The sequence below is a fragment of the Gemmatimonadota bacterium genome (assembly GCA_026706345.1).
Taxonomy (GTDB): domain Bacteria; phylum JAAXHH01; class JAAXHH01; order JAAXHH01; family JAAXHH01; genus JAAXHH01.
The window spans coordinates 13,971-61,798 of record JAPOYX010000018.1 but is presented as its reverse complement, the minus strand read 5'-3'; the positions used below and the strand labels follow the sequence as shown (position 1 = coordinate 61,798).

Below are 47,828 nucleotides of genomic sequence, written 5' to 3'. Positions count from 1 at the left end.
GGAGAGATCGATGTTCAGTTCCGGGGGTCTCCATCCGATAAACACCCGGCCGGCGGGGTGCTTGGGAGCGGAGTGGGATCCACTGTTTCCGATCCCGGATGGCTCAGCCGGATCCCGAAGGATGGGCAGCTCGACACCGCCCATGCGCTTCAAGATGCGCTGGAATTCCCGGGCCGCCCGCCGTTCCGCTTGTCCGGCCGATGGGGACAGCATGATCTGCGCCTTTGGCTGGCCATTTTCGAAAAGGGTAATCATGGGGAAATTCGTTCTGCCAATGGGATTGGTAAAAGGTGCGCCGATGGGTTAGGCCCGGACCGCGTTCGGGTCCGACCGCGCGGGTTGACCGATGCGCGCCGTGATGTATCTTCAGGACTATACGGTGATTCCCTCACCATGCAAACTACATCATGACGCCATCCGGATTCCAGACTTTCGGGACGCCTCATCTATTCGTAATGGGGCTTACCCTGGCTCTTCCCATCCTGCTCTCGGGTCTCGCGCGACGGGCGGGAGATGACTGGACGCCGGCGACGATCGGCTACCTGCTCGCGGCCATGCTGCTGGTCAACGAATTTTCGGCCTGGGGATACCGTCTCCTGCAATTCGGTCCGGACTACATCGTCCGCAACCACCTTCCGCTGCATATCTGCGGCGTCGCGAACCTTCTTACGGCCGCAACCCTGTTATTCCGGAACCGGTACGCCTACGAGATCGCCTACTTCTGGGGACTCGTCGGTTCCGCCAACGCCGTGATCACGCCAGGCGCCATAGACACCGGCTTCCCTTCGTGGCGTTTCTTCCAGTATTTCATCACCCACTCCGGTATCGTCGTGGGCGTCCTGTACGCCACCTGGGGCCTGGGCATGCGGCCCACGCTGGGCGGACTCTTCCGCGCTTTCATCGTCCTGAATTTGTTCGCCGTGGCCGTGGGGATCATCAACCTGCTCCTCGGGTCGAACTACATGTACCTGTCGAGGCCGCCCTGGGGTACGGTTTCGCCCTTCTTCTTTGCGCCGTGGCCCTGGTACATCCCCATCCTCGACGTGGTGGCGCTGGTGCTGTTCTTCGTGGTCTATCTGCCGGTGCCTCTGGCACGACGGCGTGAATCCCAGCGGGAGCGACAACCTGTTCAAATATAGTGCCGTCTAAACGATCCGAAACGTCTCGCCGCCCTCGGACGACCAGTCCACCAGGCGTTGGACCGATATCGTCCTCAGGCCGACCTGGGCGTTTCCGGTATAAAACACGTATCCCGTGTCGCCCCTTACGACCATGCGCGGCCAGCCGGTCCAGGTGTGGTCGAATCGCTCTGCTCCGATTCCAAGGGCCGGAAGGGCAGGATTTCGCGGATAGTACGTCCAGTTTTTAAGGTCCGATGAACGGGCAAGGCCCACCGAATCGCACCATTGCTCCCGCGCTGCTTTCGAGTCCGGCGGCGTCCACGCGTTGCAGCCTTCGTACCATAGATACCATGTATCGCCGATGCGGTTCAGTGACCGCGGCCGCACGTGCACGGCGTCCCAGTCGTCCGTCGTCTCCGGACCGAACACCGGGTTATCTTCGGCCTCGCGCCAGTCTACAAGATTATCGCTGTAAAGCAGGTAGCCCCGGTCGCCGCCCGGCCAGCCTCCCGACGGCCGCGGCGTGTAACCGGCGTAGCACATGATGTACCGGTAGTCCGGTTGATCCACGCGCTGCAGGTCGAACTCGTGGGCGGCGCCATTGAAATGCCGGTAGACGGGGTTTCCGGGATGAGGCTTGAAAGGCCCTTTCGGGTCGTCGGCCGACGCGATCATGAATCCGAGCCAGGCGGGGTACTGCTGTACGGCATACATGATGACGACCTGGCCTTCGGGTTTGATGACCGCGCCGTTCACGTAGATGTTGTCGCCCGGACCGTCCGCGTAGGAAAGAACCGGAACGGGGTGCACTTCCCATGACAGCAGATCATCGCTTTCCGCCACGGCGATCGTGCGCCGGGAGGACCCTTCCTGGGCGCCCTCCATGCCCGCCATGCAGTACATATAGAAACGGTTGTCGATTTCAACGATAGCGCCCGGGATGATCTGCTTCTCGTAGTGGCTGCCCGCCGGGCCCCGCGCGATGACCGGTTCCGTTCTCTGGTCCAGCCACGGCAACGTCGAGACCGTACAGGATTCGAATTCGCATCCCCCGGTTCCCTCCAGGGCCAGGGTGTTCTCCCACTTATCGTACATCCCGTCCCACTCGCCCGATGGGCCCCGGACCCATCCCGATTTTCCGTTCACGCGAAACCGGAAAAAGTTGCCTTTCTTCAGCACGCGGACGTTCCAGGGGGGCGGTCCCCCGCCCGGGTAGTACTTCAGAACCTCACGGTTTCCACCGGCCTCCCTGACCACGCGGAATCCTATCCCGTCGATATCCAGAAACATGCTCACGGGACCGTCATCCCCGGAAAATCGGATGTTCGCCCTCGGTTCGGATCCCCCACCTGCAATCCTGGCGGCGAGTTCATAGTTCCCCTTGATACACCTGGAAACCATCGACCTTATCCTACCGTGCTGGGAAGATGAAGAAGACAAAAGTCAGATCTGTAACGGAGAAATACCGATTTGTCCGGTAGAAGATACACCGTATATTCGGGATAATCCACAGCGAAAGCCGTATTTCGCCCGCCTCGTTTTCAACCGGTGTCCGGGGTTGCCTTCCGGTACGAAACAGCATGTCTACAGGACAAGGGCGGCATGCCTCCATCTGAGATCCGGCCGGGCACGGCCGTCATACTCAACGGCGCGCCAAGATCGGGCAAATCCAGCATCGCTTCCGCCATCCAGCAGATGTCACGGGAACCATGGATGAATCTCGGCGCCGATCGATTCATTGAAATCACGCCGGCGAAACTTCGTCCCGGGATCGGGCTCCGGCCCGCCGGTATCGCGGACCGGAAGGGGGGCGAAAGGCCCGATCTCGAACCGTTGATACCCGTAATGTACGATGCGCTCTATGATTCCATCGCGACCCACCTCCGCAAGGGCCTGAACGTGGTTGCCGACGTCGCGCATCACGACGATTACGCAACGCTGGGCGGCATCCTCTACGATTGCGCCAAACGCATGGAAGGAATGGACGCGTATTTCGCAGGCGTGCGCTGTCCCGTCGACGTCGTCTGGCGCCGCCGCAGGGAAACCTGGCTCAGAGAAGAAGGAATTCCGGACGACACGCCCGTACCTGAACTGGTGCGGATCTGGGACCGGGAGGTGCATCAACCCGGTATCTACGACCTTGAGGTCGATACATCTACCCTGAGCGCCGAAAGCTGTGCCGACGAGATCCTCAGACACATTGAAACCGGTCCTGAACCGGATGCGTTCAGACGGCTCGCCGCAATGTCCGGTTGAATAATGGCGAACCGTCGCGGGTTGTAGCGCATCGTGTTCATATTTCCATTTGCCGCGAACCCGGCACCGATATATTGTTGAATCCATCGACGATCTCGCTGATCATAAACAGGTACGAATGACCGGGGCATGACACCTGGAGGCTGAGTCCCCATGGCATGGCGCATAGCAGACCATTTAACGATCTATCGCGAAGAGGGCTGGTACGGCGCCCATCCAAACATTGTCCGGACGTCCGGCGGCGACCTGCTGACGCTGTTTCACCGGTCGCCCGCCACGGGGTTCAGCCACCACAGCCATCCTCTCTTCGACGTGCGGGCTTGCCGATCCGGCGATGACGGGCAGTCCTGGGGACCGACGGAACTGGTGACGGCCTACCCGTACGGCGGCGTGATCGACTTCGGAACCCATACGCTTTCCAGCGGCGAGCTCTTTCTGCACGCCAGCACGGTGGACCTGGAACTCGCCCAGGCGCCGGAGGTATCCAAGCATACCTGGGTCTCCCGTCCCGGCGTGGGCTTTCACGTGCGTTCAACGGATGATGGAACCACCTGGTCGCACCCCGAACGGTTTCCGCCGCTTCCAGACGCCGTGAACGGCCATCCCGCCTCGCACACCGGGGTCTGCCGGAGCGGGCTGCTCGAGATGCCGGACGGGCGCATGCTGCTACCCGGCAAGGCGACGGACCATCCGGAAGGCAGACCGCCCTTTTTCGGCATGATGCAATCGTCGACGGATGGCGGGCGTACCTGGACCTTTGCTGGCCGTATCGCCGAGGACGACGTCGCCCATTTCAGCGAACCGGCCATCTACCTGGCGCCATCCGGCAGAATCCTGGCGCTCTTCCGCTGTCATCCGAACCAACCGCCCGAACAGGACGTGCACCTCGTGGAAGTGCACTCGGACGACGGCGGCGAGACCTGGTCCCCCTGGCGGTCGACGACCATGCGGGGATGTCCCGGACACCTGCTGGGGCTGCGGGACGGCCGCATCCTGGCCACGGTGGGTACCCGTTGGGAGGGACAGAGGGGCTGCCTGGCGCGGGTCCTCGATCCCGAGGCCGGCGACCTGGATACCGCGCCGGATATCGTCGTGCGCGCCGATTCCCTGGAGCCGGACTGCGGGTATCCGTGGTCGGTCGAATTGATGGATGGTCGGGTACTGGTCGTGTACTATTATGTTTATGAAGACGGAACACGGGGGATAGAAGGATCCGTGCTCGAGGAATACTGAGGGTTTTCGACTAAAGACCATTGGGGAACTTCGATGTTTCAACTCGAATCACACCAGAAGGAATTCATGGATACCTTCGGGTATCTGCACTTTCCCGGGCTGCTGGACGACAGGGTCGGTGAGATAGAAGAGGCCTTCGACGGACTGCTGAAGAAAAACGGCGGCGACGACCACGAAGGCCGGGAGCGGCTGGCCGTCGTACCGTTCATCAACCACGACCCGTACCTCTGCACGCTGCTGGACGATCCCCGCATCCACGGTATCGCGGCAGGCCTGCTGGGCGAGCGGTACCAGTACTGGAACAGCGACGGGAACCTTTACGTGGGCGACACGAGATGGCACTCCGACACCCAGTGGCCCGAGCCAATCCGCTTCTACAAGATGGCCATCTACCTGGATCCCATGACGAAGGATTCCGGGGCGCTCCGGGTCATTCCGGGAAGCCACCGGTTCGGCGAAGGATACGCGGAAACGGTCCATAAGCACCTTTCTGGCAAGAAAGGCGTCTGGGGAGGACTCCACGGCAGCGAGGTACCGGCGGTCGCCGTCGAGACCCGGCCGGGAGACCTCGCCGTCTTCAACCATTCCACCAAGCACAGCGCGTGGGGCGGCGGCAAGAGAAGGCGCATGTTCACGATCGTGTTTACAGGACTTCACACCGACGGCCCTCCGCTCGAGGCCTTCAAGAAAATCATCCGTCAACACGGCTATACGACGCGGGAAGTTTTCGGCGGAGAGGACGGGCCCTTGCTTTCCACGGCCACGCCCGAACGGTTGCGGCACCTGCAGAACCTGATCACGCACATTCCGAAAGCCGCGTAGCGGCGCGGGATGCAGCGGAGAATACTTCCAATATGGCGCTAACTCAAGATCAGTTTCGGCACTTCGCGGACGAAGGCTATGTCATCGTCGAAGGCGCGCTTACCGGCGATGATCTGGATCCCGTCATCACCGGAATCGAAGCGTTTGTCGATAACCGGGCCCGCGGTCTTTACGAGGAAGGACGGATCACCGAACTGCACGAAGGAGAGCCCTTCGAGCGGCGGCTCGCCCTGATCACGCGGGAAAACACCGCGATCTACGACGAGATCGACATCATGCACATGCGGGCCGAAGCGTTGTTTCGCTTCCTGGGCAATCACCGGCTCCTGGACCTGGTGGAATCCCTCGTCGGACCCGAAATCACGTGCAGTCCCATCCAGCATCTGCGGGCCAAGCTGCCGGAGGACCTGGCCGGCCTGTCGGAACACGGCGGGAACGGTGATGGCGGCGAGGAAGCCCTGGCCGCGCGCATCAGGGAAAACGTGGCGCCCTGGCACCAGGACGCGCAGGTGCACCTCGAGGATGCCGACCCCGTGTTCATCCTCACCGTATGGCTGCCCCTGTGCGACACCGACGAAGAGAACGGGTGCCTGCAGATCATACCCCGGGTGCACCACCACCGGACCGTGTACTGGAGTGAAGGATTCGGCATCGAAGAAGGCCGGCTGCCCGAGGGCGAGGTCCTGTCGCTTCCGATGAAAAAAGGCGACGTCCTGCTCATGCACAAACTGATTCCACACCGGTCCATCCCCAACCGTTCCGGTACGATCCGGTGGAGCCTCGACCTGCGGTATCAACAGACCGGCCTGCCCACGGGCCGCTCGTTCTACCCCAACTTCATTGTCCGAAGCCGGCGCCATCCCGAATTCGTGCTATCGGATTACGCCACCTGGAATCGCGGCTGGGAGGAGGCGCTGAAGGTCACGGCGCAGCGTCCGCCCCGCAAGAACAAACCGACCGAGCCGACCCCGATCCGGATGTACGGATAGGGGCCGAGGGCGCGAATTCGGGTATTGATTTGAACCTACTATTCCGTCCACTTGCGAACGGCGAACAGTCCTGACTAAAAACACGTGCCCCGGAGATCAACACCCAGGAAGGTTATTATGGAAGGAATCTTACATAGTTGAGTTCTACTTCGTCGGTTCGGTTAATCCTTCGGCACGGTTTTACAGAACATAAACACGCTGTTGTAGAACCTTAAAACCCATGCCGTCACGAAGTCACTGTCAACCGCCTGAAGATACCAATACGCGAATACTCCATTACCAATGGCTTTGGTAGGTGGTTGACCATTCATAGACATGAAAGGTCTGAGAAACTCATCCTGTGTATCTTGATCGAATTCGGCCAAGTAATTATCGTCCCAAACCTCGACTTCATAACTATCAGGTAATCTTGTTCGGTGGGTGTTTGAGTAAAGCCCTTTTATGATTCTTTCAACTACTCGGTCAAGGCGTTCATGGTCAACCTCGTAACCACCGGCACTCCCAATGTAAATCCCAGCTTGTGTGAACACATCTAAGGGTACGATATTATCCACAATGGACTTGGTATACCCACGTGACTCCTCACGCTGTAATGCCCTATAAAACTTCTGTCGTACCTTGCGAGCCTCGGAGTGATTCTCGGTGCGCCTTTCCCGGATCAGTAAATCACGCAGATATTCATCGTCTTTTGATGCCCCATTATTGCATGTCTTACAACTATCCACCGTAATGAGATCATCCGGTAGATCTGCAAACAGGCATTTGGGTGGAATGTGATCTTTGGTTGATTTCTCCTGTGATCCACAGTACACACATATTCGCTTTCTTTTTGCCATGGTTTTATCTCCGGCGAATGATTCACTACCCCCTGTCCGAGAAATTTGATTGATTTAAGATACCATGTCGATTCTGTTTTCCATGTAAAGGTATATAGCAACAGGGTGAGGCTATGACACTGCTACGGATCGTTCGAAACGTACTGGTTTTTACATTGATGATTGGGCTACAAGCCACATATGGTCAGTCGAAGGAATTACCACAGGGGCATCTTAAAAAACCAAATCCCAATGAACTATATGTATCTTTCTATCAGGAGGACGACTGCTGGGGTTCGTATGAACAGATTGTAACCAACGAGCTTGCACAGTCGCGTATCAAACGTACCGAGTCTTGGAGTTACGATGAGTTGTTGTTAACTGTAAACATTTCGTGTTTGCCGCTAGGAAACAACCTGTCTGTAGTCAACTATATTCAGGTAGAGTTTGGCAGATACACGTTCCCGGTCGATTGGCAACCGGATGAGTATTCTTTTCTTAGGTTCACGTATGATTACAACTACGGAGGGATAGTTTCTACTTCTAAGGATAGCGAGTGAGCAATATCTGAGAAATGGTGTTCGGCAGTCCGTTGAAGCCGCCCTGACGGATTACCTTAAAGCCAACTTCGATCTGTAGCCGGAAGTGACTAAGGAGAAATCGAGTAATGACAACCAGTGTATCTAAGATCGTGTTTAGTGTCATTAACCTGAAAAGCGCAAGGGCCTACGATCTACTACAAGACATTGACTGCCTCATAAACGTACTAAAAAACACGGCTGAAATCCTAAACGATCCATTAGTTAATCGAGATGTGGTGTGGGAACATATTAAGGATAACGTCGAGCGAGTTAAACTGTATGGGAATCCAATATCAGATGTGATAGAAGAATGGGGGGCATCGCACGAATGGAACCAAGAAGTGATCTTAGCGGACGCGATAGAAGCGGGCTTAAAAGGTGAGACTGCCGAGCCATATGAAGAATTGCCGGAATTTGTGAAACGCAAAACTCGTGAGTTATACGAGATACGTAAAATCGCTGGTAGGCCCTTGATTGTGAGACTAATTACAGGCGGAGTTGTTATGCTCTTGATATTAGGCGGGGTCAGTCTCATCCGCCACTTGTGGTAAAACCACATGAAGTCCCTTCCAAGTTTCTGCAATTGGTCATCAACCGAGGCAGTTTTCTTAGATCCTGCTTACAAACCCCGTTATCTCCTACATCAAGACCCCGATCCGGATGTACGGATAGGGCCGAGGGCGCGACATGTCCTCTGCCAGACTTGCCTTATCAAGCCTTAATCGCGAATCGATATATCCGCCAGTACCCGATCATGTTGCTGACCAGGAACGTGGTCTCCATGAGCACCGCGACCGGGCTGCCGGCCAGGTAGTTGTGTACCATCCAGGTCACCGCACAGGCCATGTAGATCAGCCGTACCTTGCGGTCGGATTTCTGGAAATTTCCGTAGGTGGGCAGCAGGGAACCGAATAGCGCCAGGATGTCAAGAGGACGTTCGTAGGAAAAGAAGAAACCGGCCAGGATCAACGCCATGAACACGTACATCAGGCGCCGGTCGGTCGTAAAGGCCGCCGTGAAGACCCGGACGCCCATGACGACATACAGGGTGCCGGCGCTGTTTCTTCCGAGCACGAAAAAATGGAAGGCGTTCGTCAACGCCGAAGCACTCAACCAGAGCAACACGTTGCGGCGCTTCTTGCACTGGAAGGAGACGACGCCGCACGTGAAAGCGACGGCGGCCAGCGCCTGAGATACGAGGAAGGAATCCATGCGGTGATTCACCCGGCCGGTTCGTGTCCACGTGCAAAATAAAGACCGTCTGAGCCGGGTCAAGCCGAATCACCGTCCTTCACTTGACGCGGGGGCGGAAAGGGAATAAGGTACTTTACGACCCGTCCATCGTGAACAGCCCCCCATCGTGACCAACGGATGGTCCCTCCATGATCACCAATGCCCGCGTTGGTCCCTACATGCGCAAAATGGCCCGCGCCATTGCCATCGCCGTGATCTTCTCCGGGGCCGCGGCCGGAATCCTGCGCGTCCTGGGCGGTCCGGCCGTAGAAGAGCCTGCCGCGCGGTACGTCAATTCCGCGGGCGTGGAACTGCCGCCCGACGCGGCGCCGCCCTCGGAGCAGTACGTCCGCACATTTCAACTCGATAACACCTACATGGAGTGGTTCCGCACGATCTACAAGGGAACCTACGGGCACCGGATCATCGCGGAACCGCTGATCCGTTTCGACAAGGACTTCAACCTGATCCCGGCGGCGGCGAACCGCTGGGAACCCACGGCCGACGGGCTGGGATGGTATTTCTACCTGCGGGAAGACCTGGAGTTTTCCGACGGCAAGCCACTCACCGCCCACGACTACGTGTTTACCCTGCGGCGTGGGGCCGATCCGGAAAACGCCTACGACGTGGAGTGGTATTACCGTCCGATCAAGAACTGGGGCCGCGTCGTGGGCCGGGAGCTGCCCCTCGATTCGCTGGGCGTCCACGCGATCGACGACTACATCCTGCTCATCGAGACCGACGAACCCTGCGCCTACATGCCGGATCTGATGGTGGACAGCTGGGTCTCACCCCGCCAGGCGGTGGAGAAGTACGGCGACGCCTGGTCCACGAGCCCGGAAACCTCCATCGCCAGCGGCCCCTTCTATCTCGAGAAGTGGACCAAGGCAGACCGGGTCGTGCTCAAGGCCAATCCCCGGTACCACGGCGCCGCGCGGCCCTACCTGGAGACGCTGATCGCCAAGCTGCACAACGCATCGACGCCGCCGCCCCTGCTCGCCTCCTACGAGGCCGGCGAGGTGGATTTCGGTCTCATAACGAACCACGCCGAACTGGCCCGGATCAAGACCGATCCGCATTTGAGCCGGGAGTTGCATTCCTACACGGATTTTGCCACCTACTACCTCACGATGGACACCTACAACCCGCCCTTCGACAACCTGAAGGTCCGGCAGGCCTTCAGCCACGCGATCGACCGGGACGCCGTGTGCGAATCCGCGCTCCAGGGCTTCGCGATCCCCGCCTACTCCATGCTCCCGCCCGGCTTCCCGGCGGAAGCGACCGAAGCACTGAAACCCGTCCAGCGTTACGACCCCGCCCTGGGACGCAAGCTGCTCGCCGAGGCGGGATACCCTGACGGCAAGGGATTTCCACGGGTGGAGATGTGGGTCCGGCGCGACGTGCGTCCGGTGCATGAAGCCGGCGAGGCGATCCACGCCATGATCAAGCAGAACCTTGGGATCGACCTGGCGGTGCGCAACATGGAGGTCAAGATCTTCATGGACGCGATCAACAGCCACCAGCTTCCCCTGGGACTCGTCCGGTTCGGGGCCGACTTCATCGATCCTAGCAGCCTGATGAACCTCTGGCTTTCATCGGGCCGCCACGCCTGGAAACACGACCGTTTCGACCGGCTCGTGGTCGAGGCGGGCGGCGTCGTCGGCGACTACCGGAAGCGGATGGACGTCTACCGGCAGGCCGAACGCATCCTGGTAGAGGAAGTGGGTGGCCTCTTCGTGTGGTACCCGACGATGAATCAAATCTGGAAATCGAACATCAAGGGGGACGCCCTCGAACCGAACAAACGGGGTTTCCGATCCTGGCGGGGCGAGCAGATCGGGAACACGGCCTTCACGATTTATATCGCGGAGGAGGGGGATCGGGACGCCGATACTAAGGGATTCTGGGAGCGGGTATTGGGGGGAGGCGGGTAAGCAGCCGGTTTGGTGTAACCGGAACGAGGCCTTGACTGACTCCCTTCGCATAGGAAACTTCACACATAGCACCAGTTGCTCGATTCCCACCTGAAGCAGCTACCATCAAAAAACAGAATTACCCACGAACGAAAGTCAGGTACACGGTGTTGTAAGATTGGTACCGAATAAGCGCCGGCCAGCAAAGGACTGTACATGACGCACGAAGAGGGACGATGCATCGCGCTCGAAATACATAACGGCAACAGAGACGCGGTGTCGGACCTGGTGGAATCATACCAGGACAGGCTCTTCACCTACGCCTTCCATATGCTTGGCGGTTCGGACGACGCCCTCGACGTTACACAGGAAGTCTTTGTCAAGGCTTACGAAACGCTCACCGGAAAGTACGATACGGAGCGTTGCCGGACGCTCGAAATCCGTCCCTGGCTGTACCGCATCGTTCGGAATCTGGCGCTGAACAGGCTGAGGTCGCGCAAACGCAAAGACGACACGCTGGCCAGAATGAAAGACAACATGCAGACTCAGGCCTTCGACCCCTTAAACGAACGGTCAAGTGCGATACAGACGGCCCTCGAAAAACTGGGAAGGGAGAGTCGGGAACTGATTATCCTGCGATTCATCGAGCAATACACCTACGCGGAAATCGCGACGGTCACCGGCTCATCGGAATCTGCGCTGCGGGGCAAAGTGTACCGTGCGCTACGTAAACTTCGCAGACTCATGGAGGATGGTCCCAGTGGATATTAACGAAGCGAGACAGCACCTGGATCAAATCAGGACCGGCGAGGCGGACGATGAGGCGATCCGGTCCGTGGCGGAACACCTGGAAAGGTGTGCCGATTTCCGTGAAGAGGCTGCCTTTCTCAAAAACCTAGCCGTGGAATCACCCAAACTGAAACTGTCCGCCCCCGCGGGGATTGAGGAGGAAGTCATGATCAGGATTGCAGATAGATACGATGTGATTGACACGGATTTCGGACCTGCCCACGTGGGATTCACGCCCAAGGGCATATCGGCGGTGAAACTCGAAGTGGAGGAGGACGGCGCCTTCGAATCCTACTACAAAGACAGGCTGAGACGGACCACGGTCAGAGGTTCGCTGCCCGAAGCGTATGCCGAGGCGGTCAGACGGGCCATAAAAGGAGAAAAAACCACGCCTCCACCGGTTACCCTCGAAGGGTTGACCGAATTCGAAAAGACCGTGCTGGAGCATTTGGCCAGGATACCGGCGGGCGAGGTCCGTCCCTATGCCTGGCTCGCCCGGGAGGTGGGCAGGCCGAAGGCCATCCGGGCCGTCGGAACGGTCATGGCCCGCAATCCCGTACCCTTCCTGATGCCCTGCCACCGGCTCGTACCCTCGACCGGAGGCGTGGGAAACTATTATTACGGGCCGGAAATGAAATGGACGCTGCTGGAACGGGAAGGGATTCCGCGGGAGGATCTGGCGAACTGGAAGCAGCGCGGCGTGCGCTTCATCGGCAGCCGGACGACCGGGATCTACTGTTATCCGACCTGCCGCGACGCCCGGCGGGTCCAGCCGCGGCACCGCCTTGAATTCAGCAGTACCGAGGACGCGACGAACGGCGGGTGCCGGCCGTGCAAACACTGCAGGCCGCTGTCTGCGTAGATTCCACCCCGGAATCGACCCAAACAACCGAACTCTAACCCCGTATATACAACGTAGATACTAGCGATTGCGTGGAGGAATCCTGTCGCCGACAGGTCGGGGTACGGGCCTCCAGTAACCCGAGGGATCGCTGCCCCGGCAGATCACGGCCCGGTGGTACTCGGGATAGCGGCCTCGCACGTCAGGCGGCAGGTACCGTATGGTCAGGCCGCAACGCCGGCGATTGGATACGTTCGGCTCGGACCCGTGCAGCAACAAGTCGGTGTGCATGGAGATCTGGCCCGCCTTCATGACGAAGGGCACGGGATCGCCGCCCCACCTGTGCGGGTCGTGGACGGTCTGTCCCAAGACGTTCCGTTCGGCTTCCGTGCTGTTCTCGAAGGGAATCTGTCCGTGGAGGTGGGAACCGGGGATGACCGTCATGGGCCCGTTTTCCTCGCCCACGTCGTCGATGGCCAGCCAGATCGTCACTACCTTGCTCGGAGTCAGGGGCCAGTAGGACGCGTCCTGGTGCCAGCTCACGCGCTGCACGTCCCCCGGCATCTTGCAGAAATAATGCGTCATCTCGCAGATCAGCGTCTCCCCGACCAGGTCTTCCGCGTAGTCCAGAATACGCTTGTTCATGGCCAGGTTGTAGATACCCTCGCAATGCCGCTGCCAGCCGTTGATCGAGTAGCTGTTATACCCTTCCTGCTCGGCGCGGGCCATCAGGTCTTCGAAATACAGGCGGTTCTCCTCGGCTTCCTGCGGGGTGAAGACGTCGAGCGGGCAGAGATACCCGTTCGCATTAAAAAAATCGATCTGTTCGCGGGAAAGCGTTTGGGGGTTCTCGTTTCTTGCCGGGAAAAATCTCAGTTCCCGCTTCATTTCAGGCAGGGCGTCGGTGATGGGCATGTTCGGTCCCCGTTCGGAAGTACGAATGATGGTCGTAAACAGGTTTCGCCGGTCAGGAAAATCTCCGTGGTAAATATACCGGCACAAATCCCTTGAGACAACCCTTTGCATAGCTTAAATAACCATGTATGGACGATACGACGAACAGGGCGCTACATTCACTTGACCTCGCTCCAGGCGCGTCGCTTGATGACGTGAAGAAATCGTACCGGGAACTGGCGCTGATCTGGCATCCGGACAAGGTGCCCGACCGGGTGAAAGATCGTGCGACGGCAAAGTTCACGGAGATCAACGAGGCCTACCTGTGGCTTGTCCGAAATCCGGAAAAACTGCGGATGCCTTCCGCTAACAGGTCATCCTCCCAACGGCAGTCGGCGTCTCAGTATCGCACTTCCTCTCGATCATCCCAAACCCGGACGGAACATACCCGAACCAGCGCCTCCGACCGCTCGGGAGCCAGATCGTCGGCCGATCCGGCTGCCCAACGGATACGGAACGCCGCACGCGGTATCCGGACCGATGTCAGGGCCGGCCTGTACATCTGTCCTGAAATCGACGCCGACCGGGCTGCGAACTTCATCGTTGCTCTGCAGCTGAGCCACCGCTTCACAGGGGTAGCCACGACGGTGAACGATCTGCTGGTGTTCTACGATATAGACGGTTCAGGCGAGGAGGGGATGGCCATCACCCGTTCCAACCACCTGGTCAACAACAACGCCGGGACCCTCTACGATATCGCAGACCTGGCGGAAGTACAGTTAAAGGAAGGGTATTTCTTCTGGAGCGAGATCGTGGTGCGGAGAAGAGGTAGTCGGACATTCGAACTCGCGGGTTACACCGAAAATGGACCAGGCCAGACGCTGGTGAGCATTCTGCGGAACCTGATCGGAAACGATCGAACGTAAACCAGGCTGTGCGCGCTCAGGATCCAAACCAGATAAGTAAGCAGGTCGAACAACGCTATTTCGCCAGGATCTTCCTGAATCGGGCGACGGTGTCCTCGTCCAGATCTTCGATTTGTACCTCGCCGGACTCGAGCTCCTTCAGAAGATCATCCAGATGTCTGTCGCGGTTCTTGAGGCGTTTGGATTCTTCCGGCGTCATATCACTATGGATGACCCGCAAGTGGTCCCGCTGCTCCGAGGTCGGATAGGTAAACCGCAACTCGAAATGCCGCGCTTTCAGTTTTTCATACTCTGATTTCAACATGGCCATGGATTCGCCGAAACCAAGCACGCGAACCCACGCCTTGCTTCGCGTGATCGCCGCAAACAGGCGGTTGCGCGTTCTCGCCAGATTACGAACCGCTGAATGGCAATCATGGGCATTGATGATGTAGACCATTCCGGCTTCGTTTCCCTTGGCGCGGTGAACCCCGGTGAAGGTCACCGAGGCGTTGCCCGGTTGAAAGAATGTATTCGGATCCGTGTCGACACCGGCGAGATGGGAATTGATGCCCAATTCCTTCAAACGGCGGTGTATCGGATCGAACTTCTCACGTGTCGCACGAGGATCGGGGTTGATTACCATGATGTCTTCGTGCCGCAGTTCGTCCTGACTGAGGTTTTCAGCAATGGCCTCCGTCAGCCAGTCCGTCTGGTCATATTCGTTTCTGAAGGAGACAAAACGAATCAGGTCGTCGAGGTCCGAATGGCTTTCCAGAAATCCCGGACTTGTATCTTCCGTTCTGTCAAGCGTTACGTTCGAGCCGTCGCGCAAGGCACCGTCCCGCACCCTGTAACCGATGTCTTCCCATAAACGTGCCCGGTCGAACATCTGGACCAGACCGGTTTCCGTCGCATCGGGCGGTTTCCGGTATATCCCGAGTCCAAGGGCAAGCGCCGTGGCCAGAACCGGCTTCGAGTTGCGGTAGCATTTCGACAGCATGATATCACGTTGCGGCGCGAGAGGACTGGTGGCGTCAAACCGAACTTTGGTCGATCCATCCGTACTTTTCCCGAAAATCTCCTCGGGAGCAGGCAGGGAGCCGCCACCGAGATTCTGCAGTTCGTCATAGGCATACACCAGTCTCCTGGGGGGTTTGAGCAACTCGTAGCAGAGCCTCAGAAACATGGGCGATAGATCCTGCGCCTCGTCCACGAGTATCGCGTCGTAGACTGGTTTGGGTTCTTGCGCAAACATGAGGGCGTATTCGCACGCCCCCGCGAACTCCCTGCCTTGTCCGAATCTGCTGCGCGCCTTTGCGAAATCGAAAAAACCCAGGCCGTGCAGGCGACAGAACTCGTAATAGAGCCCCCCGCGATCTTTACCCCGCCAGGCCCCCCAGGCATTTATGATACGCAGCCTGTTCCAATCGGGCTCTACGCCGGTTTGTTCTATGAAGAAGTTGTTGATCAGGCGACGAAAATGATCCTTGAGGGAACGTGAATTGAATGTGACTGCGATACGCCAGTCAGGATGATACGCATGGATATAGGCCGCCTTGAGCGCCAGAACGATGGTTTTGCCCGAACCCGCCAGACCCCGGATACGTTGCACGCCTTCGACCGTTTCGATGACGCCTCTGCTCTGCATGCTGTCCAGTGTCGCGATCGATTTCTCAAGCAGTTCCAGTTTCGCGCCTTTGGAGTTCTCCTTCGCAACACTCCGGTTGAGTCCCTTTTTATGCATCGTGGAAATGTTCTCGATCACCGAAAGCGCCTTCCCGTACATCTCCTGGTCATGAGGACCCGACCATGTGAACCGGTTCAGTTCCTGTATGAGGGAGGAGGCGTTCGCGAGCGGGTAATTCTCGAATCGGTATGGATCCAGATTGCTTAGTGCGGGGGCAAATGAGATAGCATGGATGGGAACCATAAGATCCCGGCGGTTCATCAGTTTCTGGTGAGCCTTAAGCCGGGCTTCGAGCTTATTGACCGAATCGTCCTGCCGCACCCCGTAACCGCCCGTTTCGTGCCCCTCGATCAGATCGAACACGATGATTCCCTTATCAGCCGAAATCAACAAGGCGTCCATCAACTGGAGTCCATCGGACGTGCTGATAATCGGATAGCCGATGAACAAGCGCCCCGACAATGCGGTTTGCTTAGAGACGACCTCCACCAACGCATCGCTTGCCACGGGCTTCTGGCTGGTACCTCGAACGATATCGACACTCATGACGATTTTCCTCCGGCGGTTCGCTTTCACAGTCGCGCTACGCACGCGGTTCAGCGACCCGAAAGCGACGGTTTCGTACGAAGTCAGGCTGACTATCCGTACAGCCTGCGTTCTTACGGTTGTGTTCTTACTTAGTAGAGAAAAACGTGGGATTCTCGTAAGAAAATGTCAGATGGCGGGATGGCGCCATGGAGAAGGCCTGTACGGGGATTCAAAGGCCTGATAACACCGGTGAGGCGCTACTTAACAAATGGAGATTGGATCCTGTGAGTCAGGGCATTGGCAAGATTCGGCTTGTCCAACAGAGGTCGGGAAGGTGGGCGTTGTTCATCGGGGGGATAGGGAAGGACTTGAGTGGCTTTTTAGACTCAGATACAGAGGAGCGTTTGATGTCCGGCTGCCGTCCATAGGGTAACTGGGAAAGAAGGCTGTGCCGGTGGGTTGGTCTGCGCGAGTCATTCATACCTAAACTCTAGGGTGTCTTCACATGATATCTCTCCATTCCAGATGCGGTATTCGTCCCCATAAGTTTCTACGAATCCCTTCATTTCAGAACGGAATTTACTATGTACTCTGTAGATTTCACCTTTAATGAACGGATACTCGATTTCTTCAGACACACCCAGTCCTGTCCCTGAACGGTCTCGGGATTCTCTTGTATCCCCAACGATGTTCGTCATAAACTTCATAGTCGCACCGTCATACAATCCAACAAGTGCATAATCCCACTGAGTGATTCCAGAATACGTTATGACCCGTGCACTCCTGTAATCTAATGTATCGTTTTTCGCCGTAGTGAATGTAACATCGAATTTGTAACGTGTTGGATCTGGAATCATCAGATGTTCACCTGAGATATTAGTAAACTCGTACTCAACATTAATAACGTCTTTCTGCCAAATGAACCCTTCTCTCGTTACCGGATCGTCCGGTTCAACAAACCTACAGGTCAGCCTGAGATCCTCCACCTGTGCCAATGCAGGGGATACTGTAAATCCCACCATTAAGTTCAACAGAAAGATCTGTAGAAACACGCATAATGAAACTTTCAATGGCTTAGTACAACTCCTTAGCGGTTTCATGCCATACCTCCTGTTTTATGCTGCACAAACATTGTCGCTATGAAATACCGTAGGTACAGGTCTAGCTCGTTCATTCTTATAGAACCGTAACGCTAGTAGTAGAAACCCGCCAACGAATAAACGGACTTGTAAAAACAGTAGCCTGTAACTTCACGCAAGCTTCTCGCTCCGCTGCCGTAACCACAGCATCCACCACCGAACTGACACCGCGAATCTCAGTGCCTATGGTGGGATTCAGATCGGTAATGTACACCGCATACCGCCGGGGAAAGAGGTCATTAGTCCACGCCGTCGGCTATGGCGACATCGAAGTCGCTCCAGTCCTCTGATTCTAATGTATGTACCCAGAACCCTATCGCTCCCCAAACCCCAGCCGCGCCAAGTTCGCCTCGATTTCCTTATCCAGCCGCTCGGCCTCGGCCTGCTGCTCGCGCCATTGGGCCGAGAGACGGGTCATCTTCTCCTCGAAGGGTTCGCCGTCGTCCTCCTGCGGCGGCACGCCGACGTACCGGCCTGGAGTGAGGACGTGGCCGTGTTTGCGGATCTCGTCGAGCGTTGCGCTCTTGCAGAATCCGGGGACGTCCTCGTACACGGTAGCCTCCTCGCTTCCTCGCCAGGCATGGTAGGTGTCGGCGACGCGTTCGATGTCCTCCTGAGACAGGTCGCGGCGGGTGCGGTCGAGCATGTGTCCCAGCTTGCGGGCGTCGATGAAGAGCGTTTCGCCCTGGCGGTCCCGGTGCGCTCCGTTGAGGCGGCCGCGGGATAGGAACCAGAGGCAGGCCGGTATCTGGGTGGAACGGAAGAGCTGGCCCGGCAGGGCGATGATGCAGTCCACCAGGCCGGCTTCGATGATGTTCTTGCGGATCTCCCCTTCGCCGGACTGGTTCGACGACATGGAGCCGTTGGCCAGGACGAAACCCGCCGTGCCTCGCGGCGCGAGGTGATACAGGAAGTGCTGCACCCAGGCGAAGTTGGCGTTGCCCACGGGCGGGACACCGTACTCCCACCGCCTGTCGTCGCGCAGCCGGTCGCCGCCCCAGTCGGAGACGTTGAAGGGCGGATTGGCGAGGATGTAGTCGGCCCGCAGGTCCGGGTGGCGATCGTTGTGGAAACTGTCGCCGTGTTCGATCAGGCCCGCGATGCCCCGGATCGCAAGGTTCATCCTGGCCATGCGCCAGGTCGTGTAGTTGGACTCCTGGCCGTAGATGGAGACGTCGCCCGTGGCTTTACCCACGTTCCCGTTGCCGCTGGCGTGGGTGCGGATGAACTCCACCGACTGAACGAACATGCCGGAGGAGCCGCAGCAGGGGTCGTAGACGCGGCCCTGGTACGGTTCCAGCATCTCCACCAAGAGGCGCACGACCGAGCGCGGGGTGTAGAACTCGCCGCCCTTGCGGCCCTCGGCCAGGGCGAACTGTTCCAGGAAGTACTCGTAGACGCTGCCCAGCACGTCCGTGGCGCGAGCTTCAGCACCGCCAACCTTGATATTGCTCACCATGTCGACCACCTGTCCCAACCGGGTCTTGTCCAAGGCTGGCCGGGCGTATTCCTTCGGCAGCACGTCCTTAAGCGCTGGGTTGTCCCGCTCGATGGCCACCATGGCGTCGTCGATCAACCGCCCGATGGTAGGCTGGCGAGCCTGGCTCTTGAGATGTTGCCATCGGGCCTCGGGAGGCACCCAGAAGATGTTCTCCGCGATGTACTCGGCGTCCATGCTGCCCCGCAGGGCGTCGGCCATGCGCCAGTATTCGGCTTCGTGGTTCGTCATCGTATGTGTCGATTTCCTGTGGATATTCGCTAAGCCAAAAGCGATGTGGCGCCCACCCTCCTGGTTCAACGCCTCGCAGGACTAGTTAGGAACGCGCACGCCTAGAGATCAATAAACTCGTCACGACTCAGTCCGGCTTGCTTTAGAATCTTGTGCAACGTCCCCGTTGGTAACGTACCAGTATGCATAGACAGGTACGTTTGCCTACCATCAGCGTGACGAAGCACTTTGTGGGACCCAGATTGCCGAATCTCCACGAATCCTGCGCGACGTAACTTCCTCAGGACCTCACGAACCGAGAACGGCATCGGATACCTCTATGCGGGCAATGACCGCGCCCGATTCCCGTGGCACCGATTCTCCTTGCGCGCGCTTCTCGGCGATCCATACTTCCGCAAGTTCCTTGGCAGCCGCTAACGCGCCATCTATACCTTTCCCGTGCGTTGTCAAATCCAGCGCCGGGATGTGGGCATAGTAGCAACCCTCGAAACCGGGTTCATCGATTACATCCAACATCACTGAGTATTCCATCACACTCCTCCCTTCAGTGGGCATCACCCTCAAACCGGCCACTGTTCCTTCCGATAACCCATGTCCCAGAACATCCACTCATACCGGCTGGTCGTGATGTAGTGCCCAAGCATGGCCTCGCGGTCCTCCTCGGGAAGGCCCCGCGCGACCCGGTTCGCGATCTCCAGGACGGCGACGACGCACTCGGCGAACTGCTCGCCGGCGTAGGTGTCGATCCACTGCTGGTACATGGGATCGGGCGAACCCTTCTCGGCCAACGCCTTGCCCACCTCCCAGTAGATCCAGTAGCAGGGGAGCACCACGGCCACCACCTCGTGGAATGGCCGGCCATAGGCCACGGAAAGCAGGTAGCTCGTATAGGCCTGGCACACCGGTGCCTTGGGCGTGGCCCAGACCTCTTCCGACGACAGGCCGAAGACGTCGAAGAAGTTTGCCTGCATGGCCCGCTCTTCCACGAGACACCCCTTGGCATGCTCGTTGAAGAGGATGATAGTGGCCTCGTCGGGCGCTTTGACCGCGGCGAGGCTCAGGGCCCGGGCGTAGTCCTTGAGATAAAGCGCGTCCTGGACGGTGTAGAATTCGAAGGCCGAGCGGTCGAGGTCGCCTGAGGTTAGCCCCTTGATGAATGGATGGGTGAGGATCGCGTCGTATATTGCGGCCGTCTCCGACCACATGAGATCGGTGATGGTTCCTGTCGCCGATGCGGTCGTCATCTAAACACTCCCTGATATCTTCCCTCACGGGTGAACGATTGCAACCTGTTGAATCACATACCGTTTTATGATCTTGCAACCTGCCCAAAATACACATTTCAAAGCATGTAATCAAATCGAAAGCAGACCCATAACAATTCTCCCACTTCCGACAGTAAATGCCTACTGGGCCGGAAGGAATACCGAGGCCGCATTTTAAACATATTGCAATTCGCATAAAAATATTGCATATTATAATATGCAATATTTTCCAATGACGGGAGGGTAAGGATGACGACGGGGCTTATCGGAAGGCGGATCAAGGCGTTGCGAGAGGAACGCAGGCTATCGCAGGAAAGTGTAGCGAACCTATTTGACTTCAAGGATCGGCAGACGGTATCGGCCATCGAGACGGGTGCGAGACGCGTGACAGCGGAGGAACTGCTGCTCGCCGTAGAAAGACTGGGCGCACCGCTCGAGTACTTTACCGACCCGTTCCTGCTGGCGGGTGAGGGACGCTTCTCCTGGCGTCAGACCGGCGTCGACGCTGAACGGCTCGAGGCCTGTGAACAAATCGCCGGACGCTGGATCGGCGCATACCGCGCGCTGGCGCCACAGGTCGGATACGAAACCCCGCTGATGCGTCGGTCGCTCGGGCTCACCCGCCACGCGCGTTTCGAGGACGCCATGGCGGCCGGCGAGCGGTTCGCCACCGAGTTCGATCTAGGTGAAATCCCCGCCATGCGCCTCATGGAAGTCATGGAACGCGAACTCGGCATCCTGGTCCTCATGATGGACACCGAGCGCGGTATCTCGGGCGCGGCCTGCCGCCTGCCCGAGCTCGACGCGGTGCTCATTGCGCGACGTGAAATCATCGGACGCCGCCACTTTGATCTCGCCCATGAGCTGTTTCACATTCTGACCTGGGATGCGATTCCGCCCGAACACACCGAGGAAGCGATGGAAACCGGAGGCAACCGCACCGAGCAACTCACCAACAACTTCGCGGCGGCGGTTCTGATGCCGGCCGCCATACTTGCGAGGTTTGGAAGCTGGTCGGATCTCACTGAAGACAAGTTGATCCGGAAACTACACTCGGTGGCGAACGAGTTGCGCGTGACGGTCTCGGCACTGAGATGGCGGCTGGTCGCACTCGGCGAATTGAAACCTGTGGTTGCGCGTTCCTTGCCGGATGCGGCATTGCGCAACAACAGATCGGACGTCGCCGAGAACGTTCCGCCCGCCCTGTTCTCGAGACCCTTCATGAAAGTGCTCGGAATGGCGATCGAGCAGGGATGCATCTCGGTACGAAGTGTCGCCGGCTTGCTCGACCTCAGCGTCGATGATCTCGTGGATCTCTTCGCAGCACATGACGTCCAGTGCGCAATCGAACTGTGAGGCGTCATGGCCCGGCATCAAGGTACCGTGCTGGTCGACACGAACATCATACTGGAGACCTACCGGACAGGATCGTGGCGAGCGTTGGCAGGCGGTTATCGGTCCGCAGACCAGACTCGCGCCGCGCTGTCCCTCCGCTGATCGACCGCCCGCACGTACTCCGTGTACTCTTCCCGCCGAAAATAGGCACCATCCAGGTTGTCCGTTTCGGTCGTGACCGACGCGGTAACCCAGTGCGTCGCGTAGCCGCGCCGCCAGCGGTCCGACGTGTTGCGGCGCGACGAATGGAGCGTCTCCGAGTGGTGGAAAACCACCCCGCCCTTGCGCACGGGCGCGGAGGCTTCCATCTCCCAGTCGATCAGGTCGTCCGGCGGCGCCAGGTTGTAGGGCTGCCCGAGGACCTCCACGTGGTCGATGATCCCCTTCTTGTGCGAACCGGAGATGTACCGGAGGCAGCCATTCTCCTCGTCCACGTCGTCGAGGGCGATCCAGGCCGTGATCACGTGGCGGCCAGGCGTGCACCGGAAGTAGAAGTTGTCCTGGTGGTAGGGTTTCTCTGACCCGAACCGCGGCGGTTTCATGAAGAGCTGGTCGCTCTTGAGCAGGGGTTCTTCACCAGTGAGCTGCCGGAGTATGTCCCGGAGCCGGCCATCCAGGGCGAAATCACGGAACATCGGATTCCGAAGGTAGGGACTGTCGATCTTCCGGGGCGCGGACTCGCCCGATTCGGAACGGTCCAGCAGGTAGCCAGCCATAGATTCCTCTACGTCCATGGAATCCGCCGTTTCCACGGCCAATCGGGCTACTTCGTCGGCCTCTTCGGGACCGTAGACACCCTCAACCACCAACCATCCCCGCTCACTAAAGGTTCGGACCTGTTCTTCACTGATCATTCCGCTCATCCATTCCGCAGGTTGTCCAGATTCTCCTGCAACACCCGCATGCCGTAGCCCATCGGGCTGCCGACGTTGATGTACCGGTAGCCCCAGTCGATCTTTTCCCGAATCTCCTCCATATTGTCCAGGGTGGTGCCCGCCATGATCCCCGAACCTTCCAGGCGCTTCGGAACATCCCGCATAATCGTCTGTACCTCCCTGGATTCCGTCTGGGTGATCACGCCCAGGGTGGCGGACAGGTCCGTGGGGCCGACGAAGAGCACGTCGATCCCCTTGACCTGCATGATCTCGTCGAGGTTCTCGTAGGCTTCCAGGCTTTCGATCTGGAGCACGAGGACGGTCTCGTCATTGGCCGTCCGGACCACGTGATTGAAATCCAGACCAGCCAGCATGGCCCAGTAAGGCGAAATGCCCCGGTTGCCCTCCGGGGCGTACCGGGCGTACCGTACGGCGCGCTCCGCCTCCTCGGCCGTGTTGACCTGGGGTATCATGACGGCCACGGCGCCGATGTCGTAGGCCTTCTTGACGAGGGCGGGGTCGTTCCAGGCGATGCGGATCATGGGCGCCACGTCGTTCTGGCGCGCGATCACCGGAACCATGTCCAGTTGCTCGACCCATATGGAGGAATGTTCCGCGTCGATCCAGAGGAAGTCGACGTCGGACCGGCAGACCTGGGATGCCATGAACGAGGTGGGCGCATTCAGCACGGTGCCCAGCAGCAGTTCGCCGTCGTGGATGCGCTGTTTCAGCGGATTGGGGTACTTCATCTGGACCCTGCACCTTTCTGACACGCCGAAACGCGCGCCTTGTTATCCTGCCGACGGTTGACACCACGGGCTTAAAACGCGCCGCACACCTGCTACGCGCCGAAACGCGCGCCCGGTCGTCCCCGCCCTGTCAGCAGGTTCGATCGGCTACAACGCGCTGCGTTCCCGCTTGAAGGCGGAGATGAATGCCTCGTTTTCGCGGGGCAGGCCGACGGATATGCGCATAAAGCCTTCCATGTCGAAGGCCTGGCGGACCTGAACCTTCTTCTCCCACAGGCGGTCGATCAGCGTGTTCACGTTGGGACCGACTTCTACGGTGACGAAGATCGTCTGCGTCCGGATCGGACTGTATCCCATCGCCTCGAGTTCCGCGTACAGGAAAGCCTTGCCCTGGCGCGTGGATTCCACCGACCGTCGGACGTGTTCCTGGTCGTCCAGCGCCGCGAGGGCGGCCACGGTGGACAGGGTGTTCTTGTTGAGCATACCAATGCTGAACCGCGCCATGCGTTCAAGCAGCGCGGGGTGAGCGATGCCGTAACCTACCCGCATGCCACCCAGTCCGTAAGCCTTCGAGAAGGTCCTGGATATCAGCAGGTTTTCCACTTCCTTCGTCAAGGAAATCATGGATGGATAATCGGGATCATCCACAAACTGTATATAGGCCTCGTCGACGCAGACGATGACGTCTTTAGGCACCGCCCGGATCGTCCGCTCCAGTTCGGCCGCATCGAGAATCTGTCCGGTGGGATTGTTCGGATTGCAGATGCTGACGATCCGGGTACCCCCGTCCACCGCCGCCGCCATGGCGTCCAGGTCCATCTGCCAGTCCCCGGTCAGCGGCACCTTCTTGACGGCCTGTCCGAGTTCCTCCGCCGTCCTCGGTATGGACCGGTAGGACGGGAAGGCCGTGACCGCGTTTCCCGGGTTTTCCCAGAAGGCTGCCAGCGTAGCCGTGAGCAGGATCTCCGACGAGCCCACTCCCAGGACAACGGATTCGACGTCGACACCGTGATGGGCCGCGAGGGCTTCCTCGAGCCGGTCGTGCATGGTATACCGGTTCATGCCGAACATCTTGCCGGCAACCGCCTCGATCGCCCGTTGCGAGGCGCCCAGGGGATTCTCGTTTATGCTGAGCTGGACCAGCGTGGGATCGTCGAGTCCGATGCCGTTCACCTGCTGCATCGTGGTTCCGCTGACCATCTGGGCGGCCGCCTCCCAGACCGGCGTGCCGATCAGCGAAACGCCCGCGCCTCCCAGCACCGTGTTGCGCAGGAAACTACGCCGGTTCATGCCATGTTCGTCAGCCATGATAGCCTCCGTATTAGATGGCGATCTGATTGCATGTTATCTCGAGGGAAATGTGCGTCCCGAATGATGGAAAGTCAAAGTTTCTTTTGATCTTGAAAAGGGTGCGCGATATGGGTACACTGAACCGGTTCAAAACGAAACGAGCCGCAGTTTCCCCTGCAATCGCGAGGAGTCTACATGAGCGGATTAGACTACCAGGATTTCGATCGGAGCTTCTGGGACGAGGAACTGGCCGATTTCGTGCCGGATACGGTCTACGACATGCACGTGCACATGTGGTCTGAACGGCATCGGGGAAAGCTTCCCCCGAACCCCACCGGGCTCCGGCTGGAGATCGACTACCAAGACCACCTGGTCTGGGCGGAGAAGCTGTATCCGGGCCGCAAGATGCATTACCTGGTACTCGGCACGCCGATTCCGGGGGGGATCGACACGGAAGGCCACAACGACTGGATGGCCGAGGAGATGAAGCAGGACCCCGAGTCGGCCGTCAACATGATGGTCACACCCGACATGACGCCGGAATACGTGGCCGCCCAGGTGAAAAGACACGGCTTCCTGGGCCTCAAACCCTACCGGGTCTTCGCCCCGGACCCCACCCACTGCCGCATTCGCGACTTCCTGCCCGAATCCTTCATCGAGGTGGCTCACGACCTCGGACTGGCCATCACCATGCACATGTCCAAACCCGAGGGGCCGGCGGACGAGGACAACCAGAAAGACCTGGCCTACTACACGAAGCAGTATCCCCGCGCCCAGTGGATCCTCGCCCACTGCGCCCGGGCATTCAACTGCTTCATGATGGAACGGGCGATTCAGTTCCTGACCGGACTGCCCAACATCTGGTACGACACGTCAGCCGTGAACGACCTCTACTCCCAGTACCTGCTGATGAAGCACGAGGACCGCTCGCGCGTCATGTTCGGATCGGACAACGTGGTGGCGGGGTGCGCCCGGGGCAAGTACGTCACCTACGGACGGGCGTGGACCTACTACGAGGGCACGACGGAGACGACGCCCCACTGCGATTCGCGGGCGACGCTGGTCATCTACGAGCAGTTGCGGCAAGAGAAGCAGGTGGCGGACATGCTGGGACTGACGTCACAGGAGATCGAGGACCATTTCTCCGGAAATGCCCGGCGATTCCTGCGGCAGGTCCGCGGCCAGCAGGACTGGCGGTAAGCGCACGCAGCGCGACCGTGGCGCCGGAGTGGTAGCAATTCGGCATGCTCGCCCCACCGTGCGATCGCCGGCAGCGCGGGCGCACACTAGCCTCGCGACGGCTCCGACATCTGCGCATTAGCCCCGCGACGGCTCCGCCATGCGCGCTTTGGCCTTGCGGACTTCCTCCACAAGATGATCCTGGTGGGCAAGGGGTTGTTCCAGGTGCTTCATGCGCGCCGGGCCGGCCGTCTCCAGCATGGCTTCACCGTAGACGCTGTCGAGCCAGAACCGCGCGGCGGCGGCGATCTCGTTCTTCAGGAATTGCATGTCTTTGTCGGCGAAACGGGCGGTGCAGTTGATCGTAAACATCCTGCGCCGGTCACCTCCGCCCCAGGCGCTGTGCTTGGTATTCTGGTTGAACACGACGACGTCGCCGGGCTGCGTCTCGAGGGCCACGGCCGGCACCTCCCAGCCTCCGATACCCCAATTTTCTCCCGATTTCCTGATCTGGGATTCCAGCGAGTCGGCATAATCGTCGCCCCATCGGTGACTGCCCGGGATCACCCGCAGCGCGCCGGATTCCCGGGTCAGCGGATCGAGGTAGAAGGCCATCTTGTAATATATCCGAGGCGGCGCGCCACGCATCTTGCCCGACCAGTCCGTGTCCGAATGCCAGTTGGTATCGCTGACGTAGAAATTGCCGTCGCTGCCCAGATACACGAAGTCTTCGCCCAGGAGGCTGCCGAAGATGCCGTTGACGCGGGCGTCGTCGATCAGCGAGGACAGCACGGGATGCTGATCGATGAAGGGCACGATGCAGGACCTGGCCGTCCCGTCGTGGGGCTTGCCGCCATGCCCGCCGCCGCGTTCGGTCCACACCGCCTCGAACGCTTCGATGATCCCGTCGATCCGGTCCTTCAACAAGCCGGGGAAACCGAGGAAGCCGAAGGTGTCCATGAATGCCAGTTGCTCTTTCGTCAGTCGCATGGGCGGTTCTCCGTAAATGGGCGACGGGCTTGGCGCTGTTTGGGGCCTGTTATGTAATGATGGATTGAATAAAGACCAGTATATATAGCTTTCTGTATTATCGGCCCAGAAATGTAACCGTTCAAATATGTATTGCTAAGAATTTTGCGAGATGTCCATACTATATCGCGACTGTGTAAGTGTTACGACGTAACGGTAGCCCGGTTACTATAATATCAGATGCGATTATACCTGTCGTTAAAATACCGGCATACGGCCCGATCAGCCTGAAACAATGGATTGACCACTATGAGCGAGCAGCGCAGATTCGACACTGAGACTCGATTTGACATCGATAGAGTAAAAAAAGATATCGATCTTCTTCTTGGAGAGATATTCCGTAGAAAAGGCAGTGTTCGAGACCGACTGATTACGATTGAAACATCCCTGAAGAGTGTTAACACTCGCCTTGGTATCTTAATGTGGGTGACAAGTCTATTGGTTCTACTTGTAGGGGGCGTCTTTGCGGGTATCGTAAAGATGGCGTTTTTCGACGTCCCCCAATAAATCATCCTGAAGCAGACACCTCGTAGCGAACAATTACGCCCCGCCACGGAGCGTCATCTCTACGGAAGGAGCGCCCATGCGCCGGTTCACCCGCACCCCCTATCTCTCCGGACCGGACGATCCGGCATACGGTGAGGTCCGGGGCGTGCTCCAACTCGGAGAAACGGTACAGGTCGAGACCTACGGCGGCCACGACCAGGACTATCTTGCCAAGAAGGACTTGCGGGCCGGGGCGGTGATGGACGTGGACCCCTACCGGCATTCAAGGCCGTGCGGCCCCTTCCATATCGAAGGGATCGAGGCCGGCGACTGGGTGTCCGTGGAGATCATCGACATGGAAGTCGGACCCTACGGCTTCTACCGCAACGGCGGCCCCCACTGGGGCAGCCTGCGCCTGATCGCGCCGGTGCGGGACGGGCTTGTCCATTTCCCACCCGATTTCGTGGTTCCGGTCCGGCCCATGATTGGCGTCGTCATGCTGGAATCGGTCGCCACGCACCAGATAGACACCGGGGGCAACATGGATTTCAACGCGATCCAGCCGGGCAGCACGGTCCACATCTGCGCGCAGAAACCGGGGGGACTGCTGACCCTGGGCGACGTGCACGCCCGGATGGGGGACGGCGAGTTGACGGGCACGGGCGTGGAGATCGATTCGACGATCACGATGCGGGTGGACAAATCGCCCGGATTTCCGTGCAGCGCGCCGGTCGTGGAAAAGACCAGGATCGTGGAGTCGCAGGAGGAGTATCTGACCAGCGGACAGGGTTATAACTGGGAGGAAGCCGTCAAGATCGCCTGGAGCGAAATGAACGCCCTGATCGCGGACCGGTACGACACCACCGTCGAGTATGCCAACCTCATCGTCGGCACCATCGCCGACGCCCGTCCGGGCTATGCCGCCGGCCTGCTGAACCGTCGCGGCAACGCGGACGCCCAGGCCTACGTGACCTGCCAGATGGCGGTAACGAAGGAACTGCGGCGGACGGGAACGCCCTACGTGCCTTAGAACGCCCTATGTGCCTTAGAACGCCCCGCGCGCCTCAGAACGCCCTACTTGCCCTGGGCTTGGTATCGCCGGCTTAAGGCGGTCAGCGCCGCGGGTTCGCCAATCACGGTCAGCAGATCACCGTGCTGGAGCACGGTATCCCCTTGGGGCACAAGGACCTCATCGAAGTGGCGGATCCACAGGATGCGGCAGCCATCGGGGAAGTCCATTTCCAACAACCTCCTCCCGATCATGTCGACCGTGGGAGATTCATTGAGCACCGGAACGGTGATATACCGGTCATGGCGGAGGAAGATGTCCCGCAGGGCATGCGCGTCCACGGCGGCGTCCCAGATCAGGCTGAAGTTGTCGTTGTCTGCCCGTTCGGCAAGCCGGGCGAGGATCCTCAGGTGGATCGCCGGGTTTTCCGCTGGACTCACCAGGACGAAGACGGCCTGCACCACGATATCTTCCGAGGACTCGGTCACCGGGTCCCGGTAGGATACGTGGATACCGCCGAAACCGCGGATCAGTATCAGTTCGGGTTGGCCCAGGCCGGATACGCGGAAATGGGGTATCGCCACGTTCCCCGCAACCGGCGTGGCGCCCATCCGGCTTCCCTTGAGCAGTTCTACGACGATGTCGTCGGCCGGCATGTCCAGGCGGGGTTCGAGACGCTCGGCCGACATGCGGATCAACCGGTCGAAACTGATTTCCTCTTCCATGTCGATCACCTGGGATCGCGCGATCACTTCCTCGAAGGGATCTTCGTCCCTGAGCCCCTTCTCCTTCAGGATCCCGCGCAGCTCCTGATCCAGTCCCTGGTACCGTAACCGGCCGAGCCGCTCGAAGATGTGGTAGATCGCGCCGTTACGGTCCGCTCTGAACCGCGCGTAATAAAAATACCACAGGGTCCCGGCGGCGATGAATCCGACGATGAACAGGATGGCGGGCCAACCCATCTGCCAGATCAAAAGGAAGGGCAATACCATGCCCCCGATGTGCAGCCAGGGGTACCAGGGCGAGCGGTATCCCGGGTCATATTCGGCGATTCCGCTCTCGCGCATCACGACGACCGCGAGGCACACAAAGGCGAAGACGGCCAGCTGAAAGGCACTCGCCAGCTTGGCGATGCCCACGGGGTCCAGGGTCAGCAGGATGAGGACGATGCTTCCCACCGTAACCAGCAGCGAGAGGACCGGTACGCCCCGGGGGGTTAAATGGCTCATTCCGACGGGCAGCAGGCGGTCGCGGCTCATCGCCAGCGGATAGCGGGAAGCGCTCAGGATGCCCGCGTTCGCCACGGAGACGAAGGCGAGCAGGGCCGCCAACGAGAGGAGCAGGCTTCCCCACCAGCCGTACAGGATGCCGGCCGCCGTCGCCGCCGGTGTCAGGTCGCCCGCGAGGCGTTCTGTGGGAATGACCCCCACCATGACCGCCGTGCCGAGACCGTATACCAGGACGGCGGTGGCCAGGGCAAGGAATACGCCTCGGGGAAGGGTCTTTTCCGGTTTTTCAATTTCTTCAGCGAGACTTGCGACCTTGGTCACCCCCACGTAGCTGATGTAGACCAGTCCCGCCGTCCCCATGAGCGTGGCGACCTCAACGTCGAAGAGGCCCGCGAACGCGACGGAATCCAGTGCCGGAACTCCGCCGCCTATAAAACCGGCCAAGAGAAGGAGCAGGCACATCACCAGGTAGATCTGTAGGCGGCCGCTCTTCGCGGCGCCGAAGTAGTTCACCGCACCGAGGGCCACCGCCAGCGCCAAGGCCACGGGCAGTTGGGGCAGCCCCGGGAAGAAAAGGGCGATATAGGCGCCCATGCCCACCAAGGCGAAGGTGACCTTGAGGATGAGTGCCAGCCAGGTCCCGATCCCCGTGATCAGTCCGGCGTAAGGTCCCAGGGACCGGTCGACGAAGTAGTACACGCCGCCCGCGCGGGGCATGGCGGTGGCAAGTTCCACGATACAGAGCATGGCTGGAATAAGGGGGAGGGTCGCCAGGAGATAGGCCAGCACGAGGGACGGACCGGCCTCTATGGCCGCGAGGCCCGGCAAAAGGAAGAAGCCCGCGCTCAACGTGGTGCCCGTCGCGACGGCGTAGACTTCGAAGAACTGCAGTTCCTTCCGCAAGCGCTGTGTTTTCGCCATTTTGATGCTAATCTACTGCAGGGGCGATCTACTGCAAGGACGTTCTACTGCAGGGGAGAAAAGGGAGCCGGCGCGAGGATCCGGTTGGCCACCTCGGCCACCAGCACGCCGTTCGTTTCGCTGTCGGCCTTGGCCTTGATCCAGGCGGGATCGGCCATGAATGCCGCCCAGGCGCGGTCCCGATGGTTTGCGTCCTCGAAGGCCAGCAGGTAGGTGAGCTCGTGGTTGCTCGGTCCGATCACGGTCTGCCAGAAGCCCACCAGTTTCATGCCGTGCTTCTCGAAAAGAGGCAGGGCGTGGTCGGTGAACCGGTTCAGGATGTCCGGCACGCGGCCGGGCATGATTTTGTAGATGCGTTCTTCGTAGATCATAATAACCTCCGAGTAACCTCCAACAAAACCGCCAAACGGATCAGCCACACTCCGTAATCAGTCCAACCCGGCCAGGCACGCGCCGCGCGCCACGTCGAATCCCTGCCGGCGCAGGTATTGCTCCAGGCCGACCAGGAAGGGCGTCACGGCCTCCAGGTTGGCGTTCTGGGCCATGTGGCCCACGCGTATCGACCGGTTCACGTAGTCGCCCAGGCCCAGGCCGACATGCATGCCGTACTCGGCCTTCATGAAATCGGAAAAGGCGGTCGGCTTGAACCGGTCCTCCGACAGGATGACCGTCATGTTGACGCAGGCGGCCCGTTCCTCGGCCATGACCTTCATCCCCATCGCGCGGACGCCTTCCCGGACCACGCGGGCGACCTTGCGGTGCCGCGTCCAGGTGGCCTCGAGTCCTTCTTCCAGGATATCGTCCGTGCTTCTGATCAAAGCGACGAAGTTGTTGACGGGCATCGTTCCGGGATGGGGATGGACATCGGTCTGCGTCTCGGCGAAGTGACGCAGGTTCTGCAGGTCGGCCATGAACCCGCGGGGTTCCCGCCGGTCTTTCATGGCGTCCCAGGCCCGGTCGCTCACGGCCACGAGGGCCAGGCCCGGCGGCGCGCCCAGGGCCTTCTGGGAAGCGCATACCGTGACGTCGACATCCCAGGCGTCCATAAGGTATTGCTCGCCACCCAGGGACGCGATGGTATCCACCAGGACGAGCATGCCGTGCTCCCGCGCGGCGGCAGCCAGTTCGTGTACCGGATTGGCCACGCCCGTCGACGTTTCCCCGTGCACCATGAAGACGGCCTTCAGCCCGGGGTTTCCGGCGGCCGCCTCGTGGATGTCCGAAGCTTCGAAGGGGACGCCCCAGGGCTTTTCCACCACGACCGAATCCAGTCCGAAAGCCCGGGCGAGATCGTCCAGTCGCTTTCCGAAAAGTCCGTTGTCCAGGGTCAGAATCCGGTCGCCCGGATTGAACAGGCTGTTCATGACCACGTCGTTGGCCGTGTGGCCCGACCCCACGAGCGGAAAAACATCGCCTTCCGTCCCGATCACGCGCTGGAGATTGGATACGGTCTTGCGCCAGATTTCCACCCAGCGGTCGCCGTAATGGGCGGTGAGCGGATCACTCATGTGGGCCAGTACGTCGGGACTGACTTCGATGGGACCGGGGATCATCAGACGGTAGTGTTTACGCATGAAGAGCACCTGTGGATGGGGCGTGCGGATGAGTTCAGCCGTGGTTTTCGCGCGTTCGAAACATCGTTCGAATATACGGAGTCAATGAGGGTGGATCAACAGAGAAAAACTGAAGACAGGATGGGGGATGGGCGTATCTGTAAAGAGATCTTTCTTATGACAGGAGATACATATAGGCCTTGACTTGACCGGAAATCCCGCCTTTATTGCCTGTGCCTGTTTCCAGGCGGTACGGAAGAGCCGGCACGGAATCCGTTTGTGCAGTAAGGTCGTCTATCGGATTCTCTTCAAATACGAAACATCCCGCCGTATCTACACAAGAGCAGAGGATTAACATAAATGAAGCATCGCCTGACCACCCTGTTTGCGGTATGCGGTCTGCTTGGCCTGTTCATCTCGTCCCCGGCGGTTCACGATGCAAGCGCGGCGTCCCGCAAGCCGGTAGTCGGAAAGAAAGGCATGGCGGTCGCCGTGGAACCCCTGGCCACGCAGGTCGCCGCGGATATCCTCAAGAAGGGCGGTAACGCCGTCGACGCCGCCGTGGGACTGGGGCTGGCCCTGGCAGTCACCCATCCGTCCGCCGGCAACATCGGCGGCGGCGGGTTTATGATCATTCGCCTGGCCGACGGTACGGCCGTGGCGATCGACTACCGGGAAAAAGCGCCGGGCAAGGCTCATGCCAGGATGTACCTGGACGAAGACGGGAACCGGGCCGTGAATCCGGCCATTTCCTTTACCCGCTCCGACGGTTCGACCTTTCATCCGAACACCAACCGTATTCATCATCTGGCGATCGGCGTGCCCGGCACCCCGGCCGGATTCGCGCTGGCCCTGGAGAAATACGGTACCATGAGCATGGCGGAGGTCATCCAGCCCGCCATCGAACTCGCCGAGAACGGTTTCATCCTCACCGACCGGATCGCCCGCGGCCTCAACGGCCGCAAGGCCATTTTCTCCCAGATCCCCGCCAGCAAGAAGGCCATGATGCGGGCGGACGGGAAGGACTGGCAGGAGGGTGACCGGTGGATTCAGAAGGACCTGGCGGAGACCCTGAAACGCATCGCCCGGGACGGCCATGACGGGTTCTACAAGGGGAAAACCGCCGAATTGATCGAAAAGGACATGAAGGCAGGAGGCGGAATGATCGACCGCACCGACCTGGCGAACTACCAGGCGATCATCCGCGAACCTGTCCGAAATGTCTACCGGGGTATCTACGAGACGATCTCCATGCCGCCGCCGAGTTCAGGCGGAATCACCATGGCCATGATGCTCAATATTCTCGAGGGCTATGACCTGGGCCGCATGGGGCACAATTCGTCCAGTACCCTTCACGTGATGGCCGAGGCCATGCGCCTCGCGTACGCCGACCGGGCCCGGTATCTCGGCGACGCGGATTTCGTGGAAATTCCAGGCCATCTCACCTCAAAGGACTACGCGGCCGCGCAGCGGTCGAAAGTCGACCCCTTCTTCGCCACGCCGAGCGAGGAGGTGGGGCCGGAGCTTACGCTGGCCACGGAGCCGGACGAGACGACACACTACTCCGTGGTCGATCAGTGGGGAAACGCCGTTTCGAACACCTACACGCTGGAAGGCGGGTACGGCTCCCACATCGTGATCGCGGGCACCGGCATGTTGACCAACAACGAGATGGGCGACTTCAATCCGGACCCGGGCATCACCCGGCCCACCGGTCAGATCGGCACGCCGCCCAATCTCATTGAACCGAACAAGCGCATGTTGAGCTCTATGTCCCCGACCATCGTCACGCGGAACGGCGAACTGTACCTGGTGGTGGGCAGCCCGGGGGGACGCACGATCATCAATACGACCATGCAGTTGATCCTGAATGTCATCGACCATGGCATGAATATGCAGGAAGCGGTGAACGCGCCGCGCATCCATCACCAGTGGTTTCCGGACCGACTCCGCATCGAAGGCGGAGTGGGACGCGAAGTACTGGACGCCTTGAAGGCGATGGGGCATGACATCAGCAGCCGGGGCTTCGGGGGCGGATCCTACCGCCAGGGGGACGGCCACAGCATCATGGTGGACCCCGACACCGGCTACCGCCTGGGGGCTCCGGACCCCCGGATCGAGGGCGCTGCATTCGGTCATTAGGCGAACGCGCCGGATGATTCCCACGGGGAACCCGGACGCTCGTCTGCTGGAGCAGCCATATTGAAGTTGTACGACCGTGACGCCGCGCAGGAACTGCGTCACCTCCTGGGCAGGTTCACCCGAGCACCGGTGGCCCACCTGCCCACGCCGCTACAGGACTGTCCTCGCCTCGGGGAGGCCCTCGGGGGCCCCCGAATCCTCGTTAAACGCGACGACATGACCGGGCTGGCCATGGGTGGCAACAAGGCCCGCCAGTTCACCTTCTCGCTGGGTCCCGCCCTCGAAAACGGGTGCGACTACCTGGTTCACGGCTCCGATTCCCAGTCCAACCAGTCGGCGCAGACCGCCGCCGCCGCCGCGCGGCTGGGCATGAAGTCCATCGTGGTCATCCCGCGGGACCATCGTTCCTATCCCGTTTCCGGCAACCTGCTGCTCAACCATCTCATGGCGGACCAGATCAAGTACGTCTTTCCCCTCACCGTGAAGGACGAGTTGAAAAAGCAGATCGAGGAACTGGAAACGAAGGGATCGAAGGCTTACGACACGAGCAGCGACGGCGCGATACTGCGCGCCGTGGCCTACGTGGAAGCCGCCCTCGAGCTTTGCGAACAACTGGCGCAGCGGGGCATTACGCCAAGGGCCATCTACACGAGTTCCATGATCTATACCATCGTCGGGCTGGTGGTCGGACTGCGCGCCGTCTCCGCCTGTTTCAAGGCCGTCGGGCTCAACTACTGGGTGGGAGACGACCGGGAGATGCAGGAACGTCTCGCGCCCGTGGCCAACGAATGCGCCTCGGTCATCGGACTCAAACTCACTTTCACACCGGAAGATTTCGATGTCACGTGCGATTTCGCGAAACCGGATTTCGGCGAACCTTCGCGCACCAGCCTTGAAACCATGCGCCTGGTGGCGCAGACCGAAGGCATCGTACTCGACCCGGTATACACGGCCAAGGCCATGGACGGCCTGGCCGGCCACATCAGAGACGGGCGATTCCAGCGAGACGACTCCGTCGTCTTCCTGCACACGGGAGGAACGCCCGCCATATTCGCCTATGGAGACGAGCTCTTCGGTTGAGCCGCTCCGGTTGGATTCACCAACCTATCCAAAAGAGAGGTAACAGCTATTTTGTTTCGCAGATCATCCAAGACGGCCAAGACGGCCAAGACAGACAGAACACGCAAGCCGGGCGGGCCAGGCGGGCCAGGCGGGCCAGGCGGGCCAGGCGGGCCAGGCGGGCCAGAAGACGCAGGCCTGACCAGACGGGTATCCAGAGACCGGGTTCAACAGGTATTCAGCCCGAACGTCTCACCGGCCATTACCGTCAGCCGCGGCGAGACGATCGTCGTGGAAACACAGGACTGCTATCAGGGGCTTCTCTCGGAAGCAACCGAATCGCACAGTGACGCCGACCGGGCCGACCAGGCCGACCAGGCCGAGCGGGCCGCCGGAATACCGGTAACCGGTCCCATCTACGTGGAAGACGCCCACATCGGCGATGTACTGTCGATACACGTGAAACAGATCGAGACGGCCGGAAGCGGCGTGTTCGCCGTGCGGCCGGAGACGGGCGTCCCGGGGCAGGATATCCAGAAACCGCAGGTGCGCGTCCTCGAAGTCAACGAAAACCAGGTTCAACTGGACGACCGGCTCCAACTGCCGCTTCGCCCGGTGATCGGGAGCATGGGCGTGGCCGCGAAGCACGGGGAAATAGAAACCGTCTACCCGGGCAGGCACGGTGGAAACATGGACACCCTGGAGATCACGACGGGATCCCGGATATACCTCCCCGTCCAGGTCAATGGCGCCCTGCTGTCGCTGGGCGATGTCAAGGCCTGCGTGGGAGACGGCCAGATCGCCGGTTCCGGCGTGGAAGTCGAAGCGGAGGTCACCCTGCGGTTGGACACGCTGCCGGGCGGCCGGTTTTCCTGGCCCCGGGTCGAATCGAAGGGCGAATGGATCACCATTACGTCCGCGTCCACGGTGGACCAGGCGGCGCGCCTGGCGATCACCGAGATGGTGAAATGGATTACGCAGGACAAAGGACTCGACTTCGAAACGGCCTACGCGCTGGTGAGCCTGGGAGGCAGCCTCCGCGTCAGCCAGTGGGGGAATCCGCTGACTACCGCGCGCATGGTCTTTCCCAAGCGGGTGATCAACAAGCTCAGATCAGTACCAACCGCTTCCGGCCGGCTCAACTATCGTTCCCTCCCCCCCGCGGCCAACGGCGGCGCAGGCGAGGAGACGGTGGCGGCCGATGCGGAACAACCTGCTTCCCGCTCATCCCGGAGATCCGGCACGAGCCGTTCTCAACGCGCGTCGGGAAGATCTCGCCAGTCCGGAAGCCGGCGGGGCACGCGGGAAAAGTCGAACGGCGCTCCATCTTCCGCAGACGGCGAAAACGGCCGGCAGGAAACTCCAGAACAGCAGGAGGCCGCCAGCAGGCAGGAAACAGCAAGTCAACAAGATGCGGCGGGTCAGCAGGAGGCTGTTAGCCAGCAGGAGACCGGCAGCAGACAGGAAGCGGCCACTGGGGACGCAGACGAAAAGGACGGCCAGGCCGCAGGACGGCGGCGCAGCAGTCGCGGGGGCAGGGCGGGCCGAACCGGCAGGTCCGGCAGGAGAAAAGATCCGGCCTCGAAAAAGGACGCGGCGTCTGATCAGGCAGATGCATCCGCCGTAGCGGCAGAAACCGTTCCTGGGTCACGCGACGATTCCGAAGCCGTGGACAAGTCTGCTTCAGTCAGCGATAACAGCGAAAAGACGGAGAAACCCGCTGCTGAAACCAGGAAGAAAAAGACCAAAACCGCGACCCAGCCTTCAGCCGGTGACCAGCCCGAAGCCACGGCGGAACCGGCAGGGCAACCCGCAGAAGGCAAGGTTCCCCGGAGTGACGATGTAAAATCCGGAAACGGGGCCGATCAGAAGAACGCCGATCAGAAGGACGCCGCCCAGAAGGACGCCGCCCCCAAACGCGCCTACGGAAGAAGACAGCGTACGGTCCGCAGGGCTTAAAGGCCACCCGTGACGCGCGGGAAAGCCGGGGAAGTACACCGGCCCGGTGCCCGGGAAGAATGTGAATGTGCAACTCCGGCTTCCGCGCGGCGGAATACAGGCAATAGGGCACGGCTTTCAGTCTTGCTTCGACTCCACGTCGAGCTGGAATTCGGTCTCGAACGCGGTGGCAAAGTCGAAGACCTCGTCGAAATCCTCGATGGCGTCCTCTTCGGTTTTTCGAAGCAGTCCTTCGTTGACCAGGCTGAAGACGATATCGCCGAAGTGGCGGGTCTTCGTGATGTTCCACTCTTCGAATACCAGTTTCGCCGCGATGCCGAACCGTTCGATCGCAAAGTCCCGGATGCCCAGGGAAAGTTCCTTCCCTGTAATGTGCCTGCGGACGGTCAGTTTCTCCACCGTATACGATACCGCCTCCATGACGAAGAGATAAGCCCTCCGGGGATAGCGGCCGTCATTTTCCAGGATACGGTCCAGCACCTCTTGTGGATCCTGTTCTTCCGACACTTCATCCTCCAGGTACTATCTTCCGAAGTAGATACACGCCAACCCGGTCACCAGGTCTGGACGGGGTGGCCGGCCTGCGGAAACCATATCCAGTCCGCCACGTAGGACAGAAACACGCCGAGCACGAAGGCGACCAGCATGCCCAGGACGGCGGGGATCGCCTTGCGGTACAGCTGGATGCCGCCCACCTTGAGCAACAGGGCCTTCACGAACCAGACCACGAAGATGGAAAACACGGAACTGACCATGCCCGGCGTCATGACCACGGCGAACCCGATGGGATGTAGCGACCACCAGGTAAACCGGTGGTGAGCCTGGATCAGCAGCGCGGTCACCAGGCCGCCGATGGCCATGAACCAGAATTCCGTTCCCGTGATCGCCTGTTCGTTGTTGATCCATTTTACCAGATTGTCATAGGGTAGCTTGCTCCCCGTGTTGAAGGCGGGTTCTAGGAAGTTCGACGCCCCGCTGTGCGTGTATCCCAGGTACACGGTGTAAGCCACCGCCACGACGATGCTCAAGGCCAGCACCGCGGTGATCGTCTTGAAGGAACCCTTTCCCGTACCGCCCATCTCATCGTCCACCTTCGCGATATGCCCCATGGAGCACATGCCGAGCGTCCGCCAGTTTCGGGCGTAGGCGTTCCCGATGGCCAGGTTGGTCAGATTCCGGGTGTCAATGCTGCCGGATCCGATGACGGCCACGGTAAAATCGTGGGTCTCGAAGGGCAGGTCCAGGAACACGATGCCCGTTTCCGCCACGATGCGGGTAACGCCCACGAACATAAGCAGCAGCGACCCCATCATGAACGCGATGATACCCAGGGACATCCCCGTCGCGTACAGCCAGCACACGATGTAGGTGACGCCGCCCAGGACGCCCAGCGCGGCCATGCGATAGGAGAAGAACTCCCGCGAATCGTCTACGTGTGGCGCCTTTCCGATCGCCTTCATGAACACATCCTTCAGGTGGCGTCGCGCGGCCCAGAGGGCGAACAGGGAGAAGATGAGAAAGCCGCCGGAATGCTGCGACTTGACGACCGCAAAGGCCTGGGGCACGCCGAGGCGGATCATGATGCCCTGCTGGATGATCATGATGACGAAAAAGACCCATATGCTGAACAGGACGTTCAGGTTGGTGAAGTACCCGACGCCGGCCACCAGGAAATTGAACCGGATGGGTATGGCGGGGAAAGACCGGGCGAGGACGAGGGGGAAATTGTGCAGCGGCCCGATGGGGATCGAACTGACCCAGTTGAAGAATCCGACAATGTTCCACAGGAAAATGAACAGCGTGATGCCGAAGCCATACCAGAACAGTTTCGACTGCATCACGGCCGGAAAGGCCCCGCGGCCCGTCCCCTCCTCGATCAGGATCAACGGAATCTGGGCGAGCGGGAAGGTCAGCCTTTCGTGTTCGACCCACTGCTTACGCAGCATGACCATGGCCGAGGCGCCGACCACGAAGATCGCGAGGAAGAAGGTGATCCACCAGAAGAGCGGAATCATCCAGGCGTTCCGGATGAGTCCGAGAAACGAGGGACTGCTCTCGGGCACGCCTTCGAAAAACCACGAAATGGCCCGATCTTCGTTGGCCACGATGAGCCACGAAGGCAGGTGCTGGAAGAACAGCTCCGCCCACTGGTTCTCCGGCGTGGCGTAGTAATGGGGCGCGGTGATGGCCGAGATCCAGTAGGAACTGAAGGGCCAGGCAGGTATGGTGGACGCTGTGAAGACCAGGAAGAAAACGACGATGAGTTCATTCCGGTTCAGCACCCAGGCCGGCTGGAAGGCCCTCATCAGGGGGTTGAGGACAAGCAGGACCAGCAAGAAGGGGAACAACGCGGCGACAGGCAGGTGGGTCAGACTGATGTAGGACGACCCGGTAACATACGCCGCGTGGAGCGTCCAGATGTTCAGCAAGACGGACATCACCACGCCGATCAGCAGCGCTCTGCGCGTGAGTCCCGAAGTTAACGTGGGTGCCGGGCCTCCGCGCCCGGTTTCGCCGGCTTGCGGTGGGGTCTCGCTGGATACGGACATGGAGCCTTCGTTTTCCTCTGGTGTTCAATCCCAGGTATTCAGGCCCTCCCGGCCGTACGCCGGAAGAAGGACGAAGTGGTCATCGGTTTCCTTCATCCGCTGCCGAAGGAGGTAGTGGTGCCGGGTGATCTCCGCCCGATACGCGGGATCGTCGATGAGATTCCGCTGTTCCCACGGGTCATTCGCCAGGTCGAAAAACTGCCAGGGAACGCCGCCGTGGTTGTCCCCGCGGACGGTGTACTTGTACCGGGTGGACCGGAACCCGCGCCACACCCAATCATGGAAGGCCACGCCCTTCCGCTGCTCCGCCACGAATTCCAGCTGGACGCCTTCCCGATCCAACCGGCCGGTGTTGCCGTGTATCAGCGGGGCCAGGTTCTCGCCGGGCAGGGCGTCCCGCGGCTTCAGGCCGGCCAGGCCCAAAATGGTGGGAAACAGGTCCTCGGTGGAAACCGGCTCCTCGACCACGGAGCCGGCCCGGTCCGGGTGCCTGGGATCGGCCACGATGAGCGGAATCCCCGTAGACTCCTCGTAGGGCCACTGCTTTCCCCGAAGCCCGTGGGCGCCGCCGAGTTCTCCATGGTCCGACATGAACAGGACGACAGTCTCTCCATGCAGCCCGGTACGCAACAGGAAGGCGCCGAGACGGCCCATGTTCCAGTCCAGGTTCTCGACCATGGCGTAGTACTGCTTCCGATTGAGCATGATCCGTTCCATGGTCTCGGGGTCGGCGGCTTCGACGTTGGGCGGCAGCACGATGTCCATCGCCTCCCAGGTCCGCTGAAGCGTCTCCGGCGCCTCGAAGGGATCGTGAGGCGGTTCGACGGAAATCACCATGCAGAACGGTCGGGACGGGTCCCGGTGCTCCAGGTAGTTCATGCCGAGGTCGAAGAGCCCGTCGGTCTGGTATCCTTCGACAGGCTTGGGCACGGGGTCATCGTCCTCGAAGTAATAGGTGTCGAAAGGGCCGTTTCTGAGTTCGAAACCGAGCCATTTCTGCCAGCGGCCCCGGTACGCCTTCTTTACGGCCGTCCTGCCGCACTGGACTGCGGACCCCATGCGACCGTGGCCGCCATCGAGATGCCATTTACCCGTGTAGATCGTCTCGTAGCCCGCCTCGTTGAATTCGTCGGCCAGGGTCCGCTCCGCCGGCGACATCCGGTACTCGATCGCGGGGACCTTCCGGTCGTGGGCGTACAGTCCCGTCATGAAGGTAAAGCGGAAGGGAACGCATATGGGGCAGGTCGAACTGGCGTTGTCGAAACGCACGCCCCGGTCGGCCAGGGCGTCGACGTGCGGGGTGACGATGTTCGGATCGCCGTAGGTGGACAGGGCCCGCCGCCGCAGTTGATCACTCAGCACGATCAGCACATTGGGCGGTGAAGCAGCCTTCATCCAGGTTACCTCGTCCTGTAAACGCGGGCGTTTCGGAATGGCATGGAACCGTCGCCGGCAACGACGCGATGGCCGGGGTGATTGGGGTTGTGTACCGACGGCTGGCGAACTATATTGCCGGTCAAGAGAGTAACGAATCGCCGGCCGCAAATCAACCGGATTTCACGTTCTGGCCCTCACCGATCATGAGCAAACCAAGCGATCTCGAGATTTACCTGTTCGACCTGCAGGGTTTTATTCACCTCAAGCAGGCTCTTACCCGTTCCGAAGTATCGGAACTGAACGCCTGTCTGGACGAAATTCCGCCGCTGTCGCCGGGCGAATGGCACGGATACGTCCACGCCCATACCTACGGCACCGTGGACGGCCTGAACCTGCAGCAGATCTACGAGGCGGGCGCCCCCTTCGAGGCCCTGATCGACCATCCTTCCTGGATCGAAAAACTCAAGCTTTTCGTGGGTGGCGAAGGCACGTTCGACTACGCCCACGGACCACTGTTCATCGACGAAAACTTCGCCAATTTCCGGGAACCGGGCGAGGCGATCGGCCTGCATTCCGGCGGATTCCCGCCCATCCTGCGCAATGGTTTCCGATACCACGGCGGCCGGTTCATGTGCGGACAGATCAACGTGCTGATGGCCCTTACCGACATCGGTCCAGGGGATGGCGGCACCATGGTCATACCCGGCAGCCACAAGTCCAACTTCACCCATCCCGATTTCGCCCGGCACGCCATGAAACCGAAGGGCGCCTCCGTGGAAGGCATCGCCGCGTCCGTGGAACTCTTCATGGAGGCCGGCGACGCCCTGCTCTTCGTGGACGGCATCTCCCACGGATCGGCCATGCGGCGGAACGCGGGCACGCGACGCATCGTGGTGTACCGGTACGGTCCTTCCTGGGGCAACTTCCGCCACGGATACCAGGCGTCCCCCGAACTGCTGGACCGCCTGACCCCCGAGCGGCGGTCGATCGTTTCGCCGCAGCACGCCTCGCCCGACGGCGCGCCTTATGGCCAGCCCGGACGGCCAGGACGGCCCTAGGCGGCACTACCAGCACCAGGCGGCAGGGTCAGCCGCCAAACGGCCTGGCCGGCACTTAGCGCCACGGTCAGGACCAAACGGCCAGACGGACGCGGTCGGCAGGATCAGGCGCCAGGCGGCAGGGTCAGGGCGGGAAGTGAAACCGCTGGCGCAGCCTGCGCCGCAGATCCCGGACCGTATCCGGCCGATCGGCCGCCACGTTCTTCTGCTCGTCGGGATCGTTTACCAGATCGTATAGTTCGACTTCGCCCGTGTGATGCACGACAAGCTTGTGCTCCGCGGTGCGGACCAGCCTGAATTCGCGCAACGCACTCGCTCCCTCCTGGCGATGGATCGACCGCTCCCCCGCCAGGACGGCGCTGAAATCTCTCGCGTCGAGTCCTTCCTGGGCGGGCAGGACCGCGAGGGCGCATAGCGTCGGATTGACATCGATCAGTTCCACGAGGGCGTCGGAAGTCCGCCCGCCCGGTATGCCCGGTCCGGCGGCAACGAGTGGTACCCGCAGGGCCGCCTCGTAGGGTACGGACTTGGTGTACAGGCCGTGGTCACCCAGCATCTCGCCGTGGTCGCTGGCGAAAATGATGAAGGTGTCCGCTCCCATGCCCCGCCGTTCCACGGCCGCTATAATCCGGCCCACCTGGTCGTCGATCGCTTCGATAGATGCACAGTACTGCCGGCGCGTAACCGCGACTTCGTCATCGGAGAGGTTGCGCCGGCGGGCGTTGACCCAGCCCGGTTTCCCTTCGGACCCGCTGCGAACGGCCGGTGGTACGGCCGCGTCACGGTACCGGTCGGCGTATGTCGTGGGCGGATCGAAGGGGTCGTGGGGCCCGACGAAACTGACAAAGAGATGCCACGGGTAATCGTCGGGCACGCTGTCGATCCACTCCGTGGCGCGGCGGCCGATATAAACGTCCTCGAAAGCCTCTTCCGGAAGCACCGAGTCATGGGACGCGCCCTCGATCCAGCCCCGTGCTCCCCGGGCCGCGTAGTCCTCCCTGAAACGATCAAAAAGCCCCTGATCCTGCAGCCAGAACCCGTACGGACCTCTCGGTTCGTCCGCCATGCCCGCGTGCATCTTGCCCTCGCATTCCACGGGATGGGTGAATCCCCATCCGAAGACCCGGGGCCGGTCGCCGCGGCGGCCATTGTAGGGATCCGGCTTGGCCAGGTCGAGCTTCCCCACGCATCCGACCCGGTATCCCGCGTCCTGCAACCGGGCATAATATGGCGTGACATGGCGGGGCAGATAGCAGTTGTTGTCCAGGCAGCCCAGCCGCGCGGGCTGGAGTCCGCTGGCCAGGCCGATGCGCGCCGGGGCGCAGACGGGCGCGTTGGTGATGCATTGGGTAAACCGGATCCCGCGTTCCGCCAGCCGGTCCAGGTTCGGTGTGCGTACGAACGACGCGCCCGCGGTGGACAGGTAGTCATGGCGGTGCTGGTCGTCCATGATGAACAGGAGGTTGGGACGCCTGGTCCTTGTCATGATTCCCTCTGGGTTGAGTTTCGGTTAGTCACTGACTTGCACCGCTCCGGACGCGCTCGTGAACGAGCTCGGCTCCGGACGCGCTCGTGCGTTTCCGAGCACATGTCTCACACGATTCAGTTGATGAACGACTCGAACTGGTGCGGCGCCGCCGGAAACCACAGGCTGTCCACCAGGAACGAAAGGGCCATGCCCACGACGTAACCCACCAGAATGCCGAGAAAGAGGGGCTGCGCCCTGCGGTAAAGCGCCCCGCCTCCCAGGCGCAGCAGGATCACCTGGATGAGCCAGGCCAGGAAGAAGGGCAGGAACATGAACCGCACGGTGTCCGCGGCCACGGCGACCAGGCCGATGGGATGGAGCGGCCACCAGAGGAACAGGAAGCGTCCGAGGATCATCAGCATGTACAGGACGATGCCGTTCCCGAAGAAGATCAGTTCGAGGCCCGATACACTGCTTACACTGCTGTTCCAGGTCATGATCGTGTTGTAGAAGAAGGGAACCAGGTCGCCGGGCTTGGACAGGAGGTTGTCGGCGCCGACGGCATAACCCGCGCTGATATAGTAGTAGAGGGAAGTAACGACACTGACGGCGAAAGCCAGGCAGACCCAGAGGAAGAGGTGCCGGGTGGCCGGCCCCATCCAGCGCTGCAGGTACGCGGCGTGGGACAACCCGATCATCGTGAAAGTCCGCCAGTTCCGGGCGAAGGCGTTCGTCATGCCCAGGGCGGTGATCGTGGACGGATCCAGGTTGTCCGCGCCGATGATTCCCCCCGTGAAGTTGTTGGCATTCACCGGCAGGTCCATGGCGACCAGTCCCGCCTCCGCTACGATCCGGGCCATGCCGAGGTAGATGGTGAAGAGGACGGCCAGGAGGACCAGGCTGACCGGCAGCGACATGCCGATGCTGTAGAGCCAAGCCAGCAGGTAGAGCAGGCCGAAGAGCAGGCCGAAAATCGCCACCCGGTACGAGAAAAACTCCCCGCTGTCATCTACCGACGGATCCCTTCTGAACGCCCGCCGGCCCACCGAGGCCAGGTGCCGGCGCGCCATCCACAGTCCCCAGATCACCAGGGCGATCAGGGCGCCGATGGACTGGGTGCCCACGAGCCCGGTCGGCGACATGGTCGTCGCCGCCGTGATTCCGAGCATGTTCAGTACGCCCCGCTGCAGCGTGGTGAACAGCAGGAAGAAGCACAGGCTGAACAGGATCTCGGCATTGATGAAGAAGGCGAAGCAGAATACGAAGACGTTCAGCCTGATGGGAAGTTCCGGTATCGACGGATGGACCTGCAATTGCAGCAGGTCCGGTCCCATGATGGGGACAGCGGTAACGATATCCCAGTAGGAGGCGATGTTCCAGCACACGACGGCCAGCGACAGGCCGGCGCCGGTCCGGAAGGCGGTCGTGCGGACCATGGGCGGATCGTTCGGGTCCTTCCCTACGCCCATCAGGTTGAGCGCCACCTCCCCCAGGGGAAAGCGCAGCCGTTCGTGGCTGACCCACTGCTTCCGGAGGATGACCACGATGCATGCGCCCGTCCACATCAGGGCGCCGAAACACGACATCCACCACAGCAGGGGCGAGATCCAGGCCATCCACGGGATCCGGTAACCCGGCGCGGCGCCCTCGTAGAAAACCCGTACCGCGTCGGTTTTTCCGCTGATCACCAGCCACGCGGGCAGCGTGTCGAAAAATGTTTCCGCCCAGCGGTTTTCGGGACTCGCATGGTAGAAGGGTCCGGTGATGAGGGAAACCAGGTACCGCGTCATGCCCCAGTCGGGCACCATCGAACCGATGAGGCCCATGGTGAAAACCACGATCAGCTCGCCGGTCGTCAGGGCGTACCGGGGTGCAAGTCTCCTGAGCAGGACGTGGGGGCCCAGGATCAGAATCAGGAAGGGGATCAGCAGCGCCGCGGGGAGATGGGCGTAGGTGGAATAGTTGTATCCGGCGTGATCGGCGGAGAACTGGCCCCAGAAGGCGACTACGGCGGAGAGCGCGAGCCCGATGATCCCGGCCCGCAGGGTTATGGCCGTAGCGCCCCGGGACCGGGGTGGTTCAGGGGACATGGCGTTCATCCGATCCGGTTTCGGCACTTCAAGTTACCCGATCCGGTCGCGGCACTGGCGTTCGTCCGATCCGATTGCGTCACCGGAAGTCACCCGATCCATGGATCCAGGCGGAACATCTTGCGGCCCAGCGGGGTCAGCGCGGCAAGCGCCTCGGAATCCAGGGGCCGGTCGGGACCCGGAGCGAAGCGGGCTTCCTCTGCGGTCAGGCGTTGCAGGCGGGTGAACTGGGCGATCCTCGGCGAGGCGTTGTGATTGGCGCTTGCGGAGTGCGGCATCAGGTGGTGCATGAGCACGTAGTCTCCTGCGTCGCCCGTGACCTCCATGGACGCAGGGAAATCGGTTATTTTACCCCAGCCGTCGTTGCGCGTAAGCCCGTCCGGCTCGTTGAGCATGATCTCCCGCACCCGGTTCGGCGCGCCGGGCACGACGTGGATGCCGCCGCCGTTGTCTTCCACCTTGTTCAGGTAGTAACAGCCCCCGATACCGATTCCCGTGCGCAGGAAACCCTCGTTCAGTTCCTCCGGACCCTTCGGCACGGCGTCGAGGTGGAGGTTCTGCAACCTGCCTTCCACGGCGCGGTTTCGGAGCGTAATCCCCGCCGAGCCGTCCCACACCTGAATGAACTCGGTCTCCAGGATGTCCACGGCAGCGCCGTACAACCCCTCGTTCTGCAGCAGGGGCAGCATGGCAGGCTCAAAAAAACTGCCGTTTCCGTCCGGATTATGGGGCTTGAACCGGGCGTGGTTCGCGTGGTAGTGGTCCGGGATGACCAGGTCCCGCGGGATCAGGTCCAGCAGGAAATCGCGCGCCCTGTCGACGACTTCGTCATCCAGCGTTCCCTTCAGGACGAGGTAGCCTTCGGACCAGAATTGTTCCAGTTGTGCTTCGGTCAGGTAGCTGGGGCTTCGATGCATGGGTTTGTCCGTAGATCCTTCTGTGTTGGAACCTGTCTCGGCAAGAAACGGCGGGAGATTTCGACGTGGGCGTGCAACCAGCCGGTTCTCCCCTTCAGATCGCCCAGTATTTCCACAGGTCTTCGGGTATCTCGTATCTGAAGTCCTGCTCCAGGTGTTTCTCGTGGTTCCAGCGGGCGAACAGGGCAAAACGCGGCGAGGTGCTGGTGTTTTCCGATCCGTTGTGGGTCAGATAGGAATGCCAGAGCACCACGTCGCCGGCCTTCGCGGTAAACTCCCGGCCACCGGTGGTCGGGTTGTCGCAGAAAACGTCCCAGGAGAAACCCTCGATCTCCAGGAAACTCCCGTCGACATGCGAGGGATGATCCAGGAAATACCGATGGGCGGCGTGGTGGCTTCCCGGCCAGTAGATCAGAGCGCCGCCGCCGGGTTCCACGTCGTATAGATAGGTCGTCGCGCCGATCATGAAGGGCAGCCAGCGCCCCCCGTAGGCGTCGATATGGCCCGTTTGGGGGATTTCGAACGTCCGTTCAGGTTCCGGCCAGCGAATGATGGGGATGCCGTCGCCCGCGACGAAGTGTCCCCCGCTGAGCTGATCGATGATCGACATCATGTGCGGATGGTGGACGAGAGCCGATTCGGGCGGATCGTATTCGTATCCGTCGAGACCGCTCGTCTCCCGGGGCCAGGTCGCGGGGTCCTCCAGGCAGCCATCGAGTGCCCGCCAGATCTGCCGCCGCCAGACCTCTAG

General features: G+C 60.5%; 42 protein-coding genes. 17 read left to right on the top strand and 25 right to left on the bottom strand.

Going from position 1 to position 47,828, the window contains the following annotated elements:
* Nucleotides 1–213, bottom strand: a 213-nt coding sequence (locus OXG98_02010; GenBank protein MCY3770790.1) for a hypothetical protein, incomplete at its 3' end; no start/stop codon positions are given.
* Nucleotides 214–407: 194 nt separating this feature from the next.
* Here OXG98_02010 and OXG98_02005 point away from each other — a divergent pair.
* Nucleotides 408–1,139, top strand: a complete 732-nt coding sequence (locus OXG98_02005) for a TIGR02206 family membrane protein (GenBank protein MCY3770789.1) — start codon at nt 408–410, stop codon at nt 1,137–1,139.
* A gap of 6 nt (nt 1,140–1,145) precedes the next feature.
* Here the strand turns inward: OXG98_02005 and OXG98_02000 are convergent, their stop codons facing one another.
* Nucleotides 1,146–2,417: a hypothetical protein gene (locus OXG98_02000; protein MCY3770788.1), complete on the bottom strand. Its 1,272-nt coding sequence runs from the start codon at nt 2,415–2,417 to the stop codon at nt 1,146–1,148.
* 306 nt (nt 2,418–2,723) lie between these two features.
* Between OXG98_02000 and OXG98_01995 the strand changes: the two genes are divergently transcribed.
* From OXG98_01995 to OXG98_01980, 4 genes are all read left to right on the top strand, one after another.
* A complete protein-coding gene (locus tag OXG98_01995; protein ID MCY3770787.1) occupies nt 2,724–3,377 on the top strand; it encodes a chloramphenicol phosphotransferase in 654 nt (217 codons plus the stop codon).
* A gap of 153 nt (nt 3,378–3,530) precedes the next feature.
* A complete protein-coding gene (locus OXG98_01990; GenBank protein ID MCY3770786.1) occupies nt 3,531–4,610 on the top strand; it encodes a sialidase family protein in 1,080 nt (359 codons plus the stop codon).
* Nucleotides 4,611–4,643: 33 nt separating this feature from the next.
* The gene (locus tag OXG98_01985; protein ID MCY3770785.1) at nt 4,644–5,432 is read left to right on the top strand and encodes a phytanoyl-CoA dioxygenase family protein; all 789 of its coding nucleotides are present in this window, start codon (nt 4,644–4,646) and stop codon (nt 5,430–5,432) included.
* A 32-nt stretch (nt 5,433–5,464) separates the two neighbouring features.
* Nucleotides 5,465–6,421, top strand: coding sequence for a phytanoyl-CoA dioxygenase family protein (locus tag OXG98_01980; GenBank protein ID MCY3770784.1), 957 nt, complete (start codon nt 5,465–5,467; stop codon nt 6,419–6,421).
* 161 nt (nt 6,422–6,582) lie between these two features.
* Here the strand turns inward: OXG98_01980 and OXG98_01975 are convergent, their stop codons facing one another.
* Complete coding sequence (locus tag OXG98_01975) at nt 6,583–7,257, bottom strand: hypothetical protein (GenBank protein MCY3770783.1); 675 nt, start codon at nt 7,255–7,257, stop codon at nt 6,583–6,585.
* A gap of 646 nt (nt 7,258–7,903) precedes the next feature.
* Between OXG98_01975 and OXG98_01970 the strand changes: the two genes are divergently transcribed.
* Complete coding sequence (locus OXG98_01970) at nt 7,904–8,368, top strand: hypothetical protein (protein ID MCY3770782.1); 465 nt, start codon at nt 7,904–7,906, stop codon at nt 8,366–8,368.
* 160 nt (nt 8,369–8,528) lie between these two features.
* Here OXG98_01970 and OXG98_01965 read toward each other — a convergent pair whose 3' ends face one another.
* Nucleotides 8,529–9,029, bottom strand: coding sequence for a YgjV family protein (locus OXG98_01965; protein ID MCY3770781.1), 501 nt, complete (start codon nt 9,027–9,029; stop codon nt 8,529–8,531).
* A 170-nt stretch (nt 9,030–9,199) separates the two neighbouring features.
* On the opposite strand from OXG98_01965, the gene OXG98_01960 reads away from it, so the two are divergent.
* The 3 genes from OXG98_01960 to OXG98_01950 all read left to right on the top strand — a co-directional run bounded on the left by OXG98_01960 (nt 9,200) and on the right by OXG98_01950 (nt 12,614).
* On the top strand, nt 9,200–10,984 hold the full coding sequence (locus tag OXG98_01960) for a peptide ABC transporter substrate-binding protein (GenBank protein MCY3770780.1): 1,785 nt from the start codon (nt 9,200–9,202) through the stop codon (nt 10,982–10,984).
* Nucleotides 10,985–11,179: 195 nt separating this feature from the next.
* The gene (locus OXG98_01955; protein ID MCY3770779.1) at nt 11,180–11,734 is read left to right on the top strand and encodes an RNA polymerase sigma factor; all 555 of its coding nucleotides are present in this window, start codon (nt 11,180–11,182) and stop codon (nt 11,732–11,734) included.
* Entirely contained in the window at nt 11,724–12,614 is an 891-nt protein-coding gene (locus OXG98_01950; protein MCY3770778.1) for a methylated-DNA--[protein]-cysteine S-methyltransferase, read from the top strand. Before OXG98_01955 ends, OXG98_01950 begins: the two co-directional genes overlap by 11 nt.
* 60 nt (nt 12,615–12,674) lie before the next feature.
* On the opposite strand, the gene OXG98_01945 is transcribed toward OXG98_01950, so the two are convergent.
* The gene (locus OXG98_01945; GenBank protein MCY3770777.1) at nt 12,675–13,508 is read right to left on the bottom strand and encodes a phytanoyl-CoA dioxygenase family protein; all 834 of its coding nucleotides are present in this window, start codon (nt 13,506–13,508) and stop codon (nt 12,675–12,677) included.
* Nucleotides 13,509–13,636: 128 nt separating this feature from the next.
* Here OXG98_01945 and OXG98_01940 point away from each other — a divergent pair, with 128 nt between their 5' ends.
* Nucleotides 13,637–14,413, top strand: coding sequence for a J domain-containing protein (locus OXG98_01940; GenBank protein MCY3770776.1), 777 nt, complete (start codon nt 13,637–13,639; stop codon nt 14,411–14,413).
* A 55-nt stretch (nt 14,414–14,468) separates the two neighbouring features.
* Here the strand turns inward: OXG98_01940 and OXG98_01935 are convergent, their stop codons facing one another.
* From OXG98_01935 to tenA, 6 genes are all read right to left on the bottom strand, one after another.
* Nucleotides 14,469–16,628 carry an ATP-binding domain-containing protein gene (locus OXG98_01935; protein MCY3770775.1) on the bottom strand — a complete coding sequence of 720 codons (2,160 nt, stop codon included), beginning with the start codon at nt 16,626–16,628 and terminating at the stop codon, nt 14,469–14,471.
* A gap of 455 nt (nt 16,629–17,083) precedes the next feature.
* Nucleotides 17,084–17,710, bottom strand: a complete 627-nt coding sequence (locus OXG98_01930) for a hypothetical protein (protein MCY3770774.1) — start codon at nt 17,708–17,710, stop codon at nt 17,084–17,086.
* 352 nt (nt 17,711–18,062) lie between these two features.
* Nucleotides 18,063–19,478 carry a class I SAM-dependent DNA methyltransferase gene (locus OXG98_01925; protein ID MCY3770773.1) on the bottom strand — a complete coding sequence of 472 codons (1,416 nt, stop codon included), beginning with the start codon at nt 19,476–19,478 and terminating at the stop codon, nt 18,063–18,065.
* Nucleotides 19,479–19,579: 101 nt separating this feature from the next.
* Nucleotides 19,580–19,786, bottom strand: coding sequence for a type II toxin-antitoxin system HicA family toxin (locus OXG98_01920; protein MCY3770772.1), 207 nt, complete (start codon nt 19,784–19,786; stop codon nt 19,580–19,582).
* The gene (locus tag OXG98_01915) at nt 19,767–20,009 is read right to left on the bottom strand and encodes a hypothetical protein (GenBank protein ID MCY3770771.1); all 243 of its coding nucleotides are present in this window, start codon (nt 20,007–20,009) and stop codon (nt 19,767–19,769) included. Before OXG98_01915 ends, OXG98_01920 begins: the two co-directional genes overlap by 20 nt.
* A 29-nt stretch (nt 20,010–20,038) precedes the next feature.
* The gene (tenA, locus tag OXG98_01910; GenBank protein MCY3770770.1) at nt 20,039–20,722 is read right to left on the bottom strand and encodes a thiaminase II; all 684 of its coding nucleotides are present in this window, start codon (nt 20,720–20,722) and stop codon (nt 20,039–20,041) included.
* Nucleotides 20,723–20,992: 270 nt separating this feature from the next.
* Here tenA and OXG98_01905 point away from each other — a divergent pair, with 270 nt between their 5' ends.
* Entirely contained in the window at nt 20,993–22,099 is a 1,107-nt protein-coding gene (locus tag OXG98_01905) for an XRE family transcriptional regulator (protein ID MCY3770769.1), read from the top strand.
* A gap of 95 nt (nt 22,100–22,194) precedes the next feature.
* On the opposite strand, the gene OXG98_01900 is transcribed toward OXG98_01905, so the two are convergent.
* The 3 genes from OXG98_01900 to OXG98_01890 form a co-directional block, all read right to left on the bottom strand.
* Nucleotides 22,195–22,992, bottom strand: coding sequence for a phytanoyl-CoA dioxygenase family protein (locus tag OXG98_01900; protein MCY3770768.1), 798 nt, complete (start codon nt 22,990–22,992; stop codon nt 22,195–22,197).
* A gap of 5 nt (nt 22,993–22,997) precedes the next feature.
* Nucleotides 22,998–23,762, bottom strand: a complete 765-nt coding sequence (locus OXG98_01895; protein MCY3770767.1) for an aldolase/citrate lyase family protein — start codon at nt 23,760–23,762, stop codon at nt 22,998–23,000.
* A 147-nt stretch (nt 23,763–23,909) separates the two neighbouring features.
* Nucleotides 23,910–25,070, bottom strand: coding sequence for an aminotransferase class I/II-fold pyridoxal phosphate-dependent enzyme (locus OXG98_01890; protein ID MCY3770766.1), 1,161 nt, complete (start codon nt 25,068–25,070; stop codon nt 23,910–23,912).
* 177 nt (nt 25,071–25,247) lie between these two features.
* Between OXG98_01890 and OXG98_01885 the strand changes: the two genes are divergently transcribed.
* The gene (locus OXG98_01885) at nt 25,248–26,252 is read left to right on the top strand and encodes an amidohydrolase family protein (protein ID MCY3770765.1); all 1,005 of its coding nucleotides are present in this window, start codon (nt 25,248–25,250) and stop codon (nt 26,250–26,252) included.
* A gap of 117 nt (nt 26,253–26,369) precedes the next feature.
* Here OXG98_01885 and OXG98_01880 read toward each other — a convergent pair whose 3' ends face one another.
* Entirely contained in the window at nt 26,370–27,221 is an 852-nt protein-coding gene (locus OXG98_01880; GenBank protein MCY3770764.1) for a phytanoyl-CoA dioxygenase family protein, read from the bottom strand.
* A gap of 622 nt (nt 27,222–27,843) precedes the next feature.
* Here OXG98_01880 and OXG98_01875 point away from each other — a divergent pair.
* On the top strand, nt 27,844–28,776 hold the full coding sequence (locus tag OXG98_01875; GenBank protein MCY3770763.1) for an acetamidase/formamidase family protein: 933 nt from the start codon (nt 27,844–27,846) through the stop codon (nt 28,774–28,776).
* A gap of 44 nt (nt 28,777–28,820) precedes the next feature.
* Here the strand turns inward: OXG98_01875 and OXG98_01870 are convergent, their stop codons facing one another.
* Genes OXG98_01870 through OXG98_01860 form a run of 3 tightly spaced genes read right to left on the bottom strand, consistent with a single transcriptional unit; the run spans nt 28,821 to nt 32,479 of the window.
* Nucleotides 28,821–30,905 carry an amino acid permease gene (locus OXG98_01870; GenBank protein ID MCY3770762.1) on the bottom strand — a complete coding sequence of 695 codons (2,085 nt, stop codon included), beginning with the start codon at nt 30,903–30,905 and terminating at the stop codon, nt 28,821–28,823.
* 44 nt (nt 30,906–30,949) lie between these two features.
* Nucleotides 30,950–31,276, bottom strand: coding sequence for an NIPSNAP family protein (locus OXG98_01865; GenBank protein ID MCY3770761.1), 327 nt, complete (start codon nt 31,274–31,276; stop codon nt 30,950–30,952).
* A gap of 57 nt (nt 31,277–31,333) precedes the next feature.
* Nucleotides 31,334–32,479 carry an alanine--glyoxylate aminotransferase family protein gene (locus tag OXG98_01860; protein MCY3770760.1) on the bottom strand — a complete coding sequence of 382 codons (1,146 nt, stop codon included), beginning with the start codon at nt 32,477–32,479 and terminating at the stop codon, nt 31,334–31,336.
* Nucleotides 32,480–32,818: 339 nt separating this feature from the next.
* Here OXG98_01860 and ggt point away from each other — a divergent pair, with 339 nt between their 5' ends.
* The 3 genes from ggt to OXG98_01845 are packed head-to-tail and all read left to right on the top strand — an operon-like array spanning nt 32,819 to nt 37,618.
* Nucleotides 32,819–34,600, top strand: a complete 1,782-nt coding sequence (ggt, locus tag OXG98_01855; GenBank protein MCY3770759.1) for a gamma-glutamyltransferase — start codon at nt 32,819–32,821, stop codon at nt 34,598–34,600.
* A 60-nt stretch (nt 34,601–34,660) separates the two neighbouring features.
* Complete coding sequence (locus tag OXG98_01850; protein ID MCY3770758.1) at nt 34,661–35,680, top strand: pyridoxal-phosphate dependent enzyme; 1,020 nt, start codon at nt 34,661–34,663, stop codon at nt 35,678–35,680.
* Nucleotides 35,681–35,731: 51 nt separating this feature from the next.
* Nucleotides 35,732–37,618 (top strand): acetamidase/formamidase family protein, encoded by a 1,887-nt coding sequence (locus OXG98_01845; protein ID MCY3770757.1) that lies wholly within the window; start codon nt 35,732–35,734, stop codon nt 37,616–37,618.
* Between the two features lie 117 nt (nt 37,619–37,735).
* Here OXG98_01845 and OXG98_01840 read toward each other — a convergent pair whose 3' ends face one another.
* The 3 genes from OXG98_01840 to OXG98_01830 are packed head-to-tail and all read right to left on the bottom strand — an operon-like array spanning nt 37,736 to nt 41,562.
* Nucleotides 37,736–38,125, bottom strand: a complete 390-nt coding sequence (locus tag OXG98_01840; GenBank protein MCY3770756.1) for a hypothetical protein — start codon at nt 38,123–38,125, stop codon at nt 37,736–37,738.
* Nucleotides 38,126–38,172: 47 nt separating this feature from the next.
* Nucleotides 38,173–40,167, bottom strand: coding sequence for a hypothetical protein (locus OXG98_01835; GenBank protein MCY3770755.1), 1,995 nt, complete (start codon nt 40,165–40,167; stop codon nt 38,173–38,175).
* Nucleotides 40,168–40,191: 24 nt separating this feature from the next.
* Entirely contained in the window at nt 40,192–41,562 is a 1,371-nt protein-coding gene (locus tag OXG98_01830) for a sulfatase-like hydrolase/transferase (protein ID MCY3770754.1), read from the bottom strand.
* Between the two features lie 185 nt (nt 41,563–41,747).
* On the opposite strand from OXG98_01830, the gene OXG98_01825 reads away from it, so the two are divergent.
* Nucleotides 41,748–42,602: a phytanoyl-CoA dioxygenase family protein gene (locus OXG98_01825; protein MCY3770753.1), complete on the top strand. Its 855-nt coding sequence runs from the start codon at nt 41,748–41,750 to the stop codon at nt 42,600–42,602.
* A gap of 124 nt (nt 42,603–42,726) precedes the next feature.
* On the opposite strand, the gene OXG98_01820 is transcribed toward OXG98_01825, so the two are convergent.
* The 4 genes from OXG98_01820 to OXG98_01805 all read right to left on the bottom strand — a co-directional run.
* Complete coding sequence (locus tag OXG98_01820; protein MCY3770752.1) at nt 42,727–44,088, bottom strand: sulfatase-like hydrolase/transferase; 1,362 nt, start codon at nt 44,086–44,088, stop codon at nt 42,727–42,729.
* Between the two features lie 116 nt (nt 44,089–44,204).
* A complete protein-coding gene (locus tag OXG98_01815; protein ID MCY3770751.1) occupies nt 44,205–46,160 on the bottom strand; it encodes a hypothetical protein in 1,956 nt (651 codons plus the stop codon).
* A gap of 89 nt (nt 46,161–46,249) precedes the next feature.
* On the bottom strand, nt 46,250–47,077 hold the full coding sequence (locus OXG98_01810; GenBank protein ID MCY3770750.1) for a hypothetical protein: 828 nt from the start codon (nt 47,075–47,077) through the stop codon (nt 46,250–46,252).
* A 94-nt stretch (nt 47,078–47,171) separates the two neighbouring features.
* The coding region (locus tag OXG98_01805) for a phytanoyl-CoA dioxygenase family protein (protein MCY3770749.1) at nt 47,172–47,828 on the bottom strand (657 nt) is incomplete at its 5' end.

Bases quoted from the DNA above. Each gene is read 5' to 3' on its own strand.
- OXG98_02005 (MCY3770789.1), top strand. From the start codon at position 408: ATGACGCCATCCGGATTCCAGACTTTCGGGACGCCTCATCTATTCGTA.
- OXG98_01995 (MCY3770787.1), top strand. From the start codon at position 2,724: ATGCCTCCATCTGAGATCCGGCCGGGCACGGCCGTCATACTCAACGGC.
- OXG98_01990 (MCY3770786.1), top strand. From the start codon at position 3,531: ATGGCATGGCGCATAGCAGACCATTTAACGATCTATCGCGAAGAGGGC.
- OXG98_01985 (MCY3770785.1), top strand. From the start codon at position 4,644: ATGTTTCAACTCGAATCACACCAGAAGGAATTCATGGATACCTTCGGG.
- OXG98_01980 (MCY3770784.1), top strand. From the start codon at position 5,465: ATGGCGCTAACTCAAGATCAGTTTCGGCACTTCGCGGACGAAGGCTAT.
- OXG98_01975 (MCY3770783.1), bottom strand. From the start codon at position 7,257: ATGGCAAAAAGAAAGCGAATATGTGTGTACTGTGGATCACAGGAGAAA.
- OXG98_01970 (MCY3770782.1), top strand. From the start codon at position 7,904: ATGACAACCAGTGTATCTAAGATCGTGTTTAGTGTCATTAACCTGAAA.
- OXG98_01965 (MCY3770781.1), bottom strand. From the start codon at position 9,029: ATGGATTCCTTCCTCGTATCTCAGGCGCTGGCCGCCGTCGCTTTCACG.
- OXG98_01960 (MCY3770780.1), top strand. From the start codon at position 9,200: ATGATCACCAATGCCCGCGTTGGTCCCTACATGCGCAAAATGGCCCGC.
- OXG98_01955 (MCY3770779.1), top strand. From the start codon at position 11,180: ATGACGCACGAAGAGGGACGATGCATCGCGCTCGAAATACATAACGGC.
- OXG98_01945 (MCY3770777.1), bottom strand. From the start codon at position 13,508: ATGCCCATCACCGACGCCCTGCCTGAAATGAAGCGGGAACTGAGATTT.
- OXG98_01940 (MCY3770776.1), top strand. From the start codon at position 13,637: ATGGACGATACGACGAACAGGGCGCTACATTCACTTGACCTCGCTCCA.
- OXG98_01935 (MCY3770775.1), bottom strand. From the start codon at position 16,628: ATGAGTGTCGATATCGTTCGAGGTACCAGCCAGAAGCCCGTGGCAAGC.
- OXG98_01930 (MCY3770774.1), bottom strand. From the start codon at position 17,710: ATGAAACCGCTAAGGAGTTGTACTAAGCCATTGAAAGTTTCATTATGC.
- OXG98_01925 (MCY3770773.1), bottom strand. From the start codon at position 19,478: ATGACGAACCACGAAGCCGAATACTGGCGCATGGCCGACGCCCTGCGG.
- OXG98_01920 (MCY3770772.1), bottom strand. From the start codon at position 19,786: ATGCCGTTCTCGGTTCGTGAGGTCCTGAGGAAGTTACGTCGCGCAGGA.
- OXG98_01915 (MCY3770771.1), bottom strand. From the start codon at position 20,009: ATGGAATACTCAGTGATGTTGGATGTAATCGATGAACCCGGTTTCGAG.
- tenA (MCY3770770.1), bottom strand. From the start codon at position 20,722: ATGACGACCGCATCGGCGACAGGAACCATCACCGATCTCATGTGGTCG.
- OXG98_01905 (MCY3770769.1), top strand. From the start codon at position 20,993: ATGACGACGGGGCTTATCGGAAGGCGGATCAAGGCGTTGCGAGAGGAA.
- OXG98_01900 (MCY3770768.1), bottom strand. From the start codon at position 22,992: ATGATCAGTGAAGAACAGGTCCGAACCTTTAGTGAGCGGGGATGGTTG.
- OXG98_01895 (MCY3770767.1), bottom strand. From the start codon at position 23,762: ATGAAGTACCCCAATCCGCTGAAACAGCGCATCCACGACGGCGAACTG.
- OXG98_01890 (MCY3770766.1), bottom strand. From the start codon at position 25,070: ATGGCTGACGAACATGGCATGAACCGGCGTAGTTTCCTGCGCAACACG.
- OXG98_01885 (MCY3770765.1), top strand. From the start codon at position 25,248: ATGAGCGGATTAGACTACCAGGATTTCGATCGGAGCTTCTGGGACGAG.
- OXG98_01880 (MCY3770764.1), bottom strand. From the start codon at position 27,221: ATGCGACTGACGAAAGAGCAACTGGCATTCATGGACACCTTCGGCTTC.
- OXG98_01875 (MCY3770763.1), top strand. From the start codon at position 27,844: ATGCGCCGGTTCACCCGCACCCCCTATCTCTCCGGACCGGACGATCCG.
- OXG98_01870 (MCY3770762.1), bottom strand. From the start codon at position 30,905: ATGGCGAAAACACAGCGCTTGCGGAAGGAACTGCAGTTCTTCGAAGTC.
- OXG98_01865 (MCY3770761.1), bottom strand. From the start codon at position 31,276: ATGATCTACGAAGAACGCATCTACAAAATCATGCCCGGCCGCGTGCCG.
- OXG98_01860 (MCY3770760.1), bottom strand. From the start codon at position 32,479: ATGCGTAAACACTACCGTCTGATGATCCCCGGTCCCATCGAAGTCAGT.
- ggt (MCY3770759.1), top strand. From the start codon at position 32,819: ATGAAGCATCGCCTGACCACCCTGTTTGCGGTATGCGGTCTGCTTGGC.
- OXG98_01835 (MCY3770755.1), bottom strand. From the start codon at position 40,167: ATGTCCGTATCCAGCGAGACCCCACCGCAAGCCGGCGAAACCGGGCGC.
- OXG98_01830 (MCY3770754.1), bottom strand. From the start codon at position 41,562: ATGAAGGCTGCTTCACCGCCCAATGTGCTGATCGTGCTGAGTGATCAA.
- OXG98_01825 (MCY3770753.1), top strand. From the start codon at position 41,748: ATGAGCAAACCAAGCGATCTCGAGATTTACCTGTTCGACCTGCAGGGT.
- OXG98_01820 (MCY3770752.1), bottom strand. From the start codon at position 44,088: ATGACAAGGACCAGGCGTCCCAACCTCCTGTTCATCATGGACGACCAG.
- OXG98_01815 (MCY3770751.1), bottom strand. From the start codon at position 46,160: ATGTCCCCTGAACCACCCCGGTCCCGGGGCGCTACGGCCATAACCCTG.
- OXG98_01810 (MCY3770750.1), bottom strand. From the start codon at position 47,077: ATGCATCGAAGCCCCAGCTACCTGACCGAAGCACAACTGGAACAATTC.